30 protein-coding genes, 6 tRNA genes and 3 other RNA genes (2 of these 39 only partly in view) are annotated in these 57,671 nt (G+C 51.5%); 8 read left to right on the forward strand and 31 right to left on the reverse strand.

Annotation, left to right across the window (positions count from 1 at the left end; genetic code table 11):
- From galT to gpmA, 5 genes are all read left to right on the forward strand, one after another.
- Positions 1-89: the 3' portion of a galactose-1-phosphate uridylyltransferase gene (gene galT / locus AC3ISQ_RS15410; RefSeq protein WP_489347892.1), read on the forward strand. It extends 961 nt beyond the left edge of the window; only the last 89 of its 1,050 coding nucleotides appear in the window; the start codon falls outside the window, past its left edge; its stop codon occupies positions 87-89.
- Positions 89-1,237 (forward strand): galactokinase, encoded by a 1,149-nt coding sequence (gene galK / locus AC3ISQ_RS15415; protein ID WP_489347894.1) that lies wholly within the window; start codon positions 89-91, stop codon positions 1,235-1,237. Before galT ends, galK begins: the two co-directional genes overlap by 1 nt.
- Positions 1,231-2,274: a galactose-1-epimerase gene (gene galM, locus AC3ISQ_RS15420; protein ID WP_489347896.1), complete on the forward strand. Its 1,044-nt coding sequence runs from the start codon at positions 1,231-1,233 to the stop codon at positions 2,272-2,274. The genes galK and galM overlap by 7 nt, the downstream gene beginning before the upstream one ends.
- 163 nt (positions 2,275-2,437) lie before the next feature.
- Positions 2,438-2,782, forward strand: a complete 345-nt coding sequence (locus tag AC3ISQ_RS15425) for a PsiF family protein (protein WP_489347898.1) — start codon at positions 2,438-2,440, stop codon at positions 2,780-2,782.
- 215 nt (positions 2,783-2,997) lie between these two features.
- Complete coding sequence (gpmA, locus tag AC3ISQ_RS15430; protein ID WP_489347900.1) at positions 2,998-3,750, forward strand: 2,3-diphosphoglycerate-dependent phosphoglycerate mutase; 753 nt, start codon at positions 2,998-3,000, stop codon at positions 3,748-3,750.
- 73 nt (positions 3,751-3,823) lie between these two features.
- Here the strand turns inward: gpmA and aroG are convergent, their stop codons facing one another.
- Complete coding sequence (gene aroG / locus AC3ISQ_RS15435; protein ID WP_489347902.1) at positions 3,824-4,876, reverse strand: 3-deoxy-7-phosphoheptulonate synthase AroG; 1,053 nt, start codon at positions 4,874-4,876, stop codon at positions 3,824-3,826.
- A 206-nt stretch (positions 4,877-5,082) separates the two neighbouring features.
- Here aroG and AC3ISQ_RS15440 point away from each other — a divergent pair, with 206 nt between their 5' ends.
- Genes AC3ISQ_RS15440 through zitB form a run of 3 tightly spaced genes read left to right on the forward strand, consistent with a single transcriptional unit; the run spans position 5,083 to position 9,791 of the window.
- Entirely contained in the window at positions 5,083-5,688 is a 606-nt protein-coding gene (locus AC3ISQ_RS15440; RefSeq protein WP_489347904.1) for a response regulator, read from the forward strand.
- A complete protein-coding gene (locus AC3ISQ_RS15445; protein WP_489353321.1) occupies positions 5,685-8,843 on the forward strand; it encodes an ATP-binding protein in 3,159 nt (1,052 codons plus the stop codon). The genes AC3ISQ_RS15440 and AC3ISQ_RS15445 overlap by 4 nt, the downstream gene beginning before the upstream one ends.
- A gap of 3 nt (positions 8,844-8,846) precedes the next feature.
- Positions 8,847-9,791, forward strand: a complete 945-nt coding sequence (gene zitB / locus AC3ISQ_RS15450) for a CDF family zinc transporter ZitB (RefSeq protein WP_489347906.1) — start codon at positions 8,847-8,849, stop codon at positions 9,789-9,791.
- Positions 9,792-9,826: 35 nt separating this feature from the next.
- Here the strand turns inward: zitB and pnuC are convergent, their stop codons facing one another.
- From pnuC to AC3ISQ_RS15600, 30 genes are all read right to left on the reverse strand, one after another.
- On the reverse strand, positions 9,827-10,552 hold the full coding sequence (gene pnuC / locus AC3ISQ_RS15455) for a nicotinamide riboside transporter PnuC (RefSeq protein ID WP_489347908.1): 726 nt from the start codon (positions 10,550-10,552) through the stop codon (positions 9,827-9,829).
- A gap of 25 nt (positions 10,553-10,577) precedes the next feature.
- On the reverse strand, positions 10,578-11,639 hold the full coding sequence (gene nadA, locus AC3ISQ_RS15460; protein ID WP_489347910.1) for a quinolinate synthase NadA: 1,062 nt from the start codon (positions 11,637-11,639) through the stop codon (positions 10,578-10,580).
- Positions 11,640-12,031: 392 nt separating this feature from the next.
- Positions 12,032-12,154: non-coding RNA, RtT sRNA (locus AC3ISQ_RS15465), on the reverse strand.
- A gap of 44 nt (positions 12,155-12,198) precedes the next feature.
- Positions 12,199-12,274 (reverse strand) — tRNA-Lys (locus tag AC3ISQ_RS15470).
- A 147-nt stretch (positions 12,275-12,421) separates the two neighbouring features.
- Positions 12,422-12,497: transfer RNA gene (locus AC3ISQ_RS15475), tRNA-Lys, on the reverse strand.
- Between the two features lie 33 nt (positions 12,498-12,530).
- Positions 12,531-12,650: non-coding RNA, RtT sRNA (locus tag AC3ISQ_RS15480), on the reverse strand.
- A gap of 16 nt (positions 12,651-12,666) precedes the next feature.
- A tRNA-Lys gene (locus AC3ISQ_RS15485) sits at positions 12,667-12,742 on the reverse strand.
- Positions 12,743-12,775: 33 nt separating this feature from the next.
- A non-coding RNA gene (locus AC3ISQ_RS15490) (RtT sRNA) lies at positions 12,776-12,897 on the reverse strand.
- Between the two features lie 16 nt (positions 12,898-12,913).
- A tRNA-Lys gene (locus tag AC3ISQ_RS15495) sits at positions 12,914-12,989 on the reverse strand.
- 6 nt (positions 12,990-12,995) lie between these two features.
- Positions 12,996-13,071, reverse strand: a tRNA-Val gene (locus tag AC3ISQ_RS15500).
- Positions 13,072-13,166: 95 nt separating this feature from the next.
- Positions 13,167-13,236 (reverse strand) — tRNA-Lys (locus AC3ISQ_RS15505).
- Between the two features lie 181 nt (positions 13,237-13,417).
- Positions 13,418-14,203, reverse strand: a complete 786-nt coding sequence (cpoB, locus tag AC3ISQ_RS15510; protein WP_489347912.1) for a cell division protein CpoB — start codon at positions 14,201-14,203, stop codon at positions 13,418-13,420.
- A gap of 9 nt (positions 14,204-14,212) precedes the next feature.
- The gene (pal, locus tag AC3ISQ_RS15515) at positions 14,213-14,722 is read right to left on the reverse strand and encodes a peptidoglycan-associated lipoprotein Pal (protein ID WP_489347914.1); all 510 of its coding nucleotides are present in this window, start codon (positions 14,720-14,722) and stop codon (positions 14,213-14,215) included.
- A 44-nt stretch (positions 14,723-14,766) separates the two neighbouring features.
- Positions 14,767-16,059 carry a Tol-Pal system beta propeller repeat protein TolB gene (gene tolB / locus AC3ISQ_RS15520; RefSeq protein WP_489347916.1) on the reverse strand — a complete coding sequence of 431 codons (1,293 nt, stop codon included), beginning with the start codon at positions 16,057-16,059 and terminating at the stop codon, positions 14,767-14,769.
- Between the two features lie 156 nt (positions 16,060-16,215).
- The gene (gene tolA, locus AC3ISQ_RS15525; protein WP_489347918.1) at positions 16,216-17,337 is read right to left on the reverse strand and encodes a cell envelope integrity protein TolA; all 1,122 of its coding nucleotides are present in this window, start codon (positions 17,335-17,337) and stop codon (positions 16,216-16,218) included.
- Positions 17,338-17,412: 75 nt separating this feature from the next.
- Positions 17,413-17,841 carry a colicin uptake protein TolR gene (gene tolR, locus AC3ISQ_RS15530; protein WP_489347920.1) on the reverse strand — a complete coding sequence of 143 codons (429 nt, stop codon included), beginning with the start codon at positions 17,839-17,841 and terminating at the stop codon, positions 17,413-17,415.
- Positions 17,842-17,853: 12 nt separating this feature from the next.
- A complete protein-coding gene (gene tolQ, locus AC3ISQ_RS15535; protein WP_489347921.1) occupies positions 17,854-18,537 on the reverse strand; it encodes a Tol-Pal system protein TolQ in 684 nt (227 codons plus the stop codon).
- Positions 18,534-18,938, reverse strand: coding sequence for a tol-pal system-associated acyl-CoA thioesterase (ybgC, locus tag AC3ISQ_RS15540; protein ID WP_489347923.1), 405 nt, complete (start codon positions 18,936-18,938; stop codon positions 18,534-18,536). The genes tolQ and ybgC overlap by 4 nt, the downstream gene beginning before the upstream one ends.
- Before the next feature lie 132 nt (positions 18,939-19,070).
- Positions 19,071-19,364 carry a cyd operon protein YbgE gene (gene ybgE, locus AC3ISQ_RS15545; protein WP_489347925.1) on the reverse strand — a complete coding sequence of 98 codons (294 nt, stop codon included), beginning with the start codon at positions 19,362-19,364 and terminating at the stop codon, positions 19,071-19,073.
- On the reverse strand, positions 19,364-19,477 hold the full coding sequence (cydX, locus tag AC3ISQ_RS15550; protein ID WP_438596946.1) for a cytochrome bd-I oxidase subunit CydX: 114 nt from the start codon (positions 19,475-19,477) through the stop codon (positions 19,364-19,366). The genes ybgE and cydX overlap by 1 nt, the downstream gene beginning before the upstream one ends.
- 11 nt (positions 19,478-19,488) lie before the next feature.
- Positions 19,489-20,628, reverse strand: coding sequence for a cytochrome d ubiquinol oxidase subunit II (cydB, locus tag AC3ISQ_RS15555; protein WP_489347927.1), 1,140 nt, complete (start codon positions 20,626-20,628; stop codon positions 19,489-19,491).
- Between the two features lie 14 nt (positions 20,629-20,642).
- On the reverse strand, positions 20,643-22,211 hold the full coding sequence (cydA, locus tag AC3ISQ_RS15560; protein WP_489347929.1) for a cytochrome ubiquinol oxidase subunit I: 1,569 nt from the start codon (positions 22,209-22,211) through the stop codon (positions 20,643-20,645).
- 633 nt (positions 22,212-22,844) lie between these two features.
- On the reverse strand, positions 22,845-27,119 hold the full coding sequence (locus AC3ISQ_RS15565) for an Ig-like domain-containing protein (RefSeq protein ID WP_489347931.1): 4,275 nt from the start codon (positions 27,117-27,119) through the stop codon (positions 22,845-22,847).
- Between the two features lie 297 nt (positions 27,120-27,416).
- A complete protein-coding gene (locus AC3ISQ_RS15570) occupies positions 27,417-32,531 on the reverse strand; it encodes an Ig-like domain-containing protein (RefSeq protein WP_489347933.1) in 5,115 nt (1,704 codons plus the stop codon).
- 275 nt (positions 32,532-32,806) lie between these two features.
- The gene (locus tag AC3ISQ_RS15575) at positions 32,807-38,107 is read right to left on the reverse strand and encodes an Ig-like domain-containing protein (protein ID WP_489347935.1); all 5,301 of its coding nucleotides are present in this window, start codon (positions 38,105-38,107) and stop codon (positions 32,807-32,809) included.
- Positions 38,108-38,378: 271 nt separating this feature from the next.
- The gene (locus AC3ISQ_RS15580; protein WP_489347937.1) at positions 38,379-42,554 is read right to left on the reverse strand and encodes an Ig-like domain-containing protein; all 4,176 of its coding nucleotides are present in this window, start codon (positions 42,552-42,554) and stop codon (positions 38,379-38,381) included.
- Positions 42,555-42,908: 354 nt separating this feature from the next.
- The gene (locus tag AC3ISQ_RS15585; protein WP_489347939.1) at positions 42,909-46,007 is read right to left on the reverse strand and encodes an Ig-like domain-containing protein; all 3,099 of its coding nucleotides are present in this window, start codon (positions 46,005-46,007) and stop codon (positions 42,909-42,911) included.
- A gap of 336 nt (positions 46,008-46,343) precedes the next feature.
- The gene (locus AC3ISQ_RS15590; RefSeq protein WP_489347940.1) at positions 46,344-51,587 is read right to left on the reverse strand and encodes an Ig-like domain-containing protein; all 5,244 of its coding nucleotides are present in this window, start codon (positions 51,585-51,587) and stop codon (positions 46,344-46,346) included.
- Between the two features lie 271 nt (positions 51,588-51,858).
- Positions 51,859-55,200, reverse strand: coding sequence for an Ig-like domain-containing protein (locus AC3ISQ_RS15595; RefSeq protein ID WP_489347942.1), 3,342 nt, complete (start codon positions 55,198-55,200; stop codon positions 51,859-51,861).
- 333 nt (positions 55,201-55,533) lie between these two features.
- Positions 55,534-57,671 carry the 3' portion of an Ig-like domain-containing protein gene (locus tag AC3ISQ_RS15600; RefSeq protein WP_489347944.1) on the reverse strand. The gene runs 1,843 nt beyond the window's last position, so the window shows 2,138 of its 3,981 coding nt (coding positions 1,844-3,981); its start codon lies beyond the right edge, outside the window; its stop codon occupies positions 55,534-55,536.

A 57,671-nucleotide genomic window follows, 5' to 3' on the forward strand; every position in this document is an offset into this window, starting at 1 on the left:
AGACCCAGCGTGACTTGACCGCAGAGCAGGCCGCAGAGCGCCTGCGTGCCGTCAGTGATATCCACTACCGTGAAGCGGGAGCCAAATAATGAATCTGAAAAAACATACTCAAGCCATTTTCACTCAATACTTTGGCTACGCGCCGACAATAACCATTCAGGCTCCGGGGCGCGTCAACCTGATTGGCGAACATACCGATTACAACGACGGTTTTGTTTTGCCCTGTGCTATCGATTACCAAACGGTAATTAGCTGTGCTAAACGTGACGATCGCCAGATTCGCGTGATCGCCGCCGACTACGACAATCAGCAAGATCAATTCTCACTGGATGCGCCAATCACCGCACAAGATCTGCAATGGGCCAACTATGTTCGTGGCGTCGTAAAGCATTTGCAAACTCGCAATAATGACTTCGGCGGTGCCGATTTAGTCATCAGCGGCAATGTGCCACAGGGGGCCGGTTTAAGCTCTTCTGCCTCGCTGGAAGTTGCAGTAGGGCAAGCGCTGCAAGCGTTGTACGATTTACCATTGGATGGCGTGGCACTGGCACTGAATGGGCAAGAAGCTGAAAACCAATTTGTCGGCTGTAATTGCGGCATTATGGATCAACTCATTTCCGCTCTTGGCAAACAAGACCACGCATTGCTGATCGATTGCCGCTCACTGGAAACTCAGGCCGTGTCGATGCCAGAAAACGTGGCAGTCGTGATTATCAACTCCAACGTCAAACGGGGTTTAGTCGACAGTGAATACAACACCCGTCGCCAGCAGTGCGAAGCCGCTGCACGCTTCTTTGACGTGAAGGCACTGCGTGATGTCAGTTTGCAGCAATTCCAAGCCCGTCAGCAAGAAATGGATAGCATGGTCGCCAAACGTGCACGTCATGTGATCAGCGAGAACGATCGCACCGAAACGGCAGCTAAAGCGTTAGCGGCTGGCGATTTACAACTCATGGGCAAACTGATGGCAGAATCTCACGCTTCAATGCGCGATTATTTTGAAATCACCGTGCCGCCGATCGACAAATTGGTCGAGATCGTCAAATCCGTGATTGGCGATCGTGGCGGTGTGCGCATGACCGGTGGGGGCTTTGGTGGCTGTATCGTGGCACTGATGCCACAAGAACTGGTTGAGAAAGTCCGCGCGACAGTCGCCCATGAATATCCGCTGCAAACCAACGGATTGACAGAAACCTTTTATGTCTGCAAAGCCTCTCAAGGAGCTGGCGTATGCTAACTGACGCTTGCGAATTAGCGCCTGATGGTCAGCCGTTTAACCTCGCCACGCTGCAAAATGCCAATGGTATGACAGTAACGGTGATGGATTGGGGCGCCACCTGGTTGTCGGCAGTACTGCCGCTTGATTCGGGTGAAAAACGTGAGCTGCTATTGGGATACCAAAAGCCTGTCGATTATCTGCGTCAGAGCGCCTATCTTGGCGCTACCGTTGGCAGATATGCCAACCGCATTGCCCATGCCAGCCTATTAGTTGACGGTAAGCCTCATGCGCTAAAGGCGAATCAGGGCGAACATCAATTGCACGGCGGGCCTGAAGGCTTCAACGCCCGCCGCTGGCAGATCATAAAACAGGATGCTCAGGAAATCTGTTATCAATTGCATTCCGAGGATGGCGATCAGGGTTTCCCCGGAAATCTGGACGTTCAAGCCACTTATCGGCTTAACGACCAAAATCAGTTGGAGATCAGCTATCAGGCACAGACCGATCGCGCCTGCCCGGTCAATTTGACCAACCATGCCTATTTCAATCTTGATGGTGCGGGGCATGACGCTCGTAAGCAGAAACTACAACTGTTTGCCGATCGCTATTTACCGGTCGATAGCGAAGGCATCCCGAATGCTGATTTGACCGAAGTTGCTGGCAGCGGCATGGATTTCCGTCAGCCAAAAACGCTGTTGCAGGATTTCCTGCACGATCGCGATCAACAACGGGTCAAAGGCTACGATCACGCTTATCTATTGCATAACACCTGCCACGCATTAGAAAGCCCGGCGGCACATCTGTGGTCAGCCGATGGCAAAATAAAACTGAGCGTCTATACCACCGCGCCAGCCTTGCAGCTCTACAGCGGCAATTATTTGGCCGGTACACCAGCGCGTGATGGCGGTAGTTATGCCAGTTACGCCGGTATCGCACTGGAAAGTGAGTTTCTACCAGACAGCCCACATCATCCGGAATGGCCACAGCCTGACTGCTGGCTACAGCCGGGGCAACACTACCAGAGCATCACTCGTTTTCAGTTTAATCCGATCTAGCCCGGGGGCCCCTTGCCACAAGGTGAGGGGCGCATTCGTTATAAATACTTACCTTTTCCCCGCAGACACTCACCTTTCTTTATGCCAAAGCGCGCACTAGAATCAATCTTGCGTGATAAACAGTTGTGTAACGTCACAATTTTCAATAGCTGAAGGAACACCTATGCGTCTGATTACTGCACTTCCATTACTGGCAGGTTTAATGCTGAGCACCAACCTGATGGCAGCCGAGACTGCGACCGCGGCAAAAACGCCCTCTCCGGCTCAAGCTGCACAACAAAAACGCATGACCGATTGTAATAAGCAGGCCAGCGACAAAACGCTGAAAGGTGCGGATCGTTCCACCTTTATGAGCACCTGTTTGAAAGCCGAAGGGACGCCAGCCGCTAAGGCACTGACGCCACAACAACAAAAGATGAAAGACTGTAACGCTGATGCCGCCAAAAAGAGTCTGAAAGGTGACGAGCGTAAAACCTTCATGAGTAGCTGCCTGAAAAAAGCCGCCTAATCTTACCGTTTCGTTCTAACCCCACGGCGTGATTGAATAAATCCCATTCACGCCGCATTTCCTATTCCGCTGTAGGCTGAACGATTCAGCTATTTCCACTGATAAGCTCTTACTTTGCTGCAAGAAATTGGCTATTGTTAAATACTATCGATTGCCGCAGCTTGCGTGGCTGCAATATAATGATTCTTATTATCGTTAAAATTAGGAGTTAAGCTATGGCTGTAACTAAGCTGGTTCTGGTGCGTCACGGCGAAAGCCAGTGGAACAACGAAAACCGTTTCACCGGTTGGTATGATGTTGATCTGTCCGATAAAGGCCGCACCGAAGCGAAAGCCGCAGGCAAGCTGTTGAAAGACGAAGGTTTCACCTTTGACTTTGCTTATACCTCCGTACTGAAACGCGCTATCCACACCCTGTGGGGCGTGCTGGATGAGTTGGACCAAGCTTGGCTGCCAGTCGAAAAATCCTGGAAGCTGAACGAACGTCATTACGGGGCGTTGCAAGGCCTGAACAAAGCCGAAACCGCGGAGAAATACGGCGACGAGCAAGTCAAGCAATGGCGTCGCGGCTTCGCAGTGACTCCGCCAGAGTTGGAAAAAACGGATGAGCGCTATCCTGGTCACGATCCACGTTACGCATCACTGACTGACAAAGAACTGCCAACCACTGAAAGCCTGGCGCTGACTATCGATCGCGTCATTCCTTACTGGGATGCCGAGATCCTGCCACGCATCAAAAGTGGTGAGAAAGTGATCATCGCGGCACACGGTAACTCTCTGCGTGCGCTGGTGAAATACTTGGATAACCTGAGTGAAGACGAAATTCTTGAACTGAACATCCCAACTGGCGTGCCGTTGGTGTATGAGTTCGACGAGAACTTCAAACCACTTAAACGTTACTACTTGGGCAATGCAGACGAGATCGCGGCTAAAGCGGCTGCGGTAGCCAATCAGGGTAAAGCGAAGTAATTTCGTTGCTGATATAAAAGAAAAACCCTCGGTTCACACACACCGAGGGTTTTTTATCTCCTTTAAAAGGAGATTAACCGCGACGCACTTTCACCGCTTTCGCCAAGTCACGCAGTACCGCTTCGGTATCAGCCCAGCCGATGCAAGCATCGGTCACGCTCTTGCCGTAAACCAACGGTTCGCCGCTTTCCAGATTCTGATTACCTTCCACCAGATGGCTTTCGATCATCACACCGATAATCGCTTTCTCGCCGCCGCCGATCTGTTTGCACACATCCGCCCCGACTTCCATCTGCTTCTTGTATTGTTTGCTGCTGTTCGCATGGCTGAAATCAATCATCACCTGAGCGGGCAGACCGGCTTTCACCAAGCCCTCTTTGACTTCTTTCACATGTGCCGCGCTGTAGTTCGGCTCTTTGCCGCCACGCAGAATGATGTGGCAATCACCGTTACCGCTAGTGTTAACGATCGCAGAATGCCCCCACTTAGTGACAGACAGGAAGCAGTGCGGTGCGCCTGCGGCATTGATAGCGTCGATCGCCACTTTAATGGTGCCGTCGGTGCCATTTTTGAAACCCACCGGGCAAGACAGGCCAGACGCCAACTCACGGTGTACTTGAGATTCCGTGGTACGCGCGCCGATCGCGCCCCAGCTCATCAGATCCGCCAAATATTGCGGGGTGATCATATCCAAAAACTCACCCGCCGCTGGCAAACCAATGTCGTTAATATCCAGCAGCAGTTTGCGTGCCAGACGCAAGCCGTCGTTAATCTGATAGCTGTTATCCATTTGCGGATCGTTAATCAGCCCTTTCCAACCCACCGTAGTACGCGGTTTTTCAAAATAAACGCGCATCACTACTTCCAGCTCACCGCTCAGTTCCTGACGCAGCGCCAGCAGCTTGTTCGCATACTCTTTGGCCGCTTTGGTATCGTGGATCGAGCAAGGGCCGATCACCACCAGCAAGCGATCATCATTGCCGCGCAGAATATTATGAATCGCGTTACGTGCCTGAGACACCGTATCTGCTGCCTTTTCAGTCGCTGGGAATTTTTCTAACAGCGCCACTGGCGGCAACAATTCCTTAATTTCTTTAATGCGTAAATCGTCGTTTTGATAACTCATAACTCTTCCATTTCGGTATCTAGAGGGGGATTTCGCAGTGCGCGGATTGATCCAATCTAGCTTGTGAGGGGAGCGCTGTAAATCACCTTAGCCCGCCTAAAGCCTAACCGGCATAGTTATCAGTAGATTGTGCTGTTTCATCGGGGAAGCACAGGAGCTCCTTTTTGGTTATGCTAGCTTCAGGATGAATCTATTAGAGCGAAGCAATGCCCTCACTACTGTTGATTGATGATCACCCGGTGATTCATGTCGCACTGGAAGCCGCGCTGTTCAAATCTGAACTCGACTATCGATTACATGCAGAACCGGATGCCACGCAGGCATATGCGTTGTTGGCGAACAACGCATTCGATCTGGTGGTGCTGGATATTGGTTTACCACAGGTGGATGGTTTGCAATTGCTGAAAAAGATTCGCCGCCACTATCCGTTGCAAAGCGTATTAATCTACAGCGCGCAGGAAGAAGAAGTTTATGCGCGTATGGCTTATGCCGCCGGCGCCAATGGTTTTGTACATAAAGGCGTACCGCTGGAACAATTGGTGTTAGCGATAGAAGCCTTGCTGACGGGAGAGAATCATTTCCCAACCATCGCATTGACTGAAGAAACCACGGTGAATGAGGGTGGTTTGCTGACCCCTAAAGAGCTACAGGTGTTAGGGATGCTCAGCAAGGGTTTATCCAATCTACAAATCGCCGAGTTGTTGAATATCAGCAATAAAACCGTCAGCACCCACAAAAAAAATATTCTGCGTAAAACCGGTGCCAATAACTTGTTGGAATTGGTGGCGGTATTTAAAGAGTTAACTTCCTGATGCAGCGCTACCTGTTGTTATTCGCATTGTTGTTTAGCCTGTGTGCTGCGGCGCAACCGGTGCGCTATCAATGGGTCAGCAATCTGAGTATCCCTAGCGACATGCTTCTCGCCAGCGAGAAAAATCCTTGGCGCGATCGTACCCTGCGCGTTGGCATCATCAGCGAAAATACTAGCCCGTATAACATCATTGTCGATGACGATCTCTATGGTTTGAACGTCGACTATCTCGGTTATATTCAGCAAGTCACGGGTATTCACTTCGAGATTTATGGTTTTGCCGATCTAGGGCAGCTCAAACAAGCGTTACGAACAGGGAAAGTCGATCTGCTGTACGGCATTCCGCAAAGTACAGCGCTGAGCGGATTAGCAACCTCTCAACCCTATTACGTGAGTAATCTGCGAGTATTGCGCGATCGCGGTAATAACCGCCCAGTGATGCTCAATTCCGCCGATGCCCGTGTTGTTATCAGCAATCTGAGTGATATGCAGGCCGGTAGCGCGCTGCAATCGGTGTCTTCCAAGATCCAGCGCTACGATAACGACTTGCAAGCGGTGTATGCGTTGCTCAATGGTAACAGTGACTATTTTATCGCCGATGAAGCCAGCGCCAGCTTCATCATCGGTCAATTGCAACTTAGCCAACTTTATCAGGTGGAAAGCGCAATGAATCTTGGCAACCTGTCGCTAGTTTTTGCCGCCACGGATGCCAAACTCATTGATATATTAAATACCGCCATTGCAAACACCCCGATGGAGTTAATGAACACGCTGCAAGGACGTTGGAGCAAAAAAGTTCCCAGCTATTTGGATACCGGCAATGCCGATCTCACACAGATGGAGAAAAGCTGGGTCGCCAGTCACCGTACATTGCGTTATGCCGCCATCGAAAATAATTTCCCACTGACCTATCGCAGCTCCGATGGCCAAGCACAGGGTTATTCCATTGATATTTTGGATATCATTGCGCAAAACACCGGGCTGCAATTTATCCCTGTTTGGGCGCGTAATGCCGAGCAAGCCGACCAACTGGTGCAATCAGGGCAAGCGAGTTTCCGTGCTGCCTTGCCATTAGCACGTGGCACCAAAGAACACTACCGCGCCAGCATGCCGATTCACCGCTCGCTATGGGGCGTTTATGTCGCCCAACACACCCGTAACGTCACCCGTTGGCAAAACCTGGCTGGCAAACGAATCGGTGTACTGCAGGGCGATCTAGCGCGAGAGTTAGTGCCTACCGGTGAAAATGTGATCCCCTTTGCCGATAGTAAACTGATGTTCGACGCCTTGGCTAACGGGCAATTAGATGCCTTGGTGGATAACGTGATTTCCGCTAATTTCGTGGCGCTGTCACGTTATTCAGGGGCGATAAAATTGGCCTTTGCGGCCAACAATATTGCTTATCCCATTACCTTTGGTGTGCGCCCCGATCAACCGATGTTACTGGCGATATTGGATAAAAATCTGATGCAGATCCCGCCAGAGACGTTGCAGTCGTTACGCGATGAATGGATTGCCCCTCGCAGCAACCTGATCGATGCGGTGAATGATAACCGCATGCCTGCTCAAGCGACTTGGCTACTGTCGTTGCTCGGCGCGGCGCTTTTATTGCTGCTGGTTTTAACTCTACGGCGCATGATCCTGCGTAAAAGGGAACGCCGCGAACGGCAGCAACTGGAGCAGGCGCGGCAACAAGCCGAGGCTGAGAACAGGATGAAAAGCAAATTTCTGGCCACAGTTAGCCATGAACTGCGTACCCCAATGCACGCCATTCTCGGTTTGCTCGAACTGGAGTTAAAACGCCAACCAACGCCAGAAGGGTTGCCGGTGATCTACAGTTCAGCATCTTCGTTGCTTAATTTACTCAACGACTTACAGGACTACAGCAAACTAGAAAGTGGCCCTTTGGAATTGATTGCAAAACCACTCGCGCTTTTCCCTTGGTTGGAGCACCTACGGGCGTTGTATCAACCGCTGATCGGCGAACGTGATGTCACTTTTGAAGTGACGGCTCTAGACAATTTACCCGAGGCGGTATTAATTGATGGTGAGCGTTTACTTCAGGTCGCTAATAATCTGATTAATAACGCGATTAAATTCACTCAACAAGGTGAGATTCGCGTGCAGATAGGTTGGCAGGAGCCGGGAGAATTACAGCTTATAGTGAGTGATAGCGGTTGTGGCATCGCGGCCGATGAACTAGATAAGTTATTCCAACCGTTCTACCGGGCGCGCGGCGCACAACGGGTGTCGGTGCAAGGGACTGGCCTCGGGCTCTCTATCTGCAAGGAAATCGTTGAGCAGATGGGCGGGAATATCGCACTGCAATCACGCCTTGGCATCGGCACGCAGGTTGATGTCAGAGTACCTGCGGCGCTAGCAATGCCAACTCTCGATGCTCGGCCAGCAACCCCACTCGATTTGCCTCCTGCGGCATTGCGCGTTGCACTGGTTGACGATCATCCCACCAACCTGTTGTTGATGGAGCGTCAGTTGCAGCATTTTGGTTTGCAGCCACAGAGCTTCGAACGAAGTTACGACTTACTACAAGCCCATCGACAAAGTTCCTTCGATATATTGTTTATCGATTACAACATGCCGCGACTCGATGGGCTGACGCTGGCGCGACTGATCCGCCGTGATGAGCAACGTCATCAGATTGCAGCCTGCAAAATCGTCCTATGTTCGGCAGACGTACAGGAGTTCACTCAAATCACACCAGAATTAGTCGCTATCGACCATTTTCTTACCAAACCAATAGCGTTGGCGACGATCGCTCAGGTACTGCAACTCAGTCGCCCACCGTTAGCCCTTACTGATTTGCAACCAACGCTACAGTCTATAGCTGACGATCCTGCCCTACGGCAACGACTCATCACCACCTTGCTCACTACCTTGCGTGCCGATCGACAAACACAGCAAGATGCCGTGAGCAACAACGACTGGGCTCTTCTTGGACAAACAACCCACCGCATCAAAGGTAGTCTGTTGATGTTGCAGCAAACAGAGGCCGCTCAGCGTTGCCAACTGCTCATTGACGGCAGCCATCGCGGAGAATTGGCGCGCGACGCCTATACTGAAATCAATAATCTGGTTGAGCAGTTATTCATTGAACTGGAAACCCTATTAGCCAACGACAGCACAGATAAAGGATAACGGATGTCAGAGCATCAACATTCACACCTACCGAAAGACAGCAATAGTAAGCGCCTGCTGACCGCTTTTTTAGTCACTGCGGTATTTATGGTTGCCGAGGTGGTCGGCGGCCTGATTTCTGGTTCACTGGCACTGTTAGCTGATGCCGGGCACATGCTCACCGATGCGGCGGCGTTATTGGTGGCTTTGATGGCGGTACATTTCTCGCAGCGCAAGCCGAATGCTCGCCATACCTTCGGTTATCTACGCCTGACCACGCTAGCTGCTTTCCTCAACGCCGCTGCGTTGTTGGTGATCGTGGTATTCATCCTGTGGGAGGCAATACGGCGTTTCTTCGAACCACAGCCGGTGATGGGCACCCCAATGCTGATTATCGCCATTGCGGGGCTGCTAGCTAACCTGTTCGCCTTTTGGCTATTGCATCGTGGCTCAGAAGAGAAAAATATCAACGTTCGCGCCGCCGCATTACATGTGATGGGCGATTTACTCGGTTCGGTTGGAGCCATTGCTGCCGCGATTATCATCCTATTAACTGGCTGGACACCTATCGACCCAATCCTTTCGGTGTTGGTATCTTGCTTAGTACTACGCAGTGCTTGGCGCTTATTGAAAGAAAGCTTCCACGAATTACTGGAAGGTACGCCGCAAGAAGTGAACATCGAAAAACTGCAAAAAGATCTGTGCTTGAATATTCCCGAAGTGCGCAATATTCACCATGTACATGTCTGGCAAATTGGCGACCAGAAACTGATGACGCTCCATGCACAGGTAATCCCACCCCGTGACCACGATGGCCTGTTACACCAGATCCAGGATTATCTGTTAGAACACTATAAGATAGGTCATGTAACCATTCAGATGGAATACCAGCATTGTGATACGCCAGATTGCGGCATCAATCGGGCGCCAGAGCCAAGTGAACACTCACATTTGGGACATCATCACTGATAGAACGGGCGCAGCAACAACCTGCGCCCTGAATATTATTGCGCGGTAGATAATGGTTTTGAATGGTTCTGTGCAGCGCTCTTGATCCAGAGCCAAGAACCGTTGAGGGCAATCAGCGTCAGGATCACGTATTCCAACGCCATCGCATAGACGCCCTGATAGGCAAAAATCGCCACGCTAATCACGTCGATCACCACCCACACCAGCCAGTTTTCGACGTATTTTCGCGTCATCAGAATCATCGCCACGATCGACAGCACCATCATAGTGGAATCCCAGAACGGGAAAGCATCTGGCTGCAATTCTGGCATCTGAACATTTAACCCCAGCGCTTGCATCACCGTCACCGCGATTTGCGTCAGGTAAGCGAATACACGATCGATGTTAAAGGTCATAAACGCAATGCCCAGCACACACACTGCGCCCCAGGCCAGCGCTTTCGGTAGTGACAACCAACGGATTTTCAGTTCAGCCTGATGATCCTGCGTCTGACGACTCCACGCGTACCAACCATAAATATTGGCGGCGAAAAAGAACAATTGCAGTAATAGGCTGGCATACAGTTGGATCTGGAAGAAAATCACCGCAAATAGCGTGACGTTGATCAGACCAAAAAGATAGTTGATGATTTTCTCTTTGCTGGCAAACCAGATGCACAGCAAACCGAAAATGGTGCCAATGGCTTCAATCCACGACAAATCATAACCGCCCGCACCCAGCGGGATATGCACCAATATGTTGCTGGTACTGAAAAAGTCCATCTTGTTATCCCTCTATTAAAGTGAGTTACGCGTTCCCTTTAACCTGCATTTTCAACTGAGCGGCAAAATCCAACATCCGATTCAGTGGTATCAACGCCTTCTCACGCAGCGCAGCCTCCACATGTATCTCATGCAGTGAACCGCCCTGCTCCAAACCTTCAGCAATCGCTTTCAGGCCGTTCATCGCCATCCACGGGCAATGTGCACAGCTACGGCAAGTGGCACCTTCGCCAGCAGTCGGCGCCTCAAACAGTTCTTTGTCCGGGCAGGCTTGTTGCATTTTATAGAAGATCCCACGGTCAGTGGCGACGATTAATTGCTGATTAGGTAAGTTTTTTGCCGCCTGAATCAATTGGCTGGTAGAACCTACCGCATCGGCCAAATCGACCACCGCCTGTGGCGACTCTGGATGCACCAGAATTGCTGCCTGCGGATACAACGCTTTCATGCGAGCTAGCGCTTGAGTCTTAAATTCATCATGGACGATACAAGCGCCCTGCCAGCACAATACATCTGCACCGCTCTGCTTTTGCACATAGTTACCCAAATGACGATCGGGTGCCCAAATGATCTTTTCACCCAGACTATCAAGATGTTCGATCAATTCCACAGCAATGCTGGATGTCACCACCCAATCCGCACGTGCTTTCACGGCCGCTGAAGTATTCGCGTAAACCACCACGGTGCGATCCGGGTGACTATCGCAAAAAGCATTGAACTCAGCTTCTGGGCAACCCAGATCCAGCGAACATTCTGCGTTTAACGTCGGCATTAGCACCTGTTTTTCAGGGCTGAGGATCTTGGCGGTTTCCCCCATAAAACGCACGCCAGCAACTAACAGTGTAGACGCCGGATGATTGCTACCAAAGCGCGCCATTTCCAACGAATCCGCCACACAACCACCGGTTTCTTCCGCCAGCGCCTGAATTTCAGGATCGGTGTAGTAATGCGCCACCATTACCGCGTCACGCTGCTTGAGTAGCGTTTTAATTTTCTCGCGGTAAAACGCCTTCTCTTCTTCATCCAAAGGCATCGGTTTGGGCGGGAACGGGTATACCGCTGCATTGATATCAAACATTTCGCTCATTGCTGCAATCTCTATGCTAGGCTGAGGATCTGCTGAACGCCTCTGCGCCCATTCCGTCACCCTAAGTTTTATATACTAAACAAAATACCTAACATTGAGTGAAAAGTCGCTGAAATTTTCGGTTTGATGGGTTATTTGTTTAATGGATGGAATATAGAGGGGAAAAAAGATCATAAAGAAAAGGGCAAAAGAAGTTAGCTCAAACGTGCAGTATGCAGTATTGAAGTTTGGGTATCGGTGCTGAGGTATTTGCAAGAGTGGTGGGTCGTGCAGGATTGATTCGGCTTCGCCTCACCCTCCGGGCAACGCTACGCGTTGTCGTCTCGCTTCGCTCGGCTCGTGCAATATGCAGTATTGAAGTTTAGGTATCGGTGCTGAGGTATTTGCAAGAGTGGTGGGTCGTGCAGGATTGATTCGGCTTCGCCTCACCCTTCGGGCCACGCTGCGCGTTGTCGTCTCGCTGCGCTCGGCTCGAACCTGAACGCAGCTTCTCACCTACACGACTCGTGCAATATGCAGTATTGAAGTTTAGGTATCGGTGCTGAGGTATTTGCAAGAGTGGTGGGTCGTGCAGGATTCGAACCTGCGACCAATTGATTAAAAGTCAACTGCTCTACCAACTGAGCTAACGACCCACTGATGTGGCTTACTGCGATTACTTTATGAAGTGGTGGGTCGTGCAGGATTGATTCGGCTGCGCGTTGTCGTCTCGCTACGCTCGGCTCGAACCTTTTACGGTTCTCATCCTTTACGATTCCACTCTTTACCAATTCATTGAGAATTGGTGGGTCGTGCAGGATTCGAACCTGCGACCAATTGATTAAAAGTCAACTGCTCTACCAACTGAGCTAACGACCCACTGACGTGGTTTACTGCAATTACTTCATTAAGTGGTATCGTGCAGGATTGATTCGGCTTCGCCTCACCCTTCGGGCAACGCTGCGCGTTGTCGTCTCGCTGCGCTCGGCTCGAACCTTTTACAGTTCTCATCCTTTACGATTCCACTCTTTACCAATTCATTGAGAATTGGTGGGTCGTGCAGGATTCGAACCTGCGACCAATTGATTAAAAGTCAACTGCTCTACCAACTGAGCTAACGACCCACTGATGTGGTTTACTGCAATTACTTCATTAAGTGGTGGGTCGTGCAGGATTGATTCGGCTTCGCCTCACCCTTCGGGCAACGCTGCGCGTTGTCGTCTCGCTGCGCTCGGCTCGAACCTTTTACGGTTCTCATCCTTTACGATTCCACTCTTAACCAACTCATTGAGAATTGGTGGGTCGTGCAGGATTCGAACCTGCGACCAATTGATTAAAAGTCAACTGCTCTACCAACTGAGCTAACGACCCATGCAGTGGTGGGTGATGACGGGCTCGAACCGCCGACCCCCTCCGTGTAAAGGAGATGCTCTACCAACTGAGCTAATCACCCACTAGCGTGGTTACTGCAACTACTTTTGGAAATCAGTGAAAGCAGGATTGACTCGGCTTCGCCTCACCCTTCGGGCAACGCTGACGCGTTGTCGTCTCGCTTCGCTCGGCTCGAACCTGCGACCAATTGATTAAAAGTCAACTGCTCTACCAACTGAGCTAACGACCCAATTTCCTTGCTGCTTTAACATCTTGCAAGATGTCTTGGCAACGGCGGCATATATTACTAATTTATCATGGCAGCGCAACCTAAATTTTGGAACTATAGGTTTAACTGCTTGTTCTTCACGCGAACAAGCCCAGATATCAGCCAAATCGACTAACTTCTGGGCTTGATTCAGTCTTACTTAACCACCGACTTGTTTCTTTGCCTGTTTGGCAGCGTCGCTAGTTGGATACTGCTTAATCACCTGTTGGAACACGGCATTAGCTTTATCAGCCTGCCCTTTTTCCTTCATGATGATGCCGACCTTGTACATCGCGTCAGGTGCTTTTGGCGATTTCGCGTAATTTTTCACCACTACGGCATAATAGTAAGCTGCATCATCCTTCTTGCCTTTGTTGTAAAACAACTGCCCCAACCAATAGTTGGCGTTAGGCTGGTAAGTGGATTTGGGATACTGTTTTACGAAAGCCTGAAAAGCACTGATCGCCTGATCGTACTGTTTCTTTTCCAGCGCCAATGACACAGCGGCGTTATAGTCGCTGTTCTCATCGCCGGTACTCGCCGGGGCGGCAGAAGCTGCAGGCCCGCTCGCAGCGCTATCGGTAGATGCAGCCGCGGCTGCTCCACCAGCAGCACCCGCCGCAGCCTGAGCACCACCTTGGCTAAGGCTATCCATCTGTTGATAGATTTGCTTTTGGCGTTCGACCACCTGGTTCAACTGATACTGACTCTCCTGGAGTTGCCCACGGAGAGAATCAATATCACGTTGGTTATCAGCGGCCTGTTGCTGGAGTTGGTTTAAAAGCTGGCTCTGAGCATTAGCGATACGCTCAAGAGTGGTGACACGGTCTTCGACCGAGCCGGAGCCGACATTACTGATTGGCGCTTGGGCAGTAGCGACCCATGGAGCCGCTACGCCAACCAGTAACGACAGACCCAACAAGTGACGTCTGAAGTTACTGTTCATGCGATTCTCTTAGTAAACCAGAACGGCACGACGGTTTTTAGCATAAGCTGCTTCGTCGTGGCCCAGAACTGCTGGTTTTTCTTTACCGTAAGAAACGATAGAGATTTGGTCAGCGGAAACGCCTTTACCTTGCAGGTACATTTTCACTGCGTTAGCACGACGCTCGCCCAGAGCGATGTTGTATTCTGGCGTGCCGCGCTCATCCGCATGACCTTCAACAGTCACTTTGTAGGATGGGTTGTTACGCAGGAAGGCAGCGTGCGCGTCCAGCATCTGAGCAAACTCAGAGCTCACGTCATACTTGTCCAGACCGAAGTAAACAATGTTGTTACGTTGCAGTTCTTGCATCTGCAGACGCGCTTGCTCTTCAGAAGACAGGTTGCTGCTGCCGCTTTCTGTACCAGTGCCAGCGCCGACCCCAGATTGGTCATTGTTAGCGCTTTTGTTAGAACTACAAGCTGCTACAGCCAGGACTGGCAGTGCCAGCAGAAGCCCTTTCAGCACTTTGTTCAGTTGCATTTCTTTGATCCTTTTATAGTTTGCCATACATATTTACACATGCATCACAGATACGGCGACCAGGCAGGGAATTTAACCTGTCCATCAGTTGCCGGAAGACGCGCTTTGAAGCGCCCATCAGTCGATACCAATTGCAGCACAGAGCCCATACCTTGCGTGGAGCTATAGATCACCATGGTGCCGTTTGGTGCGATACTAGGCGTTTCGTCTAGGAACGTGTCCGTCAAAGTTTGAACGGCGTTCGATCCAAGATCTTGTTTGGCGATGTGCTGAACTCCATTGTTGGAGGCCACCATCACCAAGAATTTACCATCAGCACTCACTTCGGAGTCCTGATTTTGTGAACCTTCCCACGTCAGACGCTGCGCTGTACCACCGCTGGCGCTAATTTTGTAAATCTGTGGGCGACCGCCCTGATCGGAGGTAAACGCCAGATACTGGCTGTCCGGGAACCAGGTAGGTTCGGTATTGTTGCTGCGACCATCGGTGATTTGCGTGATTTGACCAGAAGCCAAATTCATCACGTTCAACTGCAAGCTACCGGTTTTCGACAGAGCGAAAGCCAGTTTTGTGCCATCAGGTGAGAACGCGGGAGCACCGTTGTGACGCGGGAACGAAGCCACCTGACGAATAGCACCGTTGGACAGCGTTTGGATAACCAGCGCTGAACGACCGCTTTCGAAGGTCACGTAAGCCACTTTGCTGCCATCCGGCGACCAAGCTGGAGACATCAACGGCTCTGGTGAACGGTGAACCACGAACTGGTTGTAACCGTCGTAATCCGCTACGCGCAGCTCATACGGGAATTTCCCGCCGTTGGTCTGCACCACGTAAGCGATACGAGTACGGAACGCACCTTTAATACCGGTCAGCTTCTCAAACACTTCGTCACTGGCGGTATGAGCAGAATAACGTAACCATTGCTTGGTCACTTTATACTGGTTTTGCGCCAATACAGTGCCTGGCGAACCCGAAGTATCAACCAGTTGGTAAGAGATCAGATAGCTGCCGTCTGCGCCCGGTTGAACCTGGCCGACGACAACAGCGTCGATGCCCAATGCAGTCCAAGCCGCTGGCGTCACTTCTGATGCCGTGGTTGGTTGCTGTGGCATACGTGCCGCGTCAATTGGGTTGAATTTGCCGCTGTTACGCAAGTCAGCAGAGACAATCTTGCCAATATCTTCTGGAGGCGTGCCTGGGCCTGCCCATTTAAACGGAACTACACCAATAGGACGCGCGGAGTCGACCCCTTGGGTGATTTCAATGCGAACTTCCGCGTGCAACACGGAGGCCCACAGTATTAGAAAACCTAGCGCTACTCGAAATGCCTGCTTCATCTCATCTCCCTTACCCAGGCGGAATGCCTGCGATAAATTAGCAGAATTTTAACAAACCAACGCAAACAAAACTACATATCCCTGTTGGTTACGGTGGGTAAAGACCGACTTGGTCATCACCCGTTCTCCATGTTTCTTACTATTTTAGGATAACCATTATTGTGGCTTGAAGATTAGAGGAGCATTCTTAAACACCTCATAAACCTCTTGGCTTGGCGGTTTCGGGATCTTCGCCTGTTTCGCTGCGGCTATCGCCGCCTGACACAGTGCTGGATCGCCCCCCTCAGCCTTCACATCAATCAGCAAGCCATCTGGCGCTAATTTGATGCGTAGATTACAGGTGCGGCCTTTGTACATATCCGCATCATAAAATTTACTTTGGATAGCCCCGATGATTTGTCCCAAATAACCGTTGATATCCGCGCCGCTCGCCCCTGCCGTCTTGGCATTGCCCTGCCCAGCGGGTTTACCGTCGCCTTGTTGCTTACCGCCACCTTTCGGCGCGTTTTTGCCATCAGCCAACCCACCAAACAGATCGTCAACTTCTGATGATTGTTTAGCGGCCTCAGCAGCGGCTTTTTTCTTAGCATCAGCGGCTTTCTTAGCGGCAGCAGCCTTTTCAGCAGCCGCGGCTTTTTTCGCCTCTTCTGCGGCGGCCTTCTTCTGGGCATCCGCAGTAGCCTTGGCATCAGCAGCTTTCTTCGCTTCAACAGCCTCTTTCTTGGCAGCAGCAGCGGCGGCCGCTTGCTTCTTGGCTTCGTCTTCAGCTTTTTTCTGTGCGTCGGCTTGCGCTTTGGCGATTTTATCGGCCTCGGCTTTAGCTTTTGCAGCCGCTTGCTCAGCGACTTTCTGTTGTTCTTTGGCTTTCGCTGCGGCGGCTTCTGCCGCTTTTTGCTGATCGGCCTGCGCTTTAGTATCCTGCGCGGCTTTCTCTTGAGCCGCCAAACGCTCTTGCTCCAACTCTTTCAGGCGCTGTTGCTCCGCCGCCTGCTTCTGCTGAAGCTCTTCGGCTTGCTGCTCCGCCTTCTTCTGGCGTTGCTTTTCAGCACGCTGCGCGTCGTTACTTTGCTGCTGCTGGCGGTTGTACTGCTCCACCACTGCCCCAGGATCAACCATCACTGCGCCGACGACCGAACCGTCGCCGCCACCGCCGGCACTCATTTCGGCGTTCTCGTTTAGCGATCCCCAAATCAACAGGGCAATCAAGATGAAGTGCAGAACCACCGAAACAATAACGGCGCGGTTCAGCTTATCGTTTTGCTCAGTTGCCTTTACCAAAATAGAGTCCCAAAACTGCTGCTTAAACGGGGTTCCTGACTCAATATCAGAAACCGGGTTGCCATTACCTTAAGGTTAGATCGGCTGGGTCATCAACCCGACTGAAGCCACACCTGCCTGATGGAGAATATTCAATGCCTTGATAATCTCATCATATGGCACTTCTTTCGCCCCACCGATCAAGAAGATCGTTTTCGGGTTCGCTTCCAGACGTGCTTTGGCTTCGGCGGCGATCTGCTCTGGCGGCAATAATTCCATGCGGTTGTGATCAACCACCATGGTGTATTGCCCCACACCGGAAACCTCTAAGATTACCGGGGGATTATCGGAGCTTGCCACCGTTTTGGAATCTGTGGCATCCGGCAGATCAACCTCTACGCTCTGGGTGATGATTGGCGCGGTTGCCATAAAGATCAGCAACAGCACCAACAATACGTCCAGCAGCGGAACGATGTTGATTTCCGACTTTAGTTCACGCCGGCTACGACCACGTGCTCTCGCCATATGTCCTCCTACTTATTTGCTGTCGCTGGAGAAGGCCTGACGATGCAGAATGGCGGTGAACTCTTCCATAAAGTTGTCGTAATTCTGCTCAAGCTTGTTAACACGCTGGTTGAGGCGGTTATAGGCCATCACTGCCGGAATAGCGGCAAACAGACCAATCGCAGTCGCAATCAACGCTTCAGCGATACCAGGAGCTACCATCTGCAAAGTTGCCTGTTTTACCGCACCCAGTGCGATAAAGGCGTGCATGATGCCCCATACGGTACCGAACAGACCGATATACGGGCTGATGGAACCCACAGTGCCGAGGAATGGAATGTGGTTTTCCAGCGTTTCCAGTTCACGGTTCATCGAAATACGCATCGCACGGGATGCCCCTTCGATCACCGACTCCGGCGCATGGTTGTTCGCGCGGTGCAAACGAGCGAACTCTTTGAAACCAGAGTGGAAAATCTGCTCTGAGCCAGTCAGGTTATCGCGACGTGCCTGGCTTTCTTGATATAAACGAGAAAGCTCGATACCGGACCAAAACTTGTCTTCGAAGGCTTCGGCGTCACGCGTGGCCGCATTCAGGATACGGGTACGTTGGATGATGATCGCCCATGAAGCCACCGAGAAGCAGATCAAAATCAGCATGATCAGCTTAACCAGCAAGCTCGCCTTCAAGAATAAATCCAGGATGTTCATGTCAGTCACTGCTTAAACTCCGCGACAATAGACTTAGGAAGCGCTATCGGCTTCATTTGGTGTGGGTCAATGCATGCAATCAACACATCAGCCTGACTCAAGAGTGTTCCATCAGAATTGATAATGCGTTGAGCAAACGTGAGAGAAGCCCCGCGCATTTGGATGATTTCACTCTGCACTTCCAGCAAGTCATCAAGACGAGCAGGAATCAGGTAATCCACCGTCATGCGCCGAACCGCGAAAGCGATATGTTCACTGAGCAGTTGCTGTTGATGAAAGTTATGTTGCCGCAACATTTCAGTGCGCGCTCTTTCATAAAAGGCGACGTAGCGGGCGTGGTAGACCACACCGCCGGCATCGGTGTCTTCGTAGTAGACACGGACCGGCCATCGAAACAACGTATTACTCACGATACTTCCAAGCCAATGCAAATTAACGCTGCTTACTATACGCAAGAGCGATCGGGTTGGGAATGGGTTACAAGAAGGTAATGAAAATAATTATGGGCTTGAACAGCCCATAACGTGGGGATATGGGACAGATTATAAAGAAACGTAAAGTAATCCTGCGGCGAGGATCACAATTGCCGGAAGTGGTGCGAAAAAAGCACGCCAGACCACACGTTTAGGTCGAAAACCAAAGCCGTGGATCATCCCTGCACACACCGCCCAGATCAGCAAGATGCCTTGCCAGATCTCCAGCGAACTGGTCCGTGCTGCAAACCGGGTTGGGTCCCAGAACACGCAACCGGCCAGAATCAGTGCCATTGCCAGTGAAAGGGCCCGAATCGGGCCCTTGTCAGCGACTGCATACAGCTTGTCGACAAGTGAACTCATTACTTACCGTCTTGCTGTGTTTTTGAATCTTCGCTGTGCTCAAGCGCCAACGCGGTAATAATACCGAAGGCACAGGCAAGAAGCGTTCCGAGGATCCAAGCAAAATACCACATGGTTTAGCTCCTTAGTACAGCGAGTGCTTGTTGTTTTCGATGAAGTTTTTATCCAAACGACCAAACATTTTGTAGTACGCCCAGCAGGTGTACGCCAATACGATAGGTACGAAGATAATCGCTACAACGGTCATCACTTTCAGCGTCAACAGGCTAGAAGTGGCATCCCACATGGTCAGGCTCATGCTCGGGTTAGTGATAGAAGGCATCACAAACGGGAACATGGTCACGCCAGCGGTCAGGATCACACAAGCAATAGTCAGTGATGAAGTCAGGAATGCCAGTGCGCCTTTCTCCAACCGTGAGAACAAGATGGTGAACAGTGGCAGGATCACACCCAGAGCTGGTAGCGCCCACAGGATTGGCATTTTGTTGAAGTTAATCAACCAAGCGCCAGCCTGATGTGCCACTTCTTTACGCAGTGGGTTAGATTCCGCAGCGGTGCTCAGCGCAGAAGTAATCACATAACCGTCGATGCCTTTCACCAGCCAGACACCGGCTAACAAGAAGCATACCGCCATGATCAAAGTCGCGATTTGTGCTGCAGCGCGTGAACGCAGGTGAATTTCACCCGTGGTACGCATTTGCAGATAAGTCGCGCCCTGAGTAATCAGCATGGTCAAGCTGACGATACCCGCCAACAGGCCAAACGGATTCAGCAGTTGGAAGAAATTACCGGTGTAGAACAGACGCAGATATTCGTCGATGTGGAATGGCACGCCTTGCAGCAAGTTACCGAACGCCACGCCGAAGACCAACGCGGGAACGAAGGAGCCCACAAAGATGCCCCAGTCCCACATGTTACGCCAGCGGGTGCTTTCCAGTTTAGAACGGTAGTCAAAACCGACCGGACGGAAGAACAACGCCGCCAACACCAAGATCATTGCGACATAAAAGCCGGAGAACGCGGCAGCGTAAACCATCGGCCAAGCGGCGAACAGTGCACCACCTGCGGTGATCAACCAGACTTGGTTACCGTCCCAGTGCGGGGCGATGGAGTTGATCATCACCCGGCGCTCGGTATCGGTTTTACCGATAATCTTCACCAGAATCCCGACACCCATGTCGAAACCATCAGTGATGGCGAAACCGATCAGCAGTACGCCAATCAGAGCCCACCAGATAAATCGTAGTACTTCATAGTCAAACATACGTGGACTCCTGTTTAGCGCGCTTCCTGCACAGAGGCAGTCGGTTGTTCAAAGTGATAGCGGCCAGTTTTCAGGCTGCTTGGTCCCAAACGCGCAAACTTGAACATCAGGTACATTTCAGCCACTAGGAACAGGGTGTACAAGCCACAAATCAGCCCCATGGAGAACAGAATATCGCCCGCAGTCAACGAAGAGTTAGCCACTGCCGTTGGCAGCACCTCACCAATCGCCCACGGTTGACGACCGTATTCCGCCACGAACCAACCGGCTTCCACCGCAATCCACGGTAACGGCAAGCCGTACAGTGCAGCACGCAATAGCCATTTTTTCTGACCGATACGGTTACGCACCACGCTCAGGAATGACAGGCCGATGATGATCAACATCAATACGCCACAAGCCACCATGATACGGAAAGCGAAATACAACGGTGCTACACGTGGGATTGAGTCTTTGGTCGCTTGTTGGATCTGCGCTTCCGTCGCGTCGGTGACGTTCGGAGTATAGCGCTTCAGCAACATGCCGTAACCCAAGTCTTTTTTGGCTTGGTCGAACTGGCTACGTACCGCAGGATCGGTATTGCCGCTACGCAGTTCTTCCAACAGACCATAGGCTTTCATACCGTTACGGATACGTACTTCATGCTGTGCCATCAGATCTTTCAGGCCAGTCACTTGGGTATCGGTAGAACGAGTGGCGATCAGGCCAAGCGCATACGGGATTTGAATAGCGTAGTCGTTTTCCATCTTATCCTGATCAGGAATACCGAACAGAGTAAAGGACGCAGGAGCCGGTTGGGTGTCCCACTCGGCTTCAATCGCCGCCAGTTTGGTTTTCTGCACGTCACCCATTTCATAACCGGATTCATCACCCAGTACGATAACAGACAAGATAGCAGCCATACCGAAGCTAGCAGCAATAGCGAAGGAACGCTTGGCAAATGCCACATCGCGCCCTTTCAGCAGGTAGTAAGCGCTGATACCCAGTACAAACATCGCGCCAGTGGTGTAGCCGGAAGCGACGGTGTGAACGAACTTCACTTGCGCAACTGGGTTGAATACCAGTTCGGAGAAGCTAACCATCTCCATACGCATGGTTTCGAAGTTGAAGTCTGAAGCGATCGGGTTCTGCATCCAGCCGTTAGCAACCAAGATCCACAACGCGGACAGGTTAGAGCCGAGGGCTACGAACCAGGTTACCGCCATGTGCTGAACTTTGCTCAGACGATCCCAACCGAAGAAGAACAGACCAACCAACGTCGATTCAAGGAAGAACGCCATCAGACCTTCGATGGCTAACGGAGCCCCGAAGATGTCACCGACGTAGTGGGAGAAATATGACCAGTTGGTTCCGAACTGGAACTCCATGGTCAGACCGGTGGCCACACCCAGAGCGAAGTTAATTGCAAATAACTTGCCCCAGAATTTGGTCATATCTTTGTAGATTTGCTTGCCAGACAGGACGTAGACCGTTTCCATAATTGCCAGCAAAAACGCCATACCGAGCGTGAGTGGGACAAATAGGAAGTGGTACATCGCTGTTAAAGCAAACTGTAAGCGCGACAGTTCGACAATATCAAACATCTTGACTCCTTGCTCCTCGCAGGAAGACTCCGACTTGCGGTTATTCCCTTCGTCTTTTGAGCCACAGAAGTGTTAGCTCAAAATCCGTTGGGTTAATTAACGTTACCTTGTTAAGAGTAGCCGCTAACGTCCCGCAGTGAATGCCCTAAAACACAACAAAACTTGCTCCGGTTTTTCCGTTTTCAATCACACGCTCAAACCAAGCCTATTGACCGAGTTGCAAACGCAGAACTGAAAACTGATAACGGGTAACAAATGCAACAAAATTAACCATTCGTAATCACATCGTGAATGATACTCGCCCAACCCCATACAATAAATAGGTTTTTACGTGATACAGGTTAGACTTTTGGTTACAGGTCAAATCCTAGCCAAAAGCGGTACTTGGCGGTAATTTGATCCAAAACAATTTAGACTCATCCGGATATTATTTCCAGATTGATGATGATATTTTTCATCACTTTCTTGATTTGATGTTACGTAATGGTTTAATTAACTTTTAATTACACTGCGGTGTTAAAAATAATAGTTAATTGTGTCGAAATTGTTTTGCAGCCGAAATAATTCGAATTACTTCAAAGTGGCAAGTGAGGGAATAGCCCGCGGCTGACAAACCGCAGGCTATAATACAAATTAAATAAGGATTTGGTTGTTCAGCAACAACGTTTGCAGATCAGTGTGTACATCTGCCAACGTAAGAACGCTGCTAGTAGAGAACTGGTTCCCCAAACCATCACGATCAATGCTAATCACCGTGTCGTTGCCTACAACGTCAACTGTCAGATAATCAAGAACACCTTGGGAGGAATAATCCAGTACCATCTTGCCATCCTTCTCGAAGAAGGAGATCGAGCCGTTATAATCTAGAATATCACTCAGGTCGATCAAATCTGCATTACTATCGGTGAGCAGGTTACCGACATGGAAGCCATGGACCGTATCGTGACCATTCCCTCCGGTAGCATCGTTTTCTTGGCCATTCAACACGTTATACATCAGTGTGTCATTGCCACCATTGACAAGATGGAACGTATCATTGCCACCACGGCCTTCGAACAGGTTATTAGCCGCGTTATCAGTGAACGTATCTCCAAAATGGGTACCAATCAATCCTTCGATGCTGACCAAGGTATCGTTACCATGCCCAGTGGCACTGCCGGTCGATAAGTTGGCAGTGATCGCATTGAGTGCACCGCTGTAGTCAATGATGTCCATACCTTCGCTTTCACTCCAGACAGCCTCGCCACTCATAATCTGGTTCCAGCCACCACCACCGGTGTAGGTATCGTCCCCCGCAGAACTGAAGAAAGTGTCGTTATACCCAGTACCGATAATACCTGCACTCCCTATGGTGCTGTTGTTATCAGTGGTATTTTCCGCTGTCAGTACATAGGCATCATGCGCTTTACCGGTAGTCAGCCCGCCCCAGTTTTCATTCACTGTGGTGTTAATGTTGCCACCTTGTTCACCAGCAAACGCCCCCACGTGGTTAGCAACACCATGAGTAATACGTAACAATTGCACTGAGTAGACTTCATTCGGATCCAATCCGTAGAAGCTAACCAACCCCATACTATTGCTGGAGCCCGAAGCTTGCGGGTTAATCAACTGTGTTGCTACTAGGTTACCGTGCGAGTCATACAGTTTCACCGTATTACTGTAGAACGTATTGATGCCGTTACCGTCAAGAATACGGATCTGCAAGCTGGTACCATCAGCCGCAATATTGGTATTTTTCACCAGCAGTGTTGGTGCAGCTCTGTCGCCAGAAACTACGCCAGAGTCACTACCAGAACGGTATAGCACCAGATCCATTGAACCATCCCAGTCATAGTCAAGCGCCACTGCCCCCGTCAAGTTACTGTAGTTTAGTGTTGTCAGCTTGACTGTGTTGGTTCCCCACACATCATTACCTTGGTTCAGGTACAGTGACGGGCTGCCATTCACCCCAGAACGAGGCACTTCGATGATGTCCATCTTGCCATCGTGGTTCCAGTCAACCGCCAGTGAAGTGCCACCGTCTAGGCTGTCACCAAACCACAGTGCCTTCGCATCTGTGGCCATCAGCTTACCGGTACCATCGTTCAGGTAGATACGGCTTTCATCACTATTGGCGCCGTTTTTCGAACCACGACTGAGGAATAAGTCTAGCCAACCATCACCGTTATAATCGGCATAGGTCATAGAAATAGACAAATTACCGTAATCAGTTGCACCATCGTTGCGGAAAACGTTGGCGTAATATCCCACTTCCCCGAAATTGGTCGATGCAGTGTCCGTAAGCTGGTTATAGAGAATCCCCAAGCCACGAGAACTGTTACCGACATATGAACCTTCACCGTTGTAGTCAATATGTGCCGTAATATCTACAGTACCGTTGTTGTCGATATCCACCGCACCGACTTCATGTAACACGCTAAGCTTGGAAGGGATAACACCACCTGGGTGCCCAGGTGAAAAACCACTCGCCTGCTCATAAGTCAGTGTGCCGTTAACGTTCTTGATAAACGAAATGGAGTCAGCCTCGGAGTCAGCCAATACGAAGTCAAGATAACCATCTCCGTTACGGTCATACGCTACTACACCACCTAGGTGGTTCAGAGTTCCCTGATCCAGCGCCTTCGGCGAGTAGCTGCCATCTGCATTCTGCATCCAATAAGCGGTGCGACCTGAGTTACTATATGCACTCACCTGCGACATCACATCCGCCAAACCATCACGGTTGATATCGGCAAATACCATCGAGTTGACGAAATGCCCGTAACTACTGCTGTCAACGTTATAACCAGCGCCATTCTTTGTAGAAGGTTCAGCCAGATAAGTCGACGTGTAATCTTCGCGGTTGTCACCGGTATAGACACGCACGGCGTTAGCTGGCCCAGTGCCTGAAGTACCACGTGCACTTTGCGCAAATGACCAACTCCCGGTGTTACTAATAGTGACTGCTGCTGCGTTCAGTCCATAACCTTCCGCATCGGTAGTGCCACCCCACGTTTGTTCGATCAAGGTGCTTCCAGTGTCGTCAGTAACACCAATACTGGTTGATGCGCTCATACCCGAGCGGTTACCCGCATCGTCCCACACCATAAAGGCAATGTTGTGCGCGCCAGCTGGCAATGTGGTGCTCAGTGTCCAAGAACCATCTGCGTTGGCTTGTGCAAAGGCTAAGATCTGATCCAGCCCTTCTTGGTAAGTCCCATTGAGGTTAACGTCGCTAATTAACGAAACAATCGCGCCAGGTTCAACATTACCGTATTGGCTGCTGTTAAAGACAAAGGTCGTATTGTTATCCGCTATTTGATCAACAACTGGCGCGCCAAGGATCGCGTCTGGTGCTACCAAATCCACCACCGCCTGGTAACTATCAGCGAAGTTAGTGTTGATTCCCTCAACACCCGCAGAGTTAACCACTCGTAGTTGATACTCAATGGTGGTACTTGTTGTCATATTCGGCAGTTGATAACTCCACTGCGAACCACTTTCTGACAGTAACGTTACCCAGCTTTTACCGTTATCCAACGATATCTGCAAATACTGATCACTGGTCAGTTCTGCACTTAAAGTACCATGCAACCTTAAGTCACTGTCACGGGTGATCATATCGTTGTTGGTGATAGTCGCACTATGACTGAAAAGATCCCCTGCGACCAAACCATGACTGGTATCGCTATCTATCTCATTAGTCGTACTCAAGCCATGCATGTCTGGAGCTTCAACAGTAACAGTCAGTCCGAAGGTATTAGAAGGTACACTGGTGTTACCTGCCATATCTGTTGCGGTTACCGTGATGCTGTGGTTGCCGATGCTCAGCGCTTCGTCAACGTAAAAATTCCATCGCCCACGGCTATCAGCTTCGGTTTCACCCAGTAGGGTATTGCCATCGAACACTTTAACCACCGCATTTGCTTCCGCCGTACCACTGAACAACGGAGTGCTGTCGTAGGTGATCCCGCCTTCCACAATCAGTCCTGGCTGTCCTTCGTCCGCCATCGCCGATGTGATCATGGGCTTATTCGGTACTGTTACATCCAGAGTCAAGCTCACCGGGCTGGAGGCCGGGCTGACCCAACCCGCTCGATCAGTGGCGGTGACGGTAAAGTTGTAAGTCTGCTCTGCCAGATTAGTGGTGGGGCTGAACACCCAGTGCCCAGCGGCATCGGCAATCGTCGTCCCCAACAACACACCATTGCCATAAACACTCACGGTACTGTTCGCTTCCGCATCTCCGCTCAACGTTGGGCGCAAGTTATTAGTGGCGGAACCATTGGTCAGTGCACTGTCACCGTCAGACAATTGCGAGATCAACGGGCGAACCGGTGCTTGGGTATCAACAATGAACTGATAGGGCGCGGAGAATTGCCCGATGTTACCGGCACGGTCAACCGCACGTATCTGATAACTGTGCTCACCATCTGCCAGCGCATTACCAGGGGTAAAACTCCAGCGGCCATTCGCATCAACGGTGGTTTTCAGCAGGAAGAAACCATTGTCATACACTTCGATAGTGCTACGTGCTTCACCCGAACCCGAAAGCCCTTTATGGGCGTTTTTGGTGATCGGCAACGGCGGCGTATCACCCAACAGTGGGCGGCCAGTCGATTGCAGGCCGGTAGGTTGCAAGTCCGTAGATTGCAAAAGTGCTGGGCTTTGTGGGGCACTGGCTGCCACGTCAGTTTCAGGTGCCGTTGCCGGTGCGGTGATACCGTTATTTGCTGTCGCTACCTGAGCGGATGAATCAACCACAGCGGTATTCTGTACAACCTCTTCGCTAACAACCATGTTGTTGCGCGTTGCCGTCGGGAAATACACGGACTCTTCATTTTCCGTAGTTGCCGTTGGTAACAGCAATGGGTCTAGAAGATTTATTTTTTCAGTAAGATTTTCCATATTTGAGTTTATATTCGTCATGATATAAATATCCTTAATATTAAATAGTAGAGTACTCATTCTTATGAATAGATAAGTACGTGGCTCGGTTAAATCTCTACAGCGCAAATATGCAAATTCATCATCTCGATGAATATTTACCATCATAAAACAATGAAAATTATATATTACATTTGACCAGTTAAATTAATTCATGCCCCCACAAATAAACTTAACTCGTTATATATCAATGCATTTAGATGAATTAATCAACTCCACCTGAGGTAAATATCAGGTGGAGTTATTATTTTATCAATACTTAGTCTTTATTTAATAACATCACATTAACTCGATGATGACGTTATTTTGCACCAGCAGTTCAGCATGCATTGCGCTGTTTTGATAAACCTGATACTGCGTTCCACCGATCGACACCGCGTTACCCGCAGCCCATTGACCTGGTGCAACACCCGTGTCATGCAGACCCGATAGCTCGACGCGGTCACCACTGTTACCGTTAACCATCACTTGCACGTTGCCGTCATTCAGGAACAGGTTAGTTTGCCCTAGGTTCAGCACATCATTCAGGCAGATCTTCAGCGTGTTATTACCCGTTCCAGTAATATCAAACTTCTCGATACTGCTGATCTTACCGGCATCGTTAAACCCAGTTAAACCGCTCAAATTCAGCACTTGTCCTGCTCCGGTCAGCTTCAGGGTATCGACCCCATTACCACCGTGGATCTCCGCACCTTGTTGAGCAAAATAGGCTAATGGGTCGACCGATATACTCACTACGTCGTCACCCTCTGTGCCGTAATAGGTTTCCCAGTTGTGGTCGATAAGGTTAGTACTGACAACATCCGTGCCATGCGCAAACTTACTGGTTTCAATTTTCAGTATATGCGTCCCATAAATGTCTCCTATGATATCAACTCTACCAATCAACTCTCCTGTTGCAGTGTAATTGAAAACTTGTGCAGTCTGAATACCATGTGGATTAGTTATATCTTCCGTTTTTACTAAAACACCATGTACATCATATACTTTGATGATAGCTCGGTTATAACGCGATTCAACTCCGGTGTAAGTTAAGGTTACACTTCCACGACCATCATTAAATATAACCATCCCGGTGCTACCATATCCAACATACATAGACCCCATTTCCGACAGCGGCCAGTAATTGTTCTTACTGGATCTTTTTTGGACATCACTACCGGCTATCATGAACCCGCCGTTGACACTGACATAACCATCCAAATTTGAGTCATCAGAGAACTCACTCGTGTTAAATGCTTGTGCTTGATTTGTCTCGGCTCCACTACCCACCACATCAAACCCTGACGAAACCCTACCGATCGCCCCATTCTGGGTGATGATTTGTGCAGTAACGGTAAAATCGTTAATGCCACCTTGTGCCTGCGTCTGCTGTGCGGGGATATTCACAACTAGGCTACCGGCAGTGATATTGGCTTGTGTTAGCACGTGATCATAGGTGGTATGCCCCCAGACGATATGCAGCGTATCCCCAGCTTTGGCCCCCGAGGAAACCAGCGACACGTTAACCTGTGATCCATCCAGTGCTTTCTGCTCGGTATACCCACCAACAGCATCAGGAATATTGGTGATACTCGGTGTACCCACATTCATCAACAGAGTAACGTCTTTTTGTACGTAATTGGTGCTACCAAAGTTATCAATAATTCGAGCCCGAATAGCCCAATTAGCCGAGTGTGCCGTGGTATCGGTATAGGCCCAAGAAGTACCGTTGGCTACCGCGTCATGCCAAGTCGCACCGCCGTCCAGCGAAACTTGCACTTTCTGCCCAGAACGTATTTCACTACTCAGATGGCCATAAATACCACGCCCAGCGGTACCATCCGCCGTGACAAAGTCATGATCGTTCACACCGCTGTCTTTGCTCATACCATCGATAGTCAAGGTGCCCATCATCGTAACCACGGTGAGTACAAAAGCGTTACTCTGTACGCTGGTGTTACCCACCGTATCGGTCGCTGTAACCATCAGGTTATGGCTTCCTACGGCCAACGCGCTACCGGCCGGGATTTGATAAGTCCAGTTGCCATTGTAATCAGCTCTGGTTTCCCCGATCAAACGGCCACCATTACCATCATAGAGTTTAATGCGCGAATTGGCTTCCGCCGTCCCCGTCACCCGTGGCGTGCTATCTTGGGTACTTCCCCCTGCTGTGATCGGGCCTATCATCCCTTCGTCACTGATCACCTGGCTAATCACTGGCTTATCGGGCGCGGTGTAATCCGTCCTAAACTGATAAACACTGCTGGGCACACTGACGATACCACGCACGTCAACCGATGTGGCCGTCAACGTGTGGACCCCTTCCGACAATACTCCTAACGTAAATATCCAGTTGCCCTGAACATCAGCTTGGGTTTGCCCCAACAGCGTGCTGCCGTCATACACGTTCACCGTCAACCCCGCAGGCGCCGTGCCGTGCAATACCGGCGTGCTGTCTTTGGTGATACCCGTATTGGGGATCACCCATGCTACACCACTGGAATCATCAATAGCCGAGGTAATGTTTGGTGCACTCGGGGGTGGATACGCCTCAACGCTGAACACAAAGGCATTGCTCGGTACACTGAGGTTCCCTGCCGCATCGGTCGCGGTGACCGTCAGGTTGTGTCTTCCTACCACCAACGCGCTGTCGGTCGGGATTTGATAAGACCAGCTACCATGGGTATCCGCCGTCGTTTCACCGATCAAACGGCTACCATTATCATCATAGAGTTTGATGCGTGCGTTGGCCTCCGCCGTCCCCGTCACCCGCGGCGTGCTGTCTTTGGTCGCTTCCCACTGCATGATCGGGCCAATCCTCCCTTCGTCACTGATCACTTGGTTGATCACGGGTTTATCGGGCGCAGTGTAATCCGTCGTCAACTGATAGCTGTTGCTAGGTCCGCTGGGGGTACCACGAATATCAACCGACTTGGCTGTCAGGCTGTGAAGCCCTTCCGACAATTGCATCGGCACGGTAAACACCCAATTGCCCTGTGCATTGACCTGGGTCTGCCCCAACAAGGTGTCGCCGTCATACACTTTCACCGTCGTGGCGCCAGCAGGGGCCGTGCCGTGCAATACCGGCGTGCTGTCTTTAGTAACCCCCCCATTAGGGATCTGGACTGCACCACTAGTATCATCAACAACCGAGGTAATGCTTGGCGCACCTGGAGGTACATACGCCTCAACGCTGAACGCGAAAGCGTTGCTCGGTACACTGAGGTTCCCGGCCGCATCGGTCGCGGTGACCGTCAGACTGTGGCCCCCAACTGCCAACGCACTGCCGGCCGGGATTTGATACGACCAGTTGCCACTGGCATCCGCCGTCGTTTCCCCGATCAAGCGGCTCCCATTACCATCATAAAGTGTGATGCGTGCGTTAGCTTCCGCCGTCCCCGTCACCCGCGGCGTGGTATCTTCGGTACTCCCCCCTACAGTGACCTGGCCAATCACCCCTTCATCACTGATCACCTGGCTGATCACCGGTTGACCGGGCGCGGTGTAATCCGTCGTCAACTGATAGCTGTTGCTGGGGCCACTGGGAGTACCATGGACGTCAACCGACCGAGCCGTCAGGCTGTGGAGCCCTTCCGACAGTTGCATCGGTACGGTAAACACCCAGTTCCCTTGCACATTGACCTGAGTTTGACCCAACAACATGTCGCCGTCATACACTTTCACCACCGTGACGCCTGCAGGTGCCGTGCCGTGTAACACTGGCGTGCTGTCTTTGGTGACACCCCCATTGGGGATTTGTACTGCACCACTGGTATCATCAACAACCGAGGTAATGCTTGGCGCGCTTGGGGGAGCATACGGCTCGACACGGAACACAAAGGCGTCGCTCTGTACGCTAGTATTCCCCGCCGCATCCGTCGCGGTGACCGTCAGGCTGTGGCTGCCTGCGGCCAACTGAGTGTCTATCTCGAATGGGTAGCTCCACCAACCACCGCCACTCGTCTCCATTTCACCGATCAGCAGGCCATTATCATAGAGTTTGATGTGCGCGTTGGCCTCCGCCCTCCCCTTCACAAAGGGCGTGGTATCTTGGGTCACGCCCCCCGGGGTGATTGGCCCTATCTCCCCTTCGTCACTGCTCACCTGGGTGATCAGCGGCTTATCGGGCGCGGTGTAATCCGTCGTTAACTGATAGCTGTTGCTAGGCTCACTGGCGGTGCCGCGGGCATCAACCGACGTGGCCGTCAAGGTGTGGGTCCCTTCAGGCAAAGGCATCGGTACGGTAAACACCCAGTTACCCTGCGCATCTACCGAGGTTTGCCCCAACAATGTGCCGCCGTCATACACTTTCACTGCCGTGACGCCAGCGGGAGCCGTGCCGTGCAACACCGGCGTGCCATCTTTGGTGATGCCCCCATTCGGGATCAGGACTTCTGTACCGCTGCTATCATCGTCAACCGAGGTAATGCTCGGCGCGCTTGGGGGCATATACAACTCAACGCTGAACGTGAAAGCGTCACTCATCACGCTGGTGTTCCCCGCCGCATCCGTCGCGGTGACCGTGATGCTGTGGCTGCCCGTCGCCAGCGCCACCTCAACATCAAAGCTCCAGCGGCCACGGCTATCTGCATCCGTTTCACCCAGTAATGTCGCGCCGTCGTACACCTTGATGATCGCGCGTGCTTCTGCCGTGCCACTAAACAACGGCGTCGTGTCGTGGCTGACACCACCGGCACTGATCTCCCCTGACTGCCCTTCGTCCGCCATCACCTGTGTGATAGCCGGTTTGCCAGGCGCTGTCGCATCCAGCAGCACATTCACCGGGCTAGACTCTGGGCTGACCCACCCCGCGCGATCGGTGGCGGTGACGGTAAAGTTGTAGGCTTGTTCGGCCAGACTCGTGGCGGGGCTGAACACCCAGTGCCCAGACGCATCCGCTGTCGTCGTCCCCAATAACACCCCATTACCATAAACGCTCACGGTACTGTTTGCTTCCGCATCGCCGCTCAACGTTGGTCGCAAGTTATTCGTGGCGGCACCATTGGCCAGTGCACTGTCACCGTCAGACAATTGCGTGATCAACGGGCGAACCGGTGCCTGGGTATCGACAATGAATTGATAAGGCGCGGAGAATTGCCCGATGTTACCGGCACGGTCAATCGCACGTATCTGATAACTGTGCTCACCATCCGCCAATGCATTACCGGGGGTAAAACTCCAGCGGCCATTCGCATCAACGGTGGTTTTCAGTAGGAAGAAACCGTTGTCATACACTTCAATGGTACTGTGCGCCTCACCATTCCCCGAGAGACCTTTATGGGCGTTTTTGGTGATCGGCAATTCGGGGGTATCCCCCAGTAATGGGCGCCCCGTAGATTGCGAGAGGGCCATTGGGTCTAGGAAGTCTGTTTCTTCAGTGAGAGGACCCATATTTGGGTTTATAGGCTTCATGATATCAATATCCTTATTATTAAATAGAAAAGTACAAGGTTTGGTTAAATCTTTATAATATCAACAGGCAACATTCATCACCTCGATGAATATTTTCGGTAAAGAAACAATAGAAAAATAATATCACACCTGACCAGCCAAATTAATTTAAGCCACCAGAAATAAACTTAACTCGTCATAGAATAATAAAATTCAGATAATGTAATAAGCACCACCCGAGACAACTCTCAGGTGGTGTGATTATTACATCAATATTGATAATGCATTAAATAACATTACATCAGTTCGATGATGACGTTATTTTGCACCAATAGTTCGGCATGCATCGCGCTATTTTGATACACCTGATATTGCGTCCCGCCGATCGACACCGCGTTACCCGCCACCCATTGACCCGGAGCCACACCCGTGTCATGCAGACCCGATAATTCGACGCGGTCGCCGCTGTTACCGTTAACCATCACCTGCACGTTGCCATCATTCAGGAACAAATCGGTTTGCCCCAGGTTCAGCACGTCGTTGAGGGAGATTTTCAACGTATTATCGCCGGTACCGGTGATAACAAACTTCTCGATACCGCTGATCTTACCGGCATCGTTAAACCCACTTAAGCCGCTCAAGTTCAGCACTTGACCCGCACCGGTCAACTTCAGGGTATCGACCCCTGTCCCCCCGTGGATCTCTGCACCTTGTTGAGCAAAGTAAGCTAATGGATCGACCGATATACTCACCACGTCGTCGCCCGCTGTGCCGTAGTAAGTTTCCCAGTTGTGGTCGATAACATCGCCCAGCGGAATATCGGTATAAACCACCTTGCTGGTTTCAATACCTAAGAGATAGCCCCCCCCAACATCCGCCAACATTACCACCCGACCAATCAGTTCACCGTCAGTGGTGTAGCTAAAGGTCTGCGCACTCGTCACCCCATTCGGATTACTCACGTGCTGTTCAATCAGTAAGTTCTCATAAACATCGTACACCTTGATAATGACGTAGTTATTATAAGCTGCCTCAATCCCGGTGAGTGATAGCATGATGCTGCTACGACCATCGTCAAGGTCAATATATGTAGCAGAACTCGAATCAATAAACATCGCCCCCGCTGCGGCCAGCGGCCAAGCACTGCTGCTGGCCTTTTTTGCAACGGGGCCTCCTACAATAAATCCACCACTTTCACTGTGATACCCAGCCATACTGGTATTATCAGCAAATGTACCGTTATTAAACATTTGCCCTTGCTCAACCACTTCAGTGTAAACATCAGAACGGTGAGCTGTCTTAGTGGTTACAACATTTTGTATGTATGTGGTTCCCGAAGCATCACCCACAATCTCTACCCGGCCAATCAACTCACCGCGAGTTGTGTAGTCAAACCCGCTCGAAGGGCCAGCATAGTTTTGGGCATACAATAAAGCACCATGCACATCGAACACCTTGATAGTGGCATACTTGTCTGTCTTATCCATAAGCATAGATACATAGCTGCGCCCATCGTCAAACATCACAACCGCCGTCGCACCTGGCGCAACATACATCGAGCCCTCGGGAGAAGGAACACCAGGAACGGATTTTTTGATAACATTTGTTCCAGTGACCGTAAACCCGCCATACTCGCTGACGTAACCATTCATACTGCTATTGTCAGTGAAGGCAACGGAATAAAATTCCTGCCATTGTTTGAGTCTTTCCCCGGCTCCCACTACCTCAAACTTGGGTGATAACGCCCCCACTTGCCCATCCTGGTCGATAAGTTGCGCCGTCACGCTAAAGTCGTTGATACCGCCCTGGGTTTGCGTCTGTTGTGCAGGCACCGTCACAGTCACACTGTTCGCCGTGATGTTGGCCTGTGTCAATAGCTGGTCATAGGTGGTTGTGCCCCAGACGATATGCAGCGTGTCCCCCACTTTGGCACCACTGCCTTGCAGTGAAACCGTCATGTTCGAACCATCTGCCGCTTTCTCTGCCGTGTACCCTCCCACGGCATCCGGAATCGCCGTCACTCTCACCGCATTGAAGGAGGTTGACTCATAATCCAGGCCATCGAAACTCACCGGGAAAGGCTTCGAGTATTCCCCCGTATGACCGTCACTCACTAACCGAACTTGCACCGAGAACGCGGTGTCCAGCCCGGCTTGTTCCGCCTGCCCTTGAGTCGTCCGGGGTGAGACAGGAACCTCAACCACACCCGCAGCAACCTCGGCGTGCGTCAGTACGTGAGCCTCCGTTTTCACCCCCCAGCGGATGTTCAGCGTATCGCCGGCTTTGGCTTGCGTGTTGGCCAGCGACACCCTCAGTGTTGCCCCATTACCGACCTCATCAAAGGTATACCCCCTTTCGGCTTCAGGAATGGCAATGATCACCGGTGTACCTGCTGTACCTCCGTCAAATGTCGGGGCATCACTGACAAAACTCACCGCCTGTTGTACGGCGATACTACTGCTTTCCCCATTGGTAATCCGCGCCTGAACTATCCAGTCCGCCGAATGAGCAGCAATATCGGTATAGGCCCAAGACGTGCCGTTAGCCACCGCGTCATGCCACGTCGCACCGCCGTCCAACGAAACCTGTACTTTCTGCCCTGCCTGCAATGGATCGCTGATACTGCCGTAAATGCCTCGTCCGGCAGTGCCGTCCGCCGTCACAAAGTCGTGATCGTTGACACCGCTGTCTTTGCTCATGCTATCAATAGTCAGGGTACCTGCCACTATCGATACCACGCTGAACACAAACGGATCACTCGCAACACTGATATTCCCTGCCGCATCGGTCGCCGTGACCGTCAGGTTATGACCTCCTACCGCCAACACGTTGCCGGCCGGGATTTGATAGGTCCAGTTGCCACTGGCATCCGCTGTCGTTTCCCCGATCAAACGGCTACCATTATCATCATAGAGTGTGATGCGTGCGTGGGCTTCCGCCGTCCCCGTCACCTGCGGCGTACTGTCTTCAGTACTCCCCCCCGCCGTGACTGGGCCTATCGCCCCTTCGTCACTGATCACTTGGCTGATCACCGGCTGACCGGGCGCGGTATAATCCGTCGTCAACTGATAGCTGTTGCTGGGTCCGCTGGGGGTTCCACGAACATCAACCGACCGGGCCGTCAGGCTGTGGAGCCCTTCTGACAGTTGTATCGGCACGGTAAACACCCAGTTCCCCTGCGCATTGACCTGGGTTTGCCCCAACAACATGTCGCCGTCATACACTTTCACCGCCGTTGCCCCTGCGGGTGCCGTGCCGTGCAATACCGGCGTGCTGTCTTTAGTGGCCCCCCCGTTCGGGATCTGGACGGCACCACTGGTATCATCGACAACCGAGGTAATGCTTGGCGCACTTGGCGGCACATATAACTCGACGCTGAACACGAAAGCGTTGCTCGCCACACTGGTGTTCCCCGCCGCATCGGTCGCGGTGACCGTCAGACTGTGGTCTCCGGCGACCAGCGCGCTGCCTGCCGGGACTTGATAAGACCAGTTGCCACTGGCATCCGCCGTCGTTTCCCCGATCAAGCGGCTCCCATTACCATCATAAAGTGTGATGCGTGCGTTAGCTTCCGCCGTCCCCGTCACCCGCGGCGTGGTATCTTCGGTACTCCCCCCTACCGTGACCGGGCCCATCGCCCCTTCATCACTGAGCACTTGGCTGATCACCGGCTGACCGGGCGCAGTATAATCCGTCGTCAACTGATAGCTGTTGCTGGGCCCACTGGGAGTACCATGGACGTCAACCGACCGAGCCGTCAGGCTGTGGAGCCCTTCCGACAGTTGCATCGGTACGGTAAACACCCAATCTCCCTGCGCATTGACCTGGGTTTGCCCCAACAACATGTCGCCGTCATACACTTTCACCGCCGTTGCCCCTGCGGGTGCCGTGCCGTGCAATACCGGCGTGCTGTCTTTGGTGACCCCCCCGTTCGGGATCTGGACGGCACCACTGGTATCATCGACAACCGAGGTAATGCTCGGCGCACTTGGCGGTACATATAACTCGACGCTGAACACGAAAGCGTTGCTCGCCACACTGGTGTTCCCCGCCGCATCGGTCGCGGTGACCGTCAGACTGTGGTCTCCTGCGGCCAGCGCACTGCCTGCCGAGACTTGATAAGACCAGTTGCCACTGGCATCCGCCGTCGTTTCCCCGATCAAGCGGCTCCCATTACCATCATAGAGTGTGATGCGTGCGTTAGCTTCCGCCGTCCCCTTCACAAAGGGCGTGGTATCTTGGGTCACGCCCCCCGGGGTGATCGGACCTATCTCCCCTTCATCACTGTTTACTTGGCTGATCACCGGTTTACCGGGCGCGGTGTAATCCGTCGTCAACTGATAGTTATTACTGGGCTCACTGGCGGTGCCGCTGAGGTCAACCGATGTGGCCGTCAGAGTGTGAGTCCCTTCAGGCAAAGGCATCGACACGGTAAATACCCAATTGCCCTGTACATCGACCGAGGCTTGCCCCAACAATGTGCCGCCGTCATACACTTTCACCGTCAGCCCTGCGGGCGCCGTGCCGTGCAACACTGGCGTACCGTCTTTGGTGATCCCTCCATTCGGGATCAGGACTTCTGTACCGCTGGTATTATCATCAACCGAGGTAATGCTCGGCGCGCTTGGGGGGCCATACGACTCGACACTGAACGTGAAAGCGTCACTCATCACGCTGGTGTTCCCCGCCGCATCCGTGGCGGTGACCGTGATGTTGTGATTACCCGTCGCCAGCGCCACCTCAACATCAAAGCGCCAGCGGCCACGGCTATCCGCATCCGTTTCACCCAGCAATGTCGCACCGTCGTACACCTTGATAATCGCGCGTGCTTCTGCCGTGCCACTAAACAACGGCGTCGTGTCGTGGCTGACGCCACCGGCGCTGATCACCCCTGACTGCCCTTCGTCCGCCATCACCTGTGTGATAGCTGGCTTGCCAGGTGCTGTCGCATCCAGCAGCACATTCACCGGGCTGGAGGCCAGGCTGACCCACCCCGCGCGATCGGTGGCCGTTACGGTAAAATTGTAAGATTGTTCGGCCAGACTCGTGGTCGGGCTGAATACCCAGTGCCCAGACGCATCCGCTGTCGTCGTCCCCAATAACACGCCATTACCATAAACGCTCACGGTGCTGTTCGCTTCCGCATCGCCGCCCAGCGTTGGGCGCAAATTATTCATGGCGGCACCGCTATTTAGCACATTGTCACCGTCGGCCAACAGCGTGATCAACGGGCGATCCGGTGCCTGGGTATCGACAATGAATTGATAAGGCGCGGAGAATTGCCCGACGTTACCGGCACGGTCAATCGCACGTATTTGATAACTGTGCTCACCATCCGCCAATGCATTACCGGGGGTAAAACTCCAGCGGCCATTGGCATCAACGGTGGTTTTCAGTAGGAAGAAACCGTTGTCATACACTTCGATAGTGTTGCGCGCTTCGCCGTTCCCCGAGAGACCTTTATGGGCGTTTTTAGTGATCGGCAATTCGGGGGTATCCCCCAGTAATGGGCGCCCGGTAGATTGCAAGAGGGCCATGGGATCTAGGAAGTCTGTTTCTTCAGTGAGAGGACCCATATTTGGGTTTATAGGCTTCATGATATCAATATCCTTATTATTAAATAGAAAAGTACAGGATTTGGTTAGATTTTTATAATATCAACAGGCAAAACTCATCACCCCAGTGAATATTTTTGCTGAAAACAATAAAACGAATATTAATCCTGACCAGTTAAATGAATTTAAGCTCCCGCAAATAAACTTAACGCGTCATAAATCAATAAAATTCAGATAATGCAATAAGCACCACCCAAGACAACTCTCAGGTGGTGTGTTTATTACATCAATATTGATAATGCATTTAATAACATTACATCAGTTCGATGATGACGTTATTTTGCACCAACAGTTCGGCATGCATCGCGCTATTTTGATACACCTGATATTGCGTCCCACCGATTGACACCGCGTTACCCGCCACCCATTGACCCGGAGCCACATCCGTGTCATGCAGACCCGATAACTCGACGCGGTCACCGCTGTTACCGTTAACCATCACCTGCACGTTGCCATCATTCAGGAACAAATCGGTTTGCCCCAGGTTCAGCACATCGTTAAGGGAGATTTTCAACGTATTATCGCCGGTACCAGTGATATCAAACTTCTCGATCCCGCTGATCTTACCCGCATCGTTAAAGCCGCTTAAGCCGCTCAAGTTCAGCACTTGACCCGCACCGGTCAACTTCAGGGTATCGACCCCGTTACTGCCGTGGATCTCTGCACCCTGCTGAGCAAAATAGGCTAATGGATCGACCGATATACTCACCACGTCGTCGCCCGCTGTACCGTAGTAAGTTTCCCAGTTGTGGTCGATAAGGTTAATGTCAGCAACATCAGCACCATGTGCCGATTTACTGGTTTCAATTTTCAGTACATGCGTCCCATGATCATCCCCTGTGATTTCTACCCTACCAACCAACTCTCCCTCTGCGGTGTAATTGAAGATTTGTGCTGCCGTAGTGTTATACGGATTACTCAAGTTTTCCGTTTTTAACAAAACACCATGCACATCATATACTTTGATGACGGCATAGTTAGCACCCGACTCAATCCCAGTGATTGACAACTTGACATTGTTACGCCCATCATCAAATGCGATGGTCGCTGTAGTATTGGATACAATATACATGGCGCCAGGCACAGACAGCGGCCAAACAAAGTTACTAGCTTTTTTTGTAACATAGTTGCCAGTTACCGTAAAACCACCACTTTCACTGACGTAACCGTTCATAGTTTCACCGCCACTGAAGACACTGGTGTTAAACACCTGCGTTTGATCTATCTCGACCCTACCACCTATCACGTAAAACCCTGACGACACCTTCCCGATCTCTCCATTCTGACCGATAATTTGTGCTGTTACGGTAAAATCGTTGATACCGCCCTGCACCAGAGTCTGTTGCGATGGCACATTTATGGTCAAGCTACCGGCAGTGATGTCTGCTGGTGTTAACACTTGATCATAAGTGGTATTACCCCAAACGATATGCAGCGTATCTCCAGCTTTAGCATCGCTATTTTGCAGTGAAACCGTCATATCCGAACCATCTGCTGCTTTCTCGTTATTGAACCCTCCCACAGCATCCGGAATAGCCGTAATATTCACCGGACTGGAGTAGGGCTGAGAGGTTGACTCATGATCCAACCCATCGAAGCTCACCGGGAAGGGTATCGAATAGTCACCGGCCTGGCCGTCACTCACTAACCGGACTTGCACCGAGAACGCGGTGTCCAGCCCTTCTTGCTCCACCTGCCCTTGAGTCGTCCGGGGTGAGACATGAACCTCAACCATACCCGCAGTAATCTCGTCTTGCGTCAGCACGTGATTCTCCGTTTTCACCCCCCAGCGGATATTCAGCGTATCGCCGGCCTTGGCTTGCGTGTTGGCCAGCGACACACTCAGCGTCGCCCCATTACCAGCCTCATCAAAGGTATAACCCCCCTCGGCTTCAGGAATGGCAATGATCACCGGTGTACCTTCTGCACCTTCTGTACCTCCGTCAGATATCGGGACATCACTGGAAAAACTCACCGCCTGTTGTACGGTGTTGCTGTTTTCCCCATCAGTAATCCGCGCTTGAATGATCCAGTCCGCCGAATGAGCAGCGGTATCGGTATAGGCCCAAGAAGTGCCGTTAGCCACCGCGTCATGCCAAGTCACACCACCGTCCAGCGAAACCTGTACTTTCTGTCCAGCACGGAGTTCATCACTCAGACTACCGTAAATACCACGCCCAGCAGTGCCGTCCGCCGTCACAAAGTCATGATCGTTGATGCCACTGTCTTTACTCATACCATCGATAGTCAGCGTCCCCATAGCGGGTACGACAGTGAAGACAAAAGCGTCACTTATTACGCTGGTGTTCCCCGCCGCATCGATTGCCTTAACCGTCAGGTTGTGGCTTCCTGTCGCCAACTCACTACCGGCCGGGATTTGATAGGACCAATTGCCATTAGTGTCCGCATCCGTTTCACCGATCAAACGGTTACCCGCATCATAGAGTTTGATGTGCGCGTTGGCTTCCGCCGTCCCCGTCACGCGCGGCGTGGTATCGTGGGTACTCCCCCCAGCCGTGACCGGGCCAATCACCCCTTCGTCACTGATCACCTGGTTGATCTCCGGCTTATTGGGAGCAGTGTAATCCGTCGTCAACTGATAGCTGTTGCTGGGCTCACTGGGGGTTCCACGGACGTCAACTGAAGTGGCCGTCAGGTTGTGAGCGCCTTCCGACAAGGGCATCGGCACGGTAAACACCCAATTACCCTGGGCATTGGCCTGGGTTTGCCCCAACAAGGTGTCGCCGTCATACACTTTCACCGTCAAACCCGCAGGTGCCGTGCCGTTCAATACAGGCGTATTGTCTTTGGTGAACCCCCCGTTCGGGATCGGGACTGTAACCCATGGCGTCAAGGTATTATCGACAGCCCCGATAATGCTTGGCGCACTCGGAGGGGCATACGGCTCGATGCTGAACACAAAGGCGTCGCTCTGTACGCTGATGTTCCCTGCCGCATCGGTCGCGGTGACAGTCAGGCTGTGGCTACCTACCGCCAACTGGGTGTCTATCTCGAATGGATAGCTCCACCAACCATTGGAACGCGTCTCCATTTCACCGATCAGCAGACCATTATCATAGAGTTTGATGTGCGAACCCGCTTCCGCAGTCCCCTTCACAAAGGGCGTGGTATCGTGGGTCTCGCCCCCCGGGGTGATCGCCCCTACCTCCCCTTCATCACTGCTCACCTGGGTGATCAGTGGCTTATCGGGCGCGGTGTAATCCGTCGTCAACTGATAGCTGTTGCTAGGCTCACTGGCGGTGCCAAGGGCGTCAACCGACGTGGCCGTCAGGGTGTGGGTTCCTTCAGACAAGGGCATCGGCACGGTAAATACCCAATTACCTTGGGCATCTACCGAGGCTTGCCCCAACAATGTGCTGCCGTCATACACCTTCACTGCCGTGACGCCGGCAGGAGCCGTACCGTGCAATATCGGCGTACCGTCTTTGGTGATACCCGCATTCGGGATCAAGACTTCTGTACCGCTGCTATCATCGTCAACCGAGGTAATGCTTGGTGCGCTTGGAGGCACATACAACTCGACACTGAACACGAAAGCGTCGCTCATCACGCTGGTGTTCCCCGCTGCATCCGTGGCGGTGACCGTGATGTTGTGGCTGCCCGTCGCCAGCGCCTCCTCAACATCAAAGCGCCAACGGCCACGGCTATCTGCATCCGTTTCGCCCAGTAATGTCTCGCCGTCGTACACTTTGATAATCGCGCGTGCCTCTGCCGTGCCACTAAACAATGGCGTCGTGTCGTGGCTGACGCCACCGGCGCTGATCACCCCTGACTGCCCTTCGTCCGCCATCACCTGTGTGATAGCCGGTTTGCCAGGCGCAGTCGCATCCAACAGCACATTCACCGGGCTGGAGGCTGGGCTGACCCAACCCGCACGATCGGTGGCTGTTACGGTAAAGTTGTAAGATTGCTCGGCCAGATTAGTGGCAGGGCTGAACACCCAGTGCCCAGAGGCATCGGCAATCGTCGTCCCCAATAACACGCCATTACCATAAACGCTCACGGTGCTGTTCGCTTCCGCATCTCCGCCCAACGTTGGACGCAAGTTATTAGTGGTGGAACCATTGGCCAATGCACTGTCACCGTCAGACAATTGCGTGATCAACGGGCGATCCGGTGCCCGAGTATCAACAACGAATTTATAAGATGCGGAGAATTCCCCGACGTTACCGGCACGGTCAATCGCACGCACCTGATAACTGTGATCACCATCCGCCAGCGCATTACCGGGGGTAAAACTCCAGCGGCCATCCGCATCAACGGGGGTTCTCAGCAAGAAAAAGCCATTGTCATACACTTCGATAGTGCTACCTACTTCACCGTTACTCCCCGAGAGGCCTTTATGAGCGTTTTTAGTGATCGGCAATTGGGGGGCATCACCCAGTAATGGGCGGTTCGTAGACTGCAAGGGGGCTGTTGGTAATAACAATGGGTCTAGAAGATCTGTTTCAGTGAAAGGTCTCATATTTGAGTTTATAGACGTCATGGTATCAATATCCTTATTATTAAATAGAAAAGTACATAGCTCAGTTAAGTTTTTATAATATCAATAGGTAGCACATCATCATTTTGATGAATGTTTTACCATCTAAAAACAATAAAAAAGAATATCACACATGACCAGTTAAATTAGTTTAAGCACCCGTAAATAAACTTAACTCGTCATAGTTTAATAAAATTCAGATAATGTAATAAGCACCACCCGAGACAACTCTCAGGTGGTGTGATTATTTCATCAATATTTATAATGCATTTAATAACATTACATCAGTTCGATGGTGACGTTATTTTGCACCAACAGTTCAGCATGCATCGCGCTATTTTGATAAATCTGATATTGCGTCCCATCGATCGATACCGCGTTACCCGCCACCCATTGACCCGATGCCACACCCGAGTCATGCAGACCTGATAGCTCGACGCGGTCGCCGCTGTCACCGTTAACCATCACTTGCACGTTGCCGTCATTCAGGAACAGATCGGTTTGCCCCAGGTTCAACACGTCATTGAGAGAAATCTTCAACGTATTATCCCCGGTACCAGTGATATCAAACCTCTCGATCCCGCTGATCTTACCGGCGTCGTTAAAGCCAGTTAACACGCTCAAATCCAGCACCTGATCCGCACCGGTCAGCTTCAGGGTATCTACCCCGTTACCGCCGTGGATCTCTGCACTCTGTTGAGCAAAATAGGCTAATGGATCGACCGACATGCTCACCACATCGTCACCCGCTGTGCCGTAGTAGGTTTCCCAGTTGTGGTCGATAAGATGGTCTTCACCACTTGTTAATACCGGTACCGTCAGGAAGTTATCGATATTCAACCAGTTATCGGTGGTATTCATTACGATTTTACTGATTGCCTGCCCTTCTGGTACCGTCAGACTCACTTCACCGTGATAGTTTATGCCGTCGTAATGGGTTATGCCCGCAGTTGTCGGGTAAATGGTCTTATTGATCAGCAGGTTGTTATCGGCATCATACGCTTTCACCGTCACGCCCATATCATTCAGGGCGCTGACCCAGAAGGAAACCAGCTTGCTCGGGTTATCCAGGATAAAAGTGGCTGACTTATCCACACCACCAGTGCCACTGATAGCAAGGGCTTTGCTGCCCGCCACATGGGGCGCAACCGTGTTGACTGATATAGCACCGCTGGCGGTAAAACCTTCACCCGCATATATCTTATCGGCACCTATTACTGCATTTTCGAAGTTATCGAATGTCTGGTTAATCGGGTTGACTTGCTGGAAGGAGATATTATCAAGAATCAGTCCACCATTAACCCCATCGCCATAAATCATCGCCAAACCGATTTCATTACCTTCTGGTGCGCTATAGCTGAAGTGTTTACTATTGCCCACAACCCCGCCAGTGCCATCTTGCTGAACTTTCTGGTCGAACAAGATGTTACCGTTGACATCGTAAATCACCACTCGTGAACCACCTGCACCATTCTGCAACCCGGTAATGTCCAGCTCAAATTGTGCCACTGGCTTAACGAACGCCAAGTTAAAGTAATTACTGCTTGGGCTATTAATCCACAAACCTGCGAGGGAAGTACTGGTTCCGCCATCATGGGTCAACGCCGAATTACTGGTAATAATAATGTCATTACCGTAATAGGTATTATTCGCTGGCGTATTTTGCAGCTCATCACTCACGACAGTGAGCACGTCGTCATTGACAACAAAAGCGGCACTGGGTGCACCGATCACCCCTTCACTACTGATGATTTGTGCGGTTACCGCAAAAGTACCCTGAGTGTCTTGAACCGTGGTTTGCTGGGCAGGGACATGCACCGTCAGTTGACCCGCCGTGATATCCGCCTGCGTCAACACTTGATCATAAGTAGTGTGCCCCCAAACGATATGCAGCGTATCCCCTACCTTGGCACCCGAGTCTTGCAGTGATACCGTCACATCAGAGCCATCCAGGGCTTTTTGCTCGGTATATCCGCCAACTGCATCAGGAATACTGGTAATACCCGGTGCACCTACAGTCATCAGCAAAGTGACGTCTTTCTGTGCGTAATTGGCATTGCCCAGACCATCAATAATGCGCGACTGAATAGTCCAGTGACTGTTATGTGCCGCCATATCGGTATAGGCCCAAGACGTGCCATTGGCTACCGCGTCATGCCAAGTGGCACCACCATCCAGTGAAACCTGCACTTTCTGCCCATTAAGGAGTTCATTACTCAGGCTACCGTAAATACCACGCCCAGCAGTACCGTCCGCCGTCACAAAGTCATGATCGTTCACACCGCTATCTTTGCTCATGCCATCGATAGTCAAGGTGCCCATTACCGGAACCACGGTAAAGACAAAGGTATCACTCGCCACGCTGGTATTTCCTGCCGCATCGGTCGCCGTGACTGTGATGCTGTGGTTGCCATTCGCCAATGGGACTTCCACATCAAGGGTCCAGCGCCCACGGCTATCGGCATCGGTTTCACCGATCAAGGTGTTGCCATCATACAGTTTGATGACTGCACGAGGCTCCGCCGTACCGCTGAACATCGGTGTATTGTCATCACTTTCGCCGCCCGCGGTAATGATCCCCGGGTGGCCGACTTCGTCGTCTATCACCTGTGTGATCGCCGGTTTGCCGGGTGCGGTCGCATCCAGCAGCAAATTCACCGGGCTGGATTCGGGGCTGACCCAACCCGCACGATCAGTAGCGGTGACGGTAAAGTTGTAAGATTGTTCGGCCAGGTTCGTAGTCGGGCTGAATACCCAGTGCCCAGACGCATCGGCAATCGTCGCCCCTAACAACACACCATTACCATAAACACTCACGGTGCTGTTCGCTTCTGTATCACCACTCAACACTGGGCGCAAGTTACTCGTGGCGGCACCGTTATTCAGTATGCTGTCACCATCAGCCAATTGGGTGATTAACGGACGATCCGGCGCCTGAGTATCGACAATGAATTGATAAGGCGCAGAGAATTGCCCGACGTTACCGGCGTGGTCAATCGCTCGTACCTGATAACTGTGTTCACCATCCGCCAACGCATTACCGGGGGTAAAACTCCAACGGCCATTGGCATCAACGGGGGTCCTCAGCAAGAAGAAGCCATTGTCATACACTTCGATAGTGCTGCGGACTTCACCATTCCCCGAGAGGCCTTTGTGGGCATTTTTAGTGATCGGTAATTGCGGCGTATCACCCAGTAGTGGGCGGCCGGTAGATTGCAGACCTGTAGATTGCAAAAATGCAGGACTTGGCGGGGCACTTGCTACCGCAGAGGTATTTTGTGCAATCTCTTCGTTAACAACAGTATTGTTGCGCGTTGCCGTTGGGAAATATACGGCCTCTTCATTTTCCGTGGTGGGAGTTGGTTCCAGAAGATCCATTCTTTCCATGAGAGGTCTCATGTTTGAATTTATAGGCGTCATAATATCAATATCCTTATTATTAAATAGTGAGTGCTCATTCTTATTGATTGGTAACTATATAGTTTGATTAAGTGTATATAACACCAACATGTAATACCAATCACCCTGATGAATGCTTGCCATCAAAAAACAATAAAAATAATATATTACACCTAACCAGTTAAACTAATTTAGAACACAAAAAAACTTAACTCGTCATAGTTTAATGAATCTAGTAGGCAAATGAATAAATACCACCCAAGAAAAGTCCTGGTGGTATTTATTTCATCAATGCTTAGATTTTATTTATTTACATTACATCAGTTCGATAGTGACGTTATTTTGCACCAACAATTCGGCATGCATCGTGCTGTTTTGATAAATCTGATATTGCGTCCCGCCGATCGACACCGCGTTACCTGCAACCCATTCGTCCGGTGCAACACCTGTGTCATGCAGGCCCGATAACACCACTCGATCACCGCTGTTACCGTTAACCATCACCTGCACGTTGCCATCATTCAGGAACAGATCGGTTTGCCCCAAGTTCAGCACATCGTTGAGGGAGATTTTCAGCGTGTTATTACCCGTTCCAGTAATATCGAACTTCTCAATACCGCTGATCTTACCGGCGTCGTTAAAACCGGTTAATCCACTCAAATCAAGCACCTGACCCGCACCGGTTAACTTCAGAGTATCGACCCCGTTACCACCGTGGATCTCTGCACCTTGTTGAGCAAAGTAGGCTAATGGATCGACCGACATATTCACCACATCGCTCCCTGCTGTACCCTGGTAGGTTGCCCCATGGTGATCAATGATGGGCTGCGCAACAGACGTCTGTGGCTCAACTGGTTGCAACGCATCATGCTGGGTCGTCGTGTCAACATCCGCCTGCAATGCGGCTAATTCATCAGCTGACAGGCGAATACCCTGCACTCCACTGTGGGTAATCTGGGTGTAAACGAATTGGCTGACCGATATCCCACCACCAGCACTAGCATCACCAGCACAACCATCACCGTATACCCTGATGGTTTTTATCTCTTGCCCTGCGGGTGCTGTGTAGGAGTAATCCACCCAGTTTATGGTTCCATAGGTATGGGATACTAGCGAAGCATCACGGTGCAGAAGATTCCCCTGCGCATCATAGATCTCAATAATCGATCCCCCAGCTCCCCAATTTTCCATCCCGCTGATGCAGAAGGATGCTTGACTGGCCGTCTGGTTAAAATTGAACTGCATATAATTGGTGCGCAAAAACAACATCGGGTTCTCAATACCCAACCCGGATACTGAACTAGCATCGGCTTCGTGATGATATAATGCGGTGTTCGCCGTCACCGTAAAACCATTGCCGTAATAGACATTGCCACTCGTGGCCGCTTGCAGTTCATCACTTATCACCGTGGTGGTGATAGTATCAATAACGATCCTGAACGAAAAGGCATCGCTCTGTACGCTAGTATTCCCCACCGCATCCGTCGCCGTGACCGTCAAGTTGTGGCTTCCTGTAGCCAACGCGCTGCCGGCCGGGATTTGATAGGACCAGTTGCCATAAGCATCCGCATCCGTTTCCCCGATCAAACGGCTACCATTACTATCATAGAGTTTGATGTGCGCTCTGGCTTCCGCCGTCCCCGTTACCCGCGGCGTGGTATCTTCAGTACTTCCCCCTGCTGTGATCGGGCCCGTCGTCCCTTCGTCACTGATCACCTGACTGATCACCGGCTTACTAGGCGCAGTGTAATCCGTCGTCAACTGATAACTGTTGCTCGGCCCACTGGCGATACCACTGCCGTTAACCGACTTGGCCGTCAACGTATGGAGCCCTTCTTGCAATGCCCCCGGCGCAAACACCCAATTGCCCTGGGCATTGGCCTGGGTTTGTCCCAACAATGTGCTGCCGTCATACACTTTCACCGTCAACCCCGCGGGCGCCGTGCCGTGTAACACCGGTGTGCGGTCTTTGGTGATACCCCCATTGGGGATCTGGACGGCACCACTGGTATTATCGACTACCGAGGTAATACTTGGCGCACTCGGGGGGGCTAAGGACACGACGCTGAACCCAAAGGCATTGCTCGGTACGCTAGTATTCCACGCTGCATCTGTCGCCGTGACCGCTAGGCGGTGGCTTCCTACAACCAACGCTTTGCCTGCCGGGATTTGATAGGACCAGTTGCCATAAGCATCCGCAAACGTTTCACCGATCAAACGGCTATCATCGAAAAGTCTGATGCGCGCGTTGGCTTCCGCCGTCCCCGTCAGACGTGGCGTACTATCTTGGGTACTCCCCCCTGATGTGACCGGACCAATCACCCCTTCATCACTGATCACCTGGCTGATCACCGGCTTACCGGGTGCGAGGGTATCCGTCGTCAACTGATAGCTGTTGCTGGGTTCACTGGGGGTACCACGAACATCAACCGACCTGGCCGTCAACGTGTGGAGCCCTTCCGGTAATGCCCCCGGCGTAAATATCCAGTTGCCCTGGACATCAGCTTGGGTTTGCCCCAACAGCGTGCTACCGTCATACACTTTCACCGTCAATCCCGCAGGCGCCGTGCCGTGCAACACTGGTGTGCGGTCTTTGGTAATACCTCCATTGGGGATCTGAACGGCACCGCTGGTATCATCGACTGCCGAGGTAATGCTTGGCGCACTCGGGGGCGCATACGCCTCGACACTGAACGCAAAGGTATTACTCGGTACACTGAGGTTCCCCGCAGCATCGGTCGCCGTGACCGTCAGGTTATGGCCCCCTACCGTCAATGCACTGCTGGCTGGGATTTGATAAGACCAGTTACCACTGGCATCCGCCGTCGTTTCACCGATCAAACGGCTACCATTATCATCATAGAGTTTGATGCGTGCGTTGGCCTCCGCCGTCCCCGTCACCCGTGGCGTGCTATCTTCGGTACTCCCCCCTGCTGCAACCGGCCCTATCGCCCCTTCGTCACTGATCACTTGGCTGATCACGGGTTTATCGGGCGCGGTGTAATCCATCGTCAACTGATAGCTGTTGCTGGGCCCGCTGGGGGTTCCACGAACATCAACCGACTTGGCTGTCAGGCTGTGAAGCCCTTCCGACAGTTGCATCGGCACGGTAAACACCCAATTGCCCTGCGCATTGACCTGGGTTTGCCCCAACAAGGTGTCGCCGTCATACACTTTCACCGCCGTTGCTCCTGCAGGTGCCGTGCCGTGCAATACCGGCGTACTGTCTTTAGTAACCCCCCCATTGGGGATCTGGACGGTACCACTGGTATCATCAACAACCGAGGTTATGCTTGGCGCTCCTGGAGGTACATACGTCTCAACGCTGAACGCAAAAGCATTGCTCGGTACACTGAGGTTCCCTGCCGAATCGGTCGCGGTGACCGTCAGGCTATGACTTCCTGCAGCCAATGCGCTGCCGACCGGGATTTGATAAGACCAGTTGCCACTGGCATCCGCCATCGTTTCCCCGATCAAGCGGTTGCCGTTTTCATCATAGAGTGTGATACGTGCGTTAGCTTCCGCCGTCCCCGTCACCCGCGGCGTGGTATCTTCGGTACTCCCCCCTACAGTGACCGGGCCAATCACCCCTTCATCACTGATCACCTGGCTGATCACCGGCTTACCGGGCGCGGTGTAATCCGTCGTCAACTGATAGCTGTTGCTGGGTCCGCTGGGGGTTCCACGAACATCAACCGACTTGGCTGTCAGGCTGTGAAGCCCTTCCGACAGTTGCATCGGCACGGTAAACACCCAGTTTCCTTGCGCATTGACCTGAGTTTGACCCAACAAGGTGTCGCCGTCATACACTTTCACCGCCGTTGCCCCTGCGGGTGCCGTGCCATGTAACACTGGCGTGCTGTCTTTGGTGGCTCCCCCATTGGGGATTTGTACTGCACCACTGGTATCATCAACAACCGAGGTAATGCTTGGCGCGCTTGGCGGCACATATAACTCGACGCTGAACGCAAAAGCATTGCTCGGTACACTGAGGTTCCCTGCCGCATCCGTCGCGGTGACAGTCAGGCTATGACTTCCTGCAGCCAGCGCACTGCCTGCCGGGACTTGATAAGACCAGTTGCCACTGGCATCCGCCGTTGTTTCACCGATCAAACGGCTACCATTATCATCATAGAGTGTGATGCGTGCGTTGGCTTCCGCCGTCCCCACCACCCGCGGCGTGCTATCTTCGGTACTCTCCCCAGCCGCAACTGGGCCAATCACCCCTTCATCACTGATCACCTGGCTGATCAGCGGCTTATCGGGCGCGGTGTAATCCGTCGTTAACTGATAGCTGTTACTGGACACACTGGCGGTACCGCTGACATCAACCGACGTGGCCGTCAGGGTGTGGGTCCCTTCAGGCAAAGGCATCGGTACGGTAAACACCCAACTGCCCTGCGCATCTACCGAGGTTTGCCCCAACAATGTGCTGCCGTCATACACCTTCACCGTCAGCCCCGCAGGTGCCGTGCCGTGCAACACCGGCGTGCCGTCTTTGGTGATGCCCCCATTCGGGATCAAGACTTCTGTACCGCTGGTATTATCATCAACCGAGGTAATGCTCGGCGCACTTGGGGGCATATACGACTCAACGCTGAATGTGAAAGCGTCACTCATCACGCTGGTGTTCCCCGCCGCATCCGTGGCGGTGACCGTGATGTTGTGATTACCCGTCGCCAGCGCCACCTCAACATCAAAGCTCCAGCGGCCACGGCTATCCGCATCCGTTTCACCCAGTAATGTCGCGCCGTCGTACACCTTGATAATGGCGCGAGCTTCTGCCGTGCCACTCAACAACGGCGTCGTGTCGTGACTGACACCACCGGCACTGATCTCCCCTGACTGCCCTTCGTCCGCCATCACCTGTGTGATAGCCGGCTTGCCAGGCGCTGTCGCATCCAACAGCACATTCACCGGGCTAGACTCTGGGCTGACCCACCCCGCGCGATCGGTGGCGGTGACGGTAAAGTTGTAAGATTGTTCGGCCAGACTCGTGGCGGGGCTGAACACCCAGTGCCCAGCGGCATCGGCTGTCGTCGTCCCCAACAACACACCATTACCATAAACACTCACGGTGCTGTTTGCTTCCGCATCGCCGCCCAACGTTGGTCGCAAGTTATTCGTGGCGGAACCATTGGCCAGTGCACTGTCACCGTCAGACAATTGCGTGATCAACGGGCGAACCGGTGCTTGGGTATCAACAATGAACTGATAGGGCACGGAGAATTGCCCCACGTTACCGGCACGGTCAATCGCACGTATCTGATAACTGTGCTCACCATCCGCCAATGCATTACCGGGGGTAAAACTCCAGCGACCATTTGCATCAACGGTGGTTTTCAGTAGGAAGAAACCGTTGTCATACACTTCAATGGTACTGCGCACCTCACCATTCCCCGAGAGGCCTTTATGGGCGTTTTTGGTGATCGGCAATTCGGGGGCATCACCCAGTAATGGGCGACTGGTAGACTGTAAGGGTACAGTGGGTAATAGCAATGGATCTAGGAGGTCTGTTTCTTCAGTGAGAGGTCCCATACTTGGGTTTATAGGCTTCATGATATCAATATCCTTATTATTAAATAGAAAAGCACAAGGTTTGGTTAAATTTTTATAATATCAACGGGTAACACTTACCATCCCAGTAAATATTTTTGTAAAAACAATAGAAAAGAATATTAATCCTGACCAGTTAAATGAATTCAAGCCCCCGCAAATAGACTTAACTCGTCATGAATCAATAAGATTCAGATAACGTAATAAGCACCACCCAAGACAACTCTCAGGTGGTGTGATTATTTCATCAATATTTATAATGCATTTAATAACATTACATCAGTTCGATGATGACGTTATTTTGCACCAACAGTTCGGCATGCATCGCGCTATTTTGATACACTTGATATTGCGTCCCATCGATCGACACCACGTTACCCGCCACCCATTGACCCGGTGCCACACCCGTGTCATGCAGGCCTGATAGCTCGACGCGGTCACCGCTGTTACCGTTAACCATCACTTGCACGTTGCCATCATTCAGGAACAAATCGGTTTGCCCTAGGTTCAGCACGTCGTTGAGGGAGATTTTCAGCGTGTTATTACCCGTTCCAGTAATATCGAACTTCTCAATACCGCTGATCTTACCGGCGTCGTTAAAGCCGCTTAAGCCGCTCAAGTTCAGCACCTGGCCTGCGCCAGTCAGTTTCAGGGTGTCGATACCGCTACTGCCGTGGATCTCTGCACCCTGCTGAGCAAAATAGGCTAATGGATCAATCGATATGCTCACTACGTCGTCGCCCGCTGTGCCGTAGTAAGTTTCCCAGTTGTGATCGATAAGGTTAGTGCTGGCAACATCCGTGCCATGCTCAAACTTACTGGTTTTAATTTTCAGTATATGCGTTCCATTATCGTCTCCTGTGATTTCTACCCTACCAATCAACTCCCCTCCCTCAGCGGTATAATTGAATACTTGCGCAGACTGGTTGTAATACGGAATATTTATATTATTCGGATTACTCAGCTTTTTCGTTTTCAATAAAACATCATGAATATCATATACGTTGATAACGGTGTAGTTGTTATTACCCGATTCAATCCCGGTGATATCCAAAGTTACACTGCTACGACCATCACTAAACATAACCGTCGCGGTCTTACCTGACTCAACATACATAGAGCCCGTTTCCGCCAGCGGCCACCAAGCACTACTGGCGCCTTTTTTGACATTACGCCCCGTTATCGTAAACCCGCCGTTTTCACTGACATAACCATCCAAACTTGAGCCACTAGAAAACTTACTAATGTTAAACACCTGTTCTTGCTCTGTCTCGACCCCTATGCCTATCACGTCAAACCCTGGCGAAACCTTCCCGATCGCCCCATTCTGGCCGATAATTTGCACGGTAACAGTAAAGTCGTTAATGCCACCTTGTACCTGCGTCTGCTGTGATGGCACATTGACAGTCAGGCTACTGGCAGTGATATCTGCTTGAGTTAACACTTGATCATAAGTGGTATTACCCCACACGATATGCAGCGTATCCCCAACTTGAGCGCCGCTACCTTGTAGTGATACCGTCACATCCGAACCGTCTGCCGCTTTCTCGGTGTTGTAACCCCCGGTTGCATCCGGAATATCGGTAATCTGTATTCCGAGGTTCTCTACATGCGAAGGTTCGCTGCTCTCAACCAGGCCACGGGTGATCACTTCGGTGATCAATGCGCCATAGGTATCCCCTTTGACTTCGATGCGACCGATAGCGACACCTTCTGCTGCCGTATAACTGTAAGTCTGGACCGTATCTTTCGAGCCCCCTGAGCCATAGATATCTCGGGTTTCTAGCACGGTACCGGCCATGTCATAGACAATAACTCTGGCATAGTTGCCACTGTTCGTTTCAATACCGTGCATTTTCAACTGAACAAAACTGACATTGTGATCAAAAGTCAGCATCGCACTGCCATTCGTTGCAGATGTTGCAGCGGAAACAGCACCGACATATAACGAATTTCCATATATTGATACTTTGGTGCCAGTGACGGTGAGCCCCCCATCAGCAAAATACATATTGTTGGCAGAGGTATTAGCAGGCAGATGGGTGAAGTCTTGTGACCACGTTTGTGGAACCCCTGAGCCTTCTACCGGAAAGGTTGTTGAGTATTCCCCCAGATGCCCTTCACCCACCAATTTGACATTGACCGAGAAGTCCTTCTCTGTACCTTGTGCCTGAGTGACGGTGGCAGGGACGTTGACCGTCAGTACGCCCGCATCAATATCGGCTTGAGTCAACACCTGCTCATAGGTCTGTGCACCCCACTGGATATTCAGCGTATCACCGGCTTTGGCCGTGGTATTTGCCAATGAGACGGTCAGTTGTGAGCCGTCTTCCGCTTTCGCGGTAGTGTAACCATCTACCGCATCCGGTATGGCTAGAATGGTCGGTGCGCCCCCGACAAAGCTAACCGACTGTTGTACGGTATTAGACGTTTGTCCATCAGTCACTCGCGCCTGAATAGTCCAGTCGTTGTTGTGCGCCGAGGTATCGGTGTAAGCCCAAGAGGTGCCGTTGGTTACCGCGTCATGCCAAGTGGCACCGCCGTCCAGTGAAACCTGCACTTTCTGCCCATCACGGAGTTCATTACTCAGGCTACCGTAAATACCGCGCCCCGCAGTGCCATCCGCCGTCACAAAGTCGTGATCGTTCACACCGCTGTCTTTACTCATGCCATCAATAGTCAGGCTATCCGTCACTATCGATACCACGCTGAATACAAATGGATCGCTCGCGACACTGGTATTTCCTGCCGCATCGGTCGCCGTGACCGTGATGCTGTGGTTACCATTCGCCAACGGAACTTCCACATCAAGGGTCCAACGTCCACGGCTGTCAGCATCGGTTTCACCGATCAAGGTGCTGCCATCATACAGTTTGATGACTGCACGAGGCTCCGCCGTACCGCTGAACATCGGCGTATTGTCATCACTTTCGCTGCCTGCGGCAATGATCCCCGCGTGGCCTTCTTCGTCGTCCATCACCTGTGTGATCACCGGTTTGCCGGGCGCTGTCGCATCCAGCAGCAAATTCACTGGGCTGGACTCTGAGCTGACCCAACCCGCGCGATCGGTGGCCGTTACGGTAAAGTTGTAGGTTTGTTCAGCCAGATCTGTGGCTGGGCTGAACACCCAGTGCCCAGCGGCATCCGCTGTCGTCGTCCCCAACAACACGCCATTACCATAAACACTCACGGTGCTGTTCGCTTCCGCATCACCGCTCAACGTTGGGCGCAGGTTATTCGTGGCGGCACCGCTATTCAGCATATTGTCGCCATCGGCTAACTGCGTGATCAACGGGCGATCCGGCGCCTGGGTATCGACAACGAACTTATAAGGCGCAGAAAATTGCCCCACGTTACCGGCACGGTCAATCGCACGTATCTGATAACTGTGTTCACCATCCGCCAACGCATTACCGGGGGTAAAACTCCAGCGGCCATTGGCATCAACGGTAGTCTTCAGCAAGAAAAACCCATTGTCATACACTTCGATAGTGCTACCTACTTCACCGTTACTCCCCGAGAGGCCCTTATGGGCGTTTTTGGTGATCGGTAATTGGGGGGTATCACCCAATAATGGGCGACCGGTAGACTTCAAAGGGGCGGTTGATAATAACAATGGGTCTAGAGGATCTGTTTCAGTGAGAGGTCTCATATTTGAGTTTATAGGCGTCATGGTACCAATATCCTTATTATTAAATACAAAAGTATATAGCTCAGTTAAACTTTTATAATATCAATAGACAACACATCATCATTTTGATGAATGTTTACCATTGAAAAACAATAAAAAAGAATATCACACCTGACCAGTTAAATTAATTTAAGCCCCCACAAATGAACTTAACTCGTCATAGATCAATAAAAATTCAGATAATGTAATAAGCACCACCTGAGACAACTCTCAGGTGGTGTGGTTATTTCATCAATATTTATAATGTATTTAATAACATTACATCAGTTCGATGGTGACATTATTTTGCACCAACAGTTCGGCATGCATCGCGCTGTTTTGATAAACCTGATACTGCGTCCCATCGATCGACACGGTGTTACCCGCCACCCATTGACCCGATGCCACACCCGAGTCATGCAGGCCCGATAGCTCGACGCGGTCACCGCTGTCACCGTTAACCATCACTTGCACGTTGCCGTCTTGCACGAACAGATCGGTTTGCCCCAGGTTCAGCACGTCGTTGAGGGAAATCTTCAACGTGTTGTCGCCAGTGCCGGTGATGTCAAACTTCTCGATCCCGCTGATCTTACCGGCGTCGTTAAAGCCAGTTAAGCCGCTCAAATCCAGCACCTGACCCGCACCGGTCAACTTCAGGGTATCGACCCCGTTACCGCCGTGGATCTCTGCACCCTGTTGAGCAAAGTAAGCTAATGGATCGACCGACATGCTCACTACATCGTCGCCTGCTGTGCCGTAGTAGGTTTCCCAGTTATGATCGATAAGGTGATATTCACCACTTGTGGATACTGGCTCTGTCAGGAAGTTATCGATATTCAACCAATTATCGGTAGTATTCATCACGATTTTACTGATCGCCTGCCCTTCTGGTACCGTCAGAATCACTTCACCGTGATAGTTTATGCCTTCGTAATGAGTCATACCCGCAGTTGTCGGGTAAATGGTCTTATTGATCAGCAGGTTATTATCGGCGTCATACGCTTTCACCGTCACACCCATCTCGTTCAGGGCACTGACCCAGAAGGAAACCAGCTTGCTCGGGTTATCTAAAACAAAAGCGGCTGACTTATCCACACCGCTTGTACCAGTGATGGCAAGGGCTTTACTGCCCGCCACATGAGGTGCAACCGTGTTGACTGAAATAGCGCCACTGGCGGTAAAGCCTTTACCCGCATAAATATTACCCGCTCCCATCACTGCAGTTTCGAAGTTATCGAAAGTCTGGTTAATCGGGTTAATTTGTTGGAAGGAGATATTATCAAGAACCAGCCCGCCTAAGGCCCCATCGGCATAAATTACTGCTAGGCCAATTTCACTCCCTTCAGGAGCACTGTAACTGAAGTGTTTGCTATGGCCGGATACCCCACCCGAGCTGTCTTGTAATATTTTTTGATCGAACAGTATGTTGCCGCTAACGTCGTAAATCACTACTCGTGAACCGCCCGCATTATTTTCAAACCCGGTGATATCCAGTTCAAATTGTGCGACTGGTTTGACGAACGTCAGGTTAAAGTAGTTGCTGCTTGGATTATCTACTCCGATCCCCGGCTGCGTTGTGCCATCATTACCTATATGATAAATATTCGTATTACTGGTAATAATAATGTCATTACCGTAATAAGTTCTGTTTGCTGGCGCCCTCTGCAGATTATCACTCAACACCGTGAGCACATCGTCATTGACAACAAAGGCGGCACTGGGTGTACCGATCACCCCTTCGCTACTGATGATTTGTGCCGTTACTGCAAAAGCCCCCTTCACGTCTTGAGACGTAGTCTGCTGGGCAGGGATATGCACCGTCAGTTGACCCGCCGTGATGTCCGCCTGCGTCAACACTTGATCATAAGTAGTGTGCCCCCAAACGATATGCAGTGTATCCCCTGCCTTGGCACCTGTGTTTTGCAGTGATACCGTCATGTCCGAACCGTCTGCCGCTTTCTCGGTGTTGTACCCCCCGGTCGCATCCGGGATATCGGTGATCTGCGGTTGATGATGGGCAACAGCATCTTGTGGATCAAGCACATGCTCCACATAAGTCGCGGAGAAATTATCAACCACTACCCCGTTCTTATCACAATAGATAACCACTTTACCGATGGTGACCCCGGCAGGTGCCGTGTAGTTGACCTGACCGGCCCAAAGATCGGAATAACTGGTTACAGCCATCCCTGCATCAGAGTATTTAATCAATGGGTTATAAATACGTGTTCCGTTAGTGTCATAAACCTCCAACCAAGAACCGTTACCACTGTTATTCTCCAGCCCCCACAGGAAGTAAGAAATCGATTTGACCGGTTTATCAAAGTTCAGCGTGATATATGAGTTATTCATCGCGCTCGAACCATCACCAATGTAAACGTATTGACCGTCACTCTCTTGCGGCCCACGCTTGCCCG

The sequence above is a fragment of the Serratia sp. KH_031 genome, assembly GCF_057839655.1.

What these genes read in the sequence shown, in the direction of transcription:
- galK (WP_489347894.1), top strand. Translation starts at nt 89, where the DNA reads ATGAATCTGAAAAAACATACTCAAGCCATTTTCACTCAATACTTTGGC.
- gpmA (WP_489347900.1), top strand. Translation starts at nt 2,998, where the DNA reads ATGGCTGTAACTAAGCTGGTTCTGGTGCGTCACGGCGAAAGCCAGTGG.
- cydB (WP_489347927.1), bottom strand. Translation starts at nt 20,628, where the DNA reads ATGTTTGACTATGAAGTACTACGATTTATCTGGTGGGCTCTGATTGGC.
- pnuC (WP_489347908.1), bottom strand. Translation starts at nt 10,552, where the DNA reads ATGGACTTTTTCAGTACCAGCAACATATTGGTGCATATCCCGCTGGGT.
- tolR (WP_489347920.1), bottom strand. Translation starts at nt 17,841, where the DNA reads ATGGCGAGAGCACGTGGTCGTAGCCGGCGTGAACTAAAGTCGGAAATC.
- aroG (WP_489347902.1), bottom strand. Translation starts at nt 4,876, where the DNA reads ATGAGTTATCAAAACGACGATTTACGCATTAAAGAAATTAAGGAATTG.
- AC3ISQ_RS15575 (WP_489347935.1), bottom strand. Translation starts at nt 38,107, where the DNA reads ATGAAGCCTATAAACCCAAATATGGGTCCTCTCACTGAAGAAACAGAC.
- nadA (WP_489347910.1), bottom strand. Translation starts at nt 11,639, where the DNA reads ATGAGCGAAATGTTTGATATCAATGCAGCGGTATACCCGTTCCCGCCC.
- cydX (WP_438596946.1), bottom strand. Translation starts at nt 19,477, where the DNA reads ATGTGGTATTTTGCTTGGATCCTCGGAACGCTTCTTGCCTGTGCCTTC.
- pal (WP_489347914.1), bottom strand. Translation starts at nt 14,722, where the DNA reads ATGCAACTGAACAAAGTGCTGAAAGGGCTTCTGCTGGCACTGCCAGTC.
- AC3ISQ_RS15565 (WP_489347931.1), bottom strand. Translation starts at nt 27,119, where the DNA reads ATGACGAATATAAACTCAAATATGGAAAATCTTACTGAAAAAATAAAT.
- AC3ISQ_RS15440 (WP_489347904.1), top strand. Translation starts at nt 5,083, where the DNA reads ATGCCCTCACTACTGTTGATTGATGATCACCCGGTGATTCATGTCGCA.
- cydA (WP_489347929.1), bottom strand. Translation starts at nt 22,211, where the DNA reads ATGTTTGATATTGTCGAACTGTCGCGCTTACAGTTTGCTTTAACAGCG.
- tolB (WP_489347916.1), bottom strand. Translation starts at nt 16,059, where the DNA reads ATGAAGCAGGCATTTCGAGTAGCGCTAGGTTTTCTAATACTGTGGGCC.
- AC3ISQ_RS15425 (WP_489347898.1), top strand. Translation starts at nt 2,438, where the DNA reads ATGCGTCTGATTACTGCACTTCCATTACTGGCAGGTTTAATGCTGAGC.
- galM (WP_489347896.1), top strand. Translation starts at nt 1,231, where the DNA reads ATGCTAACTGACGCTTGCGAATTAGCGCCTGATGGTCAGCCGTTTAAC.
- zitB (WP_489347906.1), top strand. Translation starts at nt 8,847, where the DNA reads ATGTCAGAGCATCAACATTCACACCTACCGAAAGACAGCAATAGTAAG.
- ybgE (WP_489347925.1), bottom strand. Translation starts at nt 19,364, where the DNA reads ATGAGTTCACTTGTCGACAAGCTGTATGCAGTCGCTGACAAGGGCCCG.
- AC3ISQ_RS15585 (WP_489347939.1), bottom strand. Translation starts at nt 46,007, where the DNA reads ATGGATCTTCTGGAACCAACTCCCACCACGGAAAATGAAGAGGCCGTA.
- cpoB (WP_489347912.1), bottom strand. Translation starts at nt 14,203, where the DNA reads ATGAACAGTAACTTCAGACGTCACTTGTTGGGTCTGTCGTTACTGGTT.
- AC3ISQ_RS15570 (WP_489347933.1), bottom strand. Translation starts at nt 32,531, where the DNA reads ATGAAGCCTATAAACCCAAATATGGGTCCTCTCACTGAAGAAACAGAC.
- AC3ISQ_RS15590 (WP_489347940.1), bottom strand. Translation starts at nt 51,587, where the DNA reads ATGAAGCCTATAAACCCAAGTATGGGACCTCTCACTGAAGAAACAGAC.